51 protein-coding genes and 3 pseudogenes (2 of these 54 running past the window's edge) are annotated in these 57,671 nt (G+C 69.9%); 32 read left to right on the forward strand and 22 right to left on the reverse strand.

The window, feature by feature from the left end:
* Positions 1–1,258, forward strand: the 3' portion of a protein-coding gene (locus FB470_RS27380) for an MFS transporter (RefSeq protein WP_306999503.1). The gene continues 77 nt to the left of window position 1, outside the view; the window shows 1,258 of its 1,335 coding nt (coding positions 78–1,335); the start codon falls outside the window, past its left edge; the stop codon is at positions 1,256–1,258.
* A 283-nt stretch (positions 1,259–1,541) separates the two neighbouring features.
* Here FB470_RS27380 and FB470_RS27385 read toward each other — a convergent pair whose 3' ends face one another.
* A complete protein-coding gene (locus FB470_RS27385) occupies positions 1,542–1,736 on the reverse strand; it encodes a transposase (RefSeq protein WP_306996201.1) in 195 nt (64 codons plus the stop codon).
* Between the two features lie 65 nt (positions 1,737–1,801).
* Here FB470_RS27385 and FB470_RS27390 point away from each other — a divergent pair, with 65 nt between their 5' ends.
* Positions 1,802–2,101, forward strand: coding sequence for a PEP/pyruvate-binding domain-containing protein (locus FB470_RS27390; protein ID WP_306996203.1), 300 nt, complete (start codon positions 1,802–1,804; stop codon positions 2,099–2,101).
* Here the strand turns inward: FB470_RS27390 and FB470_RS36015 are convergent.
* A pseudogene (locus tag FB470_RS36015) lies at positions 2,023–2,223 on the reverse strand (IS982 family transposase); the annotation flags it as partial. The gene FB470_RS27390 and the pseudogene FB470_RS36015 sit on opposite strands and share 79 nt — an antisense overlap.
* Between FB470_RS36015 and FB470_RS27395 the strand changes: the two are divergent.
* Positions 2,219–2,602 carry a GNAT family N-acetyltransferase gene (locus FB470_RS27395; protein ID WP_306996205.1) on the forward strand — a complete coding sequence of 128 codons (384 nt, stop codon included), beginning with the start codon at positions 2,219–2,221 and terminating at the stop codon, positions 2,600–2,602. The pseudogene FB470_RS36015 and the gene FB470_RS27395 overlap by 5 nt on opposite strands.
* Positions 2,603–2,694: 92 nt before the next feature.
* Here FB470_RS27395 and FB470_RS27400 read toward each other — a convergent pair whose 3' ends face one another.
* Positions 2,695–3,432 (reverse strand): TetR/AcrR family transcriptional regulator, encoded by a 738-nt coding sequence (locus FB470_RS27400; RefSeq protein ID WP_306996207.1) that lies wholly within the window; start codon positions 3,430–3,432, stop codon positions 2,695–2,697.
* Positions 3,433–3,517: 85 nt separating this feature from the next.
* On the opposite strand from FB470_RS27400, the gene FB470_RS27405 reads away from it, so the two are divergent.
* The 13 genes and pseudogenes from FB470_RS27405 to FB470_RS27465 all read left to right on the forward strand — a co-directional run bounded on the left by FB470_RS27405 (position 3,518) and on the right by FB470_RS27465 (position 18,236).
* Positions 3,518–4,192, forward strand: a complete 675-nt coding sequence (locus FB470_RS27405) for a DUF998 domain-containing protein (RefSeq protein ID WP_306996209.1) — start codon at positions 3,518–3,520, stop codon at positions 4,190–4,192.
* 10 nt (positions 4,193–4,202) lie between these two features.
* The gene (locus FB470_RS27410; protein WP_306996211.1) at positions 4,203–4,649 is read left to right on the forward strand and encodes a YdeI/OmpD-associated family protein; all 447 of its coding nucleotides are present in this window, start codon (positions 4,203–4,205) and stop codon (positions 4,647–4,649) included.
* A gap of 6 nt (positions 4,650–4,655) precedes the next feature.
* Positions 4,656–5,078, forward strand: a pseudogene (locus tag FB470_RS27415) (transposase); the annotation flags it as partial.
* A 744-nt stretch (positions 5,079–5,822) separates the two neighbouring features.
* Positions 5,823–6,977: an acyl-CoA dehydrogenase family protein gene (locus tag FB470_RS27420; RefSeq protein ID WP_306996213.1), complete on the forward strand. Its 1,155-nt coding sequence runs from the start codon at positions 5,823–5,825 to the stop codon at positions 6,975–6,977.
* A 23-nt stretch (positions 6,978–7,000) separates the two neighbouring features.
* On the forward strand, positions 7,001–8,602 hold the full coding sequence (locus FB470_RS27425; protein WP_306996215.1) for an acyl-CoA carboxylase subunit beta: 1,602 nt from the start codon (positions 7,001–7,003) through the stop codon (positions 8,600–8,602).
* Between the two features lie 12 nt (positions 8,603–8,614).
* Positions 8,615–10,633 carry an ATP-binding protein gene (locus FB470_RS27430; protein WP_306996216.1) on the forward strand — a complete coding sequence of 673 codons (2,019 nt, stop codon included), beginning with the start codon at positions 8,615–8,617 and terminating at the stop codon, positions 10,631–10,633.
* Positions 10,630–11,391 (forward strand): enoyl-CoA hydratase/isomerase family protein, encoded by a 762-nt coding sequence (locus tag FB470_RS27435; protein WP_306996217.1) that lies wholly within the window; start codon positions 10,630–10,632, stop codon positions 11,389–11,391. The genes FB470_RS27430 and FB470_RS27435 overlap by 4 nt, the downstream gene beginning before the upstream one ends.
* Before the next feature lies 1 nt (position 11,392).
* Entirely contained in the window at positions 11,393–12,205 is an 813-nt protein-coding gene (locus tag FB470_RS27440; protein ID WP_306996219.1) for a TIGR03084 family metal-binding protein, read from the forward strand.
* Positions 12,202–13,983 (forward strand): acyclic terpene utilization AtuA family protein, encoded by a 1,782-nt coding sequence (locus FB470_RS27445; RefSeq protein WP_306996221.1) that lies wholly within the window; start codon positions 12,202–12,204, stop codon positions 13,981–13,983. The genes FB470_RS27440 and FB470_RS27445 overlap by 4 nt, the downstream gene beginning before the upstream one ends.
* A 7-nt stretch (positions 13,984–13,990) precedes the next feature.
* Positions 13,991–14,608: a TetR/AcrR family transcriptional regulator gene (locus tag FB470_RS27450; protein ID WP_306996223.1), complete on the forward strand. Its 618-nt coding sequence runs from the start codon at positions 13,991–13,993 to the stop codon at positions 14,606–14,608.
* Between the two features lie 967 nt (positions 14,609–15,575).
* On the forward strand, positions 15,576–17,258 hold the full coding sequence (locus FB470_RS27455) for an AMP-binding protein (RefSeq protein ID WP_306996224.1): 1,683 nt from the start codon (positions 15,576–15,578) through the stop codon (positions 17,256–17,258).
* Position 17,259: 1 nt separating this feature from the next.
* Positions 17,260–17,430: a hypothetical protein gene (locus FB470_RS27460; RefSeq protein ID WP_306996225.1), complete on the forward strand. Its 171-nt coding sequence runs from the start codon at positions 17,260–17,262 to the stop codon at positions 17,428–17,430.
* Complete coding sequence (locus FB470_RS27465; RefSeq protein ID WP_306996226.1) at positions 17,427–18,236, forward strand: enoyl-CoA hydratase/isomerase family protein; 810 nt, start codon at positions 17,427–17,429, stop codon at positions 18,234–18,236. The genes FB470_RS27460 and FB470_RS27465 overlap by 4 nt, the downstream gene beginning before the upstream one ends.
* A 19-nt stretch (positions 18,237–18,255) precedes the next feature.
* On the opposite strand, the gene FB470_RS27470 is transcribed toward FB470_RS27465, so the two are convergent.
* Complete coding sequence (locus FB470_RS27470) at positions 18,256–18,894, reverse strand: TetR/AcrR family transcriptional regulator (protein ID WP_306996228.1); 639 nt, start codon at positions 18,892–18,894, stop codon at positions 18,256–18,258.
* 843 nt (positions 18,895–19,737) lie between these two features.
* On the opposite strand from FB470_RS27470, the gene FB470_RS27475 reads away from it, so the two are divergent.
* Positions 19,738–20,856, forward strand: coding sequence for an alpha/beta hydrolase (locus FB470_RS27475; RefSeq protein WP_306996230.1), 1,119 nt, complete (start codon positions 19,738–19,740; stop codon positions 20,854–20,856).
* A gap of 754 nt (positions 20,857–21,610) precedes the next feature.
* The gene (locus tag FB470_RS27480; protein ID WP_442320241.1) at positions 21,611–22,321 is read left to right on the forward strand and encodes a cation diffusion facilitator family transporter; all 711 of its coding nucleotides are present in this window, start codon (positions 21,611–21,613) and stop codon (positions 22,319–22,321) included.
* Positions 22,322–22,444: 123 nt separating this feature from the next.
* Here the strand turns inward: FB470_RS27480 and FB470_RS27485 are convergent, their stop codons facing one another.
* A complete protein-coding gene (locus tag FB470_RS27485) occupies positions 22,445–23,098 on the reverse strand; it encodes a methyltransferase domain-containing protein (protein WP_306996232.1) in 654 nt (217 codons plus the stop codon).
* 85 nt (positions 23,099–23,183) lie between these two features.
* Between FB470_RS27485 and FB470_RS27490 the strand changes: the two genes are divergently transcribed.
* Positions 23,184–23,795 carry a TetR/AcrR family transcriptional regulator gene (locus FB470_RS27490; protein WP_306996234.1) on the forward strand — a complete coding sequence of 204 codons (612 nt, stop codon included), beginning with the start codon at positions 23,184–23,186 and terminating at the stop codon, positions 23,793–23,795.
* Positions 23,796–24,233: 438 nt separating this feature from the next.
* Here FB470_RS27490 and FB470_RS27495 read toward each other — a convergent pair.
* From FB470_RS27495 to FB470_RS27505, 3 genes and pseudogenes are all read right to left on the reverse strand, one after another.
* Positions 24,234–24,651 (reverse strand): annotated as a pseudogene (locus FB470_RS27495) (transposase); the annotation flags it as partial.
* Between the two features lie 171 nt (positions 24,652–24,822).
* Positions 24,823–26,178, reverse strand: coding sequence for an MmgE/PrpD family protein (locus FB470_RS27500; protein ID WP_306996236.1), 1,356 nt, complete (start codon positions 26,176–26,178; stop codon positions 24,823–24,825).
* Positions 26,179–26,285: 107 nt separating this feature from the next.
* Complete coding sequence (locus FB470_RS27505; RefSeq protein WP_306996238.1) at positions 26,286–27,017, reverse strand: FadR/GntR family transcriptional regulator; 732 nt, start codon at positions 27,015–27,017, stop codon at positions 26,286–26,288.
* Between the two features lie 130 nt (positions 27,018–27,147).
* On the opposite strand from FB470_RS27505, the gene FB470_RS27510 reads away from it, so the two are divergent.
* From FB470_RS27510 to FB470_RS27540, 7 genes are read left to right on the forward strand one after another with little or no spacing between them, the layout of a single operon-like run.
* A complete protein-coding gene (locus FB470_RS27510; RefSeq protein ID WP_306996239.1) occupies positions 27,148–27,681 on the forward strand; it encodes a MaoC family dehydratase in 534 nt (177 codons plus the stop codon).
* Positions 27,678–28,886 (forward strand): CaiB/BaiF CoA transferase family protein, encoded by a 1,209-nt coding sequence (locus tag FB470_RS27515; RefSeq protein ID WP_306996241.1) that lies wholly within the window; start codon positions 27,678–27,680, stop codon positions 28,884–28,886. The genes FB470_RS27510 and FB470_RS27515 overlap by 4 nt, the downstream gene beginning before the upstream one ends.
* The gene (locus FB470_RS27520) at positions 28,886–30,052 is read left to right on the forward strand and encodes an acyl-CoA dehydrogenase family protein (RefSeq protein ID WP_306996243.1); all 1,167 of its coding nucleotides are present in this window, start codon (positions 28,886–28,888) and stop codon (positions 30,050–30,052) included. The genes FB470_RS27515 and FB470_RS27520 overlap by 1 nt, the downstream gene beginning before the upstream one ends.
* Complete coding sequence (locus FB470_RS27525) at positions 30,049–30,897, forward strand: HpcH/HpaI aldolase/citrate lyase family protein (protein ID WP_306996245.1); 849 nt, start codon at positions 30,049–30,051, stop codon at positions 30,895–30,897. Before FB470_RS27520 ends, FB470_RS27525 begins: the two co-directional genes overlap by 4 nt.
* Positions 30,894–32,999 (forward strand): hydantoinase/oxoprolinase family protein, encoded by a 2,106-nt coding sequence (locus FB470_RS27530; protein ID WP_306996247.1) that lies wholly within the window; start codon positions 30,894–30,896, stop codon positions 32,997–32,999. Before FB470_RS27525 ends, FB470_RS27530 begins: the two co-directional genes overlap by 4 nt.
* The gene (locus FB470_RS27535) at positions 32,996–34,807 is read left to right on the forward strand and encodes a hydantoinase B/oxoprolinase family protein (protein ID WP_306996249.1); all 1,812 of its coding nucleotides are present in this window, start codon (positions 32,996–32,998) and stop codon (positions 34,805–34,807) included. Before FB470_RS27530 ends, FB470_RS27535 begins: the two co-directional genes overlap by 4 nt.
* A 1-nt stretch (position 34,808) precedes the next feature.
* A complete protein-coding gene (locus FB470_RS27540) occupies positions 34,809–36,095 on the forward strand; it encodes an amidase (protein ID WP_306996251.1) in 1,287 nt (428 codons plus the stop codon).
* A gap of 501 nt (positions 36,096–36,596) precedes the next feature.
* On the opposite strand, the gene FB470_RS27545 is transcribed toward FB470_RS27540, so the two are convergent.
* From FB470_RS27545 to FB470_RS27610, 14 genes are all read right to left on the reverse strand, one after another.
* Positions 36,597–36,875 carry a hypothetical protein gene (locus FB470_RS27545; protein ID WP_306996252.1) on the reverse strand — a complete coding sequence of 93 codons (279 nt, stop codon included), beginning with the start codon at positions 36,873–36,875 and terminating at the stop codon, positions 36,597–36,599.
* Between the two features lie 405 nt (positions 36,876–37,280).
* Positions 37,281–37,937 carry a response regulator gene (locus FB470_RS27550; protein WP_306996254.1) on the reverse strand — a complete coding sequence of 219 codons (657 nt, stop codon included), beginning with the start codon at positions 37,935–37,937 and terminating at the stop codon, positions 37,281–37,283.
* Positions 37,934–38,608 (reverse strand): sensor histidine kinase, encoded by a 675-nt coding sequence (locus tag FB470_RS27555; protein ID WP_306996256.1) that lies wholly within the window; start codon positions 38,606–38,608, stop codon positions 37,934–37,936. Before FB470_RS27555 ends, FB470_RS27550 begins: the two co-directional genes overlap by 4 nt.
* A gap of 203 nt (positions 38,609–38,811) precedes the next feature.
* Positions 38,812–40,548, reverse strand: a complete 1,737-nt coding sequence (locus FB470_RS27560) for a bifunctional sulfate adenylyltransferase/adenylylsulfate kinase (RefSeq protein ID WP_306996258.1) — start codon at positions 40,546–40,548, stop codon at positions 38,812–38,814.
* A gap of 5 nt (positions 40,549–40,553) precedes the next feature.
* On the reverse strand, positions 40,554–41,384 hold the full coding sequence (locus FB470_RS27565) for a hypothetical protein (RefSeq protein WP_306996260.1): 831 nt from the start codon (positions 41,382–41,384) through the stop codon (positions 40,554–40,556).
* Positions 41,385–41,386: 2 nt separating this feature from the next.
* The gene (locus tag FB470_RS27570; RefSeq protein WP_306996261.1) at positions 41,387–42,580 is read right to left on the reverse strand and encodes a glycosyltransferase family 4 protein; all 1,194 of its coding nucleotides are present in this window, start codon (positions 42,578–42,580) and stop codon (positions 41,387–41,389) included.
* Positions 42,570–43,235: a histidine phosphatase family protein gene (locus tag FB470_RS27575; RefSeq protein WP_306996263.1), complete on the reverse strand. Its 666-nt coding sequence runs from the start codon at positions 43,233–43,235 to the stop codon at positions 42,570–42,572. Before FB470_RS27575 ends, FB470_RS27570 begins: the two co-directional genes overlap by 11 nt.
* Complete coding sequence (locus tag FB470_RS27580) at positions 43,232–44,680, reverse strand: Wzz/FepE/Etk N-terminal domain-containing protein (protein WP_306996264.1); 1,449 nt, start codon at positions 44,678–44,680, stop codon at positions 43,232–43,234. The genes FB470_RS27575 and FB470_RS27580 overlap by 4 nt, the downstream gene beginning before the upstream one ends.
* Positions 44,677–46,119 carry an O-antigen ligase family protein gene (locus FB470_RS27585; RefSeq protein WP_306996266.1) on the reverse strand — a complete coding sequence of 481 codons (1,443 nt, stop codon included), beginning with the start codon at positions 46,117–46,119 and terminating at the stop codon, positions 44,677–44,679. Before FB470_RS27585 ends, FB470_RS27580 begins: the two co-directional genes overlap by 4 nt.
* Positions 46,112–47,800, reverse strand: coding sequence for a murein biosynthesis integral membrane protein MurJ (gene murJ, locus FB470_RS27590; protein ID WP_306999505.1), 1,689 nt, complete (start codon positions 47,798–47,800; stop codon positions 46,112–46,114). The genes FB470_RS27585 and murJ overlap by 8 nt, the downstream gene beginning before the upstream one ends.
* Positions 47,800–48,471 (reverse strand): sugar transferase, encoded by a 672-nt coding sequence (locus FB470_RS27595; protein ID WP_306996267.1) that lies wholly within the window; start codon positions 48,469–48,471, stop codon positions 47,800–47,802. Before FB470_RS27595 ends, murJ begins: the two co-directional genes overlap by 1 nt.
* Entirely contained in the window at positions 48,468–49,124 is a 657-nt protein-coding gene (locus FB470_RS27600; protein WP_306996269.1) for an acyltransferase, read from the reverse strand. The genes FB470_RS27595 and FB470_RS27600 overlap by 4 nt, the downstream gene beginning before the upstream one ends.
* Positions 49,117–50,259, reverse strand: a complete 1,143-nt coding sequence (locus FB470_RS27605) for a DegT/DnrJ/EryC1/StrS family aminotransferase (RefSeq protein WP_306996271.1) — start codon at positions 50,257–50,259, stop codon at positions 49,117–49,119. The genes FB470_RS27600 and FB470_RS27605 overlap by 8 nt, the downstream gene beginning before the upstream one ends.
* The gene (locus FB470_RS27610) at positions 50,256–51,437 is read right to left on the reverse strand and encodes a Gfo/Idh/MocA family protein (RefSeq protein ID WP_306996273.1); all 1,182 of its coding nucleotides are present in this window, start codon (positions 51,435–51,437) and stop codon (positions 50,256–50,258) included. The genes FB470_RS27605 and FB470_RS27610 overlap by 4 nt, the downstream gene beginning before the upstream one ends.
* Positions 51,438–51,538: 101 nt before the next feature.
* Between FB470_RS27610 and FB470_RS27615 the strand changes: the two genes are divergently transcribed.
* The 6 genes from FB470_RS27615 to FB470_RS27640 all read left to right on the forward strand — a co-directional run.
* Positions 51,539–53,242 carry a N,N-dimethylformamidase beta subunit family domain-containing protein gene (locus FB470_RS27615; protein ID WP_306996274.1) on the forward strand — a complete coding sequence of 568 codons (1,704 nt, stop codon included), beginning with the start codon at positions 51,539–51,541 and terminating at the stop codon, positions 53,240–53,242.
* A 10-nt stretch (positions 53,243–53,252) separates the two neighbouring features.
* Positions 53,253–54,443 carry a glycoside hydrolase family 5 protein gene (locus FB470_RS27620; protein ID WP_306996276.1) on the forward strand — a complete coding sequence of 397 codons (1,191 nt, stop codon included), beginning with the start codon at positions 53,253–53,255 and terminating at the stop codon, positions 54,441–54,443.
* Positions 54,444–54,573: 130 nt separating this feature from the next.
* A complete protein-coding gene (locus FB470_RS27625) occupies positions 54,574–55,269 on the forward strand; it encodes a LuxR C-terminal-related transcriptional regulator (RefSeq protein ID WP_306996278.1) in 696 nt (231 codons plus the stop codon).
* Between the two features lie 641 nt (positions 55,270–55,910).
* Entirely contained in the window at positions 55,911–56,303 is a 393-nt protein-coding gene (locus tag FB470_RS27630; RefSeq protein WP_306996280.1) for a hypothetical protein, read from the forward strand.
* Between the two features lie 232 nt (positions 56,304–56,535).
* The gene (locus tag FB470_RS27635; RefSeq protein WP_306996283.1) at positions 56,536–56,673 is read left to right on the forward strand and encodes a molecular chaperone GroES; all 138 of its coding nucleotides are present in this window, start codon (positions 56,536–56,538) and stop codon (positions 56,671–56,673) included.
* Positions 56,674–56,797: 124 nt separating this feature from the next.
* Positions 56,798–57,671, forward strand: the 5' portion of a protein-coding gene (locus tag FB470_RS27640) for a fatty acid desaturase (RefSeq protein WP_306996285.1). Its footprint extends 524 nt past the window's final position; the window shows 874 of its 1,398 coding nt (coding positions 1–874); its start codon is at positions 56,798–56,800; the stop codon falls past the right edge of the window.

The following is a 57,671-nucleotide window of genomic DNA, read 5'->3' on the forward strand; positions in this document are numbered from 1 at the left end:
CGCCCAGCAGTGGCACCTGACCGGAACAGAGAAGTCCGCCGTGGTCGGCGCCGCGTTCCTCGGGATGTTCTTCGGGTCCAGCCTGCTCGGAGTCCTGGCCGACCGGCTGGGACGGCGCACCATGTTCCTGGTCAACCTCGGCGCCTACGGGCTCGCCAGCCTGCTCACCGCCGCCTCGCCCAACTTGGCGTGGCTACTGGGGCTGCGGTTCATCACCGGCCTCGGCGTCGGCGCGGAACTGACCCTGGTCGACACCTACCTGGCCGAGTTCCTGCCCCGGACCGTACGCGGCCGCTACATCGCCTGGGCCTACACCCTCGGCTTCATCGCCGTGCCGATCGTGGCGTTCGTCGCGGCGAAAACCGTGGCCGCGCACACGGTGTTCGGCCTCGCGGGCTGGCGAATGCTGCTCATCCTCGGCGCGACCGGATCGATCGTGATCTGGCTCGCGCGGCGTCAACTGCCCGAGTCGCCACGCTGGCTGGCCGTGCAGCGTCGATCCGCCGAAGCCGAGCAGGTGGTCGCCCGGATCGAGTCCATCGTGCAACGTCAATCGGGCGCGGCGTTGCCGCCCGTTCCCACTACCGAGGCGGCGCAGGTGCATCGAGTGCCGCTGAGCGGAATGTTCCGTGGCGAGCTGCGCAACCGCACGATCATGTGGTGGATCTTCCAGGTGTTGCAGACCGTCGCCTACTACGGTTTCGGTGCTCTGGCGCCCATCGTGCTGACCGCCAAGGGGTTCGACATCACCTCGTCGCTGGGGTACGCGGCGGCCAGTTTCCTCGGCTATCCGGTCGGATCGGCGCTGTCGATTCCGCTGGTGGACCGGTTCGAGCGGAAACGGTTGATCATCGTTTCCGCTTTGGGGATCGCGCTTTTCGGCCTGCTGTTCGGCATGGCCGCATCGTCCGCGCTGATCGTCACCACCGGGTTCCTGCTGACCGTGTGCAGCAACGTGTTTTCCAACTCGTTCCACATCTATCAGACCGAGATCTTCCCGACCAGCCTGCGCAGCAGCGCGATCGGCATCGCCTATTCGTTGTCCCGCCTCACCTCCGCGGTACTGCCCTTCGTCGCGATCACGGCGCTTGACCACCTCGGCGCCACCGCGGTGTTTTTTGGCTCGGCCGTACTGATCGGCGTGCTGTGCCTGGATGTCGGCCTGCTCGGCCCGCGCAGCACCGGCCGCCCGCTGGAAACTGTCGCCGAGCGCACCCCCAGCGCCACCGAAAGCGCGCCCGCGTCGGAAACCGCGTGACAGTACCCGACGGGTCATGGGGACCACCAGCTCCCCAGTCGTGATCCGCACGGGAGTGTCACGTGACTTGGGCAAGTTCTGCAGAAGGGCAAGCCCGAGACCCCCGGGGTAAGGCGAACTGGGTGGATGGGGGCGAGTCCAAACGTGGCGATGCCCGCAGGAGGGGCAGGTGTCCCGCAACAGCGGTGTGGTGGCGGGTGCAGGCGAAGCGACAGGTCAGCCGCCAGGACAGAATCCAGCGATTTTCGTTCTCGGACAGGAGCGGGGCAGAACCGTGACCATCTCAGTCCCGCGCCACCAGCGCGGGAGTCTGCCAGGGCCCGAACATCGCCGGCAGGTTCCGCCACGCGATCCCGCACCGATACCGGTAGATAATGCCCTCGGCCATCGCCCGCGGATCCGAAAACGGCCGCCCGGGTCTCCCCGTGCGCGCCGGCAGCAAGTCCTTGATCAACGCCCACTGCTCATCCGAGAGCAACTCAAACCACGACCCGACTAGCGGACCTGGAGCAGGCGATCATCGACAGCTACGAGCGGCTGTGCGTGCGGTGCACGGACGTCAACCTCCCGGTGGCCGTGCGCAGCTCGGCGACCGGGGAGGACGGCTCGCACGCCAGTTTCGCGGGCATCTTCGACACCTACCTCGGGGTCACCGGGCCACAGGCGGTGATCGAGTCGGTGCGGAACTGCTGGGGCAGCCTGTTCACCGCACGCGCCCTGGCTACCGGCATCGCAACGGGATCTCGCACCACGCCAATGCCGGCGGTGCGGGCGAGCGACTCGATCGGCTGCCGGACCGGCTTGAGCAGGTTCTGGGCCGGGTGCGGGGTTCGGTTGCGGTAGGACGGTTGCAGCAGCCGCACCCCGCGGTCGGCGCGGTCGGTGTCCAGTTCGCGGGAGACGGCGCCCTTGTCGCCCAGAATGAGCGGTCCTGGTATCAGCACCTGACGCTCGTCGAGCTTGGGGGCGGGGCGCCGGCCTCGGGTCCGGCGGGGTGCCGGACCCCGACGCATCGAGATCCGGCCGAGTGGTGACGACGAGTTCGGCGCCTGGCCGGAGACCGCCGCGGACGGCTTCGGCCACCCCGGCACGCAGGGGCCGCCCGACCACGCGTTCCTCACACGCGCCATGCGCGAGCTCGCGGCGGGCGGCGTCCAGCGCTACCTGGCGCGGTGCGACGGGGTCGTCGCTGGTGCCGTCGGCATGTGCGTCACCGGCGGCCAGGCCCAGTTCACCGGGGCCGCGACCCTGCCCGGCTACCGGCGCCGGGGCATCCAGGCCGCCCTGCTGTCCGTGCGGCTCGCCGACCAGCAGGCTGGATTTCCCTGGACAATCCACCCCTGAGCCATCGAGCAGCCAAGCCGGAGAATGCGTTCACCTTCGCATGCCGGGCACGGGTGGCGTTATTGGTCGGTTCGGTGTGCGTCGTTGTGAGGTCAGCTTGGCCGGTAGGCGGCGAGGAAGGCATCTGCCCCGTCGTCGGCGATCCGCTGCAGTTCTCGTGGTGATGGCATCGGCCCGTCGGGGTCGAACAGCGCGGTATCGAGGGTTGCGCCGAGCACGAGGTAGGAGAAGTGCTCGGCGGCTCGTTTCGGGTCGGGTGTGTTCAGCGCGCCGCGCGCGTGCAACTCGCCGAATGCCTCGGTAAGGGCATTCATGACCCGCCCGGGCGCACGCCGGTAGTATTCGGCGGCGAGTTCGGGGAATCGGGTCGCCTCCAGGATGATGAGCCGGCGCAGCCGCAACACCTGTGGCTGCGCGACCGCCGCGAGGTGCCGGCGGGCCAGTTCACGTATCGCGGTGGGCACGTCAGTCGCGTCCGGCAAGCCCGCGACGAGCCGATCGGCGAAATCCTGCGCGGTCGCGGTATATCCGAGCACGATCTCGGTGAACAGGGTGTCCTTGTCTCCGAAGTTGTTGTACACGCTGCGTTTCGACACCCGGGCCAGGCTGGCGATGTCGTCGACGCTGGTGCCCTGGTAGCCGTTACGCAGGAAGAGTGTGGTCGCGGCCTCGGCGACGGCCATCCGTGTCCGCGCCACGCGCGGGTCGGGTCCGCGCTCCGCGTTCGTGGCCGACCGTGGCGCGGCTGCGGGGATGCGCACGATCAGGACGTCTTCCGGGCCGGTTAGGTCCGAGGGTGGCATCAGGATCCTCTCGCAGAAACGCTCCACTCAACTTCTTGCACTCAATAGTACCAGACGGTACTGTCCTGTGCAGTATCCACCGGTACTCATGAGTGCAGAAAGTGAGCGCGCGATGTCGACCACCACCATGACCCACCCGAACCCCTGTGACCGCCCCGGCACGGTTACGCGCTCCCTGCTCGGCTACGGCCTGCTCGCCGGGCCGTTCTACCTGGTCGCCGGTCTGATCGAGGCGCTGACCCGCAGCGGGTACCAGTTCACCAGGCATGACCTGAGCCTGCTCGCCAACGGAGCGCCCGGCTGGATCCACGTCGCCGTCCTGGTGGTCACCGGCCTGATGACCATCACCGCCGCGGCCGGCATGCGCCGCGCCCTCGCCGGGACCCCGGGCGGCCGGTGGGGCCCGCGGCTCGTCGCCGGTTACGGACTGGGACTCGTCGCCGCGGGAGTGTTCGTCGCCGATCCGATGAACGGATTCCCGGTCGGTACCCCTGACGGCCCGCCCGTTCACCCGACCGTCCACGGTGTGCTGCACGTTGTCACCGGCGGGCTCGGATTCCTCTGCCTGATCGCGGCCACCGCCGTACTGGCCCGCACGTTCGCTCGAGCGGGCCGACGCGGTTGGGCCTGGTACTCGCGTGGCACCGGCGTCGCGTTCCTCGCCGGGTTCGCCGGCATCGCATCCGGCGCCAGCAGCCCGCCCGTCATCCTGGGATTCTGGGCCGCTGTCGTCATCGCTTTCGCCTGGCTCGCCGCCCTGTCCCTGCACCTCTACCGCGCACAGTGAGGACCCGGCCATGAAGCTCCGCGCCACGATCGAACTCACCGGAAAGACCACCACCGGCATCGAGGTTCCGCCTGACCTTCTCTCCGCACTGGGCGGTGGCAAGCGCCCGCCGGTGCGGGTGACCATCAACGGATACACCTACCGCACCAGCATCGGCGTCATGGCCGGTCGGTACCTCATCCCCGTCAGCAGCGACGTACGCACGGCGGCAGGCGTCGCGGCGGGGGACGAAGTGGACACCGAACTCGAGCTCGACACCAGCCCGCGAGAACTCGACGTGCCACCCGAACTCGCCGAGGCGATGGACACCGGCACCCGCGAATTCTTCGACGGACTGTCCTACAGCCGCAAACAACGATTCGTACTGCCGATACAACAAGCCAAAACACCAGAAACCCGGCAACGTCGCATCGCCAAAGCCATCGCCGCCCTCCGCGACCGCAAACCCGAACCATGACGCGAAGTGCTGTACACGGGGATGCCGTGGGAGTTCCTGCCGCAGGAGCTGGGATACGGCTCCGGGATGACGTGCTGGCGACGGCTGCGGGACCGAAGCCGGGGTGTGGCAGGAGTTGCACGAGCTGCTTCTGGCCAGGTGAGCGCGGCCGGGCTGCTCGACTGGTCTCGGGCTGCGGTCGATGGCTCGCATGTCCGGGCGCTGAAAGGACGCCGAAAACCGGGCCGAGCCCGGTCGACCGAGCCCGCACCAGCTCCAAACACATCTGATCACCGAAGATGGCGGTATTCCGCTGGCGGTGACGCTGACCGGCGGGAACCGCAACGACATCACCCAGCGTGCCCGCTGCTGGAGGCCCACCCGCCGGTGCGAGGCCGGCATGGGCGGCCCCGCCGCCGTCCCGACAGCTTGTATGCCGACCGCGCCTACGCACCCGGTGGGAAATCCTGACGACATCCACCAAGCCTTCCTCGGCATCGCCTGCAGCATCCGGCGAGGTCAATGGCACGCGCAACGATCCGGCGTGCACGAACCTCGACCCCTGTTACCCCTCGCGGATGAACTTGACCTGTGCGTCCTCGCGGTGACGCCGTGGATCGCCAGCAACCGCTGTGCAAGAGGGCGGCCGTGTTCAGGCCACGGTCGCTGAAGAACCGCGGGGTCAGTCGGTGATTTCGCGGTGTGGAGGGTGGGGGTGAGGCGGACGGACTGGGCGGGCTCGTCGCGCACGACGGCGGGATCGGCAGTTCGGCGGCCAGTGAGGTGTCGTTGAACCGGACGACCGCGCAGTCCAGGCCTGCCCATCCGCGACCGCGGCGAAGTCGTTGACGGGGAACAGCACCGACGGCCGACATCTGGTCATGAGGATCTTCTCGCCCGCTTCCCGGCCGCCCCAGGTGGTCACACCGGGGTAGCACGATGTCGCTTCGCCGATATCGCGCCCCGTTCCCGCAGCGGAGCGTAGTCACTTTCGATTCACATTGGGTCATCCTGTGACCTATGCCGCAGTCGACCTTCCGTGCCCGCTCTCTCGTGCCTGATCGCGCGTTTTTCGCGAGGTCACCACCTCTGAGGTTGCCGGCTGGGCGCTTGCCAAATCGTCGTTAGTGAATCATCATGCACTAACGGCCCTGTGAGCCGCAGCAGGCTGTCGTGGCGGACAAAGGAGTTGGAGTGGACTTTCGGGAAACGTCCGAGCACAGGGATCTCCGGGACACGGTACGGGCGATCACCGCGAAGTTCGGCCCGGAGTACTACGTGCCGCGAGCCGAGGCCGGTGAGCCGACCGCGGAGCTGTGGGCGGAGCTAGGGCACCACGGGTTCCTCGGGATCAATCTGCCCGAGGAGTACGGCGGGGGTGGCGCCGGGCTGGTCGAGCTCGCGATGGTGTGCGAGGAGACGGCCGCGGCCGGCTGCCCGATGCTGCTGCTGCTGGTGTCGGCGGCGATCTCGGGCGAGATGATCTCGGACTTCGGCACGGACGAGCAACGGCGCCACTGGCTGCCGCGGATGGCCTCGGGTGAGGCGAAGGTGGTCTTCGGGATCACGGAGCCGGACGCAGGGTCGAACACGCACCGCCTGTCGACCGTAGCCCGTCGCGACGGCGGGGACTTCCTCATCAGCGGCACCAAGCACTACATCTCCGGGGTGGACGAGGCCGAAGCCATCCTGCTCGTCACCCGGTCCGGCGTAGACGAGACGACCGGGCACGCCGTGCTGTCGCTGTTCATCGTGCCCACGGACACACCCGGCCTGGTGGCCACGCCGCTGCCGGTGTCGGCGAAGCTGCCGGAGAAGCAGTTCGTCCTGCACTTCGACGATCTCCGCGCTCCGGCGGAGTGGCTCGTCGGCGAGGAGGGCAACGGGTTCCGGCAGGTGTTTCACGGGCTCAACCCGGAACGCATCACGGGCGCGGCCCTGTGCGTCGGGATCGCCCGCCACGTGTTGCACCAGGCCGCGGAGTACGCCTCGACGCGGTCGGTGTGGGGCAAGCCGATCGGCACCCACCAGGGAGTCTCACATCCGCTGGCCAAGGCGAGGATCGAGACGGACCTGGCCGCGTTGATGACCACGAAGGCGGCCTGGCTACACGACAACGAGCTTCCTGCGGGCGAGGCGGCCAACATGGCGAAGTACGCGGCGGCCGAGGCCGCGGGGGCCGCTGCCGAGGCGGCGATCCAGGCGCACGGCGGCAACGGGCTCGCCACCGAGTACGGCCTGATGCCGTACTGGGCCATCTCACGCCTGCTCCGGATCGCGCCGGTGAGCCGGGAGATGGTGCTCAACTTCGTCGCCCAGCACACCCTCGGCCTGCCCCGTTCCTACTGAGCAACAGAATGGACCACCGCGCGATGACCACAGTGCTCCGTTCCGCGCTGAATACGGCGGACGAGACCTACCAGACGAACTACCGGCATCAGCAGCAGGTGCTCGCCGAGCTCGACGAGCAGATCCAAGCTGCCATTGCCGGTGGCGGCCCGCGCTACCAGCAACGGCACCGGGACCGCGGCCGGCTGCTGGTCCGCGAGCGCATCGAGCTGCTGCTCGACCGGGATGCGTCCTTCCTCGAACTGTCCACCCTCGCGGCCTGGGGCACGCAGTTCCCGGTCGGCGCGTCGGTGGTGACCGGCATCGGTGTCGTCTCGGGCGTCGAATGCGTGCTGATCGCCCACGACCCGACCGTGCGCGGAGGGGCGATGAACCCGTACTCGCTGAAGAAGACGTTGCGAGCACTGGAAATCGCGCGGGTCAACCGGTTGCCGGTGATCAACCTGGTGGAGTCCGGTGGCGCCGACCTGCCGACGCAGTCGGAGCTGTTCGTGCATGCCGGGAAGATCTTCCACGATCTCACCGAGCTCTCCTCGATGGCGATCCCGACGATCGCGCTCGTGTTCGGCAACTCCACGGCCGGTGGGGCCTACGTTCCCGGCATGTGCGACTACGCGGTCATGGTCGACCAGCAGGCGAAGGTGTTCCTCGGAGGGCCACCGCTGGTGAAGATGGCCACCGGCGAGGACGCCGACGACGAGGAACTGGGCGGCGCGGCCATGCACGCGAAGACATCCGGGCTGTGCGACCACTTCGCCGCGGACGAGCGCGACTGCATCCGGATCGGCCGCCAGATCGTGTCCGAGCTCGGCTGGCGCAAGCTCGGTCCCGGTCCGACGCTGCCCGCCGACGAGCCGCTCTACGACCCGGACGAGCTGCTGGGCATCGCGCCGGCGGACATCAAGGTGCCCTTCGACCCGCGTGAGGTGATCGCCCGGGTCGTCGACGGCTCCCGGTTCGGGGAGTACAAGCCCTTGTGGGGTACCAGCCTGGTAACCGGGTGGGCCTCGGTGCACGGCTTCCCGGTCGGCATCCTCGCCAACGCGCGCGGGGTGCTGTTCAGCGAGGAGGCCAAGAAGGCCAGCGAGTTCATCCAGCTCGCGAACCAGACCGACACACCGCTGCTGTTCCTGCAGAACACCACCGGGTACATGGTCGGCAAGAACTACGAGCAGGGCGGGATCATCAAGGACGGGGCCAAGATGATCAACTCGGTCGCCAACAGCAAGGTCCCGCACATCACCATCAACCTGGCGGCTTCGTTCGGCGCGGGAAACTACGGCATGTCCGGCCGCGCTTACGACCCGCGGCTGATGTTCGCCTGGGCCGGGTCGCGGCTTGCGGTGATGGGCGCCGCGCAGCTCGCCGGCGTGATGTCCATCGTGGCCAGGCAGTCCGCCGCGGCATCCGGGCGGGAGTTCGACACCGAGGCCGACGAGCGCAACCGCGCGGCGATCGAGGCGCAGATCGACAAGGAGTCGCACTCGTTCTTCGTCACCGCCCGGCTCTACGACGACGGACTCATCGACCCGCGCGATACCCGCACCGTGCTCGGCATCGCGTTGTCCGCCGCGCACTCCAACATCGTCGCCGGCCAGCGTGGCTACGGCGTCTTCCGGATGTGAGGACTACCTGAGATGACCACCCAGACCAGTCCGGCCCGGCACCGGATCCGGAAGCTGCTCGTGGCCAACCGCGGCGAGATCGCGGAACGGATCATCCGGTCCGCGCGTGCGCTGGACATCGCCACCGTCGCGGTGCACTCCGAGCCCGACGCCGACGCCCTGTTCGTCGAAGCGGCGGACGAGGCGGTCCTGCTCCCCGGCGCCGCGTCTGCGGACACCTACCTGCGCGCGGACCGCATCGTCGACGCCGCGCTGGCCACTGGCGCGGACGCGATCCATCCCGGCTACGGGTTCCTGTCCGAGAACGCCGAGTTCGCCCGCAGGTGCGACGAGGCCGGCCTGGTCTTCATCGGGCCGCCGGTCGAGGCGATCGAGGCGATGGGCTCCAAGATCGCGGCGAAGGAGCTGATGGCGAAGGCCGGGGTGCCGGTGCTGCCGGGCGCCACGATCGACGACGCGGACGAGGTCGACACCGCCGCGGTCACCGCGATGGCCGAGGACATCGGTTACCCCCTGCTGGTCAAGGCCGCCTTCGGTGGCGGGGGTCGCGGAATGCGGATCGTCCGGGACGCCACCGAGGTCGTCGACGCCGTGGTGGGCGCGCGGCGCGAGGCCGCGTCAGCGTTTGGCAACGGCACCGTGTTCCTCGAGCGGTTCGTCGAGAACCCACGGCACGTCGAGGTGCAGATCTTCGGCGACACCCACGGCAGGGTGGTGCACCTGTTCGAACGCGAGTGCTCGATCCAGCGCCGCTACCAGAAGATCATCGAGGAGGCGCCGTCGCCCGCTGTGGACGAGGCGCTGCGCGCACGGCTTGGCGAGGCCGCTGTCGCAGCGGGCGCCGCGATCGGCTACACCGGCGCCGGGACCGTCGAGTTCGTGATGGCGCCCACCGGCGAGTTCTTCTTCCTCGAGGTCAACACCCGGCTCCAGGTCGAGCACCCGGTCACCGAGGAGATCACCGGGCTCGACCTGGTTGCGCTGCAGATCCAGGTCGCCGAAGGCGAGCCTCTGCCGGCCGAAGCCCTCAACCCGACGATCAGCGGCCACGCCGTCGAAGCGCGCCTGTACGCCGAAGACCCGGTAGCCGACTACCTGCCCGGCAGCGGCACCCTGCACCGCTTCCGCATCCCGGACCTGCCCGGGGTGCGCGTCGACACCGGGGTCCGCGACGGTTCGGTCGTCGGGACCAACTACGACCCGATGCTCGCCAAGGTGATCGCACACGGCCGGACCCGCACCGACGCCGTGCGCAGGCTCGCCAGGGCACTGGCGGACGCGCGGATCCACGGTCTGGTGACCAACCGGGACCTGCTCGTGGCGATCCTGCGGGAGCCCGAGTTCGTGGCCGGCGCCACCGACACCGGGTACCTCACCCGGCACCCGCCCGCCACCCTCGTCGGCACGCCTGGCAAGGACGTCATCGCCGTGCACGCGCTGGCCGCGGCCCTCGCGAGCCAGGCCGCCCGCCGGGCCGGCGCCCCGGTGCAACGCGCGGTGCCCTCCGGCTGGCGCAACGTGGTGAGCTCCCCGCAACGCGCCGAGTACCGCATTGGCGAAACCGAGGTGGACGTCGCCTACCGGATCACCCGGAACGGGCTGGCCGCCGAGGTCGACGGAACGCCGGTGAGCGGGCTCGCGCTGCTCGAGGCCCGGCCTGACCTGGTTGACCTGCGCGTCGACGGGGTGCGGCGCCGAGTGCACGTGCACGCCGTCAACGACGCGGTGTACTGCGACAGTGTGCTCGGCGGGACCACACTGACCGAACGCCCGCGACTGCCCGAGCCGGGGAGTGGTGCCGCGCCCGGCTCGCTGCTCGCCCCGATGCCCGGCACGGTGGTCCGGGTCGTCGCCGAGCCGGGACAGCGGGTCGAGGCGGGCGCGGTGATCGTGGTGTTCGAGGCCATGAAGATGGAGCACTCCGTGCGTGCGCCTGTCACCGGCACGGTCAGCGAACTGAGCGTCCACCTAGGACAGACCGTCGAGGCCGGCGAGATCGTCGCCGTGATCGCCGAGGAGGAAACCCGATGACCCCGGTGCGCTACGAGGTGACGAACGGCGTCGCCTGGCTGACGATCGACCGCCCGGAGGCGCGCAACGCTCTGAGCGAACCGGTCCGGAAAGGACTGTTCGAGGGAGTCCGACGGTTCAACGCCGACGACGACGCCAGGGTGCTGGTGCTCACCGGCGCCGGCGAGAAGGCGTTCTGCGCAGGAGGCGACCTCAAGGAGATGAACGACACCGCGCTGACCGTCCCGCCGCCGGACTTCCTGCCCCAGCTTGGCCGCAACATCGACGTGCCGAAGCCGACGATAGCGGCGGTCAACGGGATCGCCTACGGCGGCGGGTTCCTGCTGGCCCAGCAGTGCGACCTGGTCGTCGCCGCCGAGCACGCCCGGTTCGCCGTCTCGGAGGTCAAGGTCGGTCGCGGTTCGCCGTGGGCGGCCCCGCTGTCCTGGCTCGTACCACCGCGCATCGCGCTGGAGATCCTGCTGACCGGCGACCCGGTCAGCGCCGCCCGGGCTCAGCAGTACGGGCTGGTGAACGAGGTCGTCCCGGCCGCCGAGCTGCGAGACCGGACGCAACGGCTCGCCGAGCGGATCGCCGCCAACGCGCCGTTGTCGGTGCTCGCCGCGAAGCGCACTGCCTACCTGTCCGCCAGCCACGACCGGGCCGAGGCCTACGACCGGGCCGAGGAGATCTGGGCGCCGGTGTACCTGTCGCAGGACGCGCAGGAGGGTCCGCTCGCGTTCCGGGAGAAACGCGCGCCCGTCTGGCAGGGACGCTGACATGGGTGTTTCGATGCGCCAGGTGCTCGACGACCTTCTCGCCGAGACACACGTGCTGCGGGACCTGGTCGCCGGCCTGGACGACGCCGGCCTCGCCACCCCGACCCCCGCGGTGGGGTGGACCATCCGCGACCAGCTCACCCACCTCGCGTACTTCGACGAGACCGCGACGCGGGCCGCCGTCGACCCGGACGCGTTCCGGCGCGAAGCCGACGCGTTGATGGCCGGGGGGATGGACTTTCCCGACCGGATCGTGGCTGAACACGCCGGCCTGCCTGCCGACGAGGTCCGATCTTGGTTGGCCAGGGCGCGGAAGGAATTCGTCGCGGTCTTCCGTGCACTCGATCCGAAGACCCGGCTTCCGTGGTACGGGCCCGGCATGAGCGCCCTGTCCTCGGCGACGGCCCGGCTGATGGAGACCTGGGCGCACGGCCAGGACGTCGCCGACGCCCTCGGCCGGCATCGCGAACCCACGGACCGGTTGCGGCACATCGCCCATCTCGGGGTGCGGACCGTCGGATTCTCGTTCACGCTCAACGGCAGACCCGCGCCCGCGGTGCCGATCCGGGTCGAGCTCGACGCACCGTCGGGCGCCCGCTGGACGTGGGGCCCGGACGACGCAGCGGACCGGGTCACCGGCACCGCGCTCGACTTCTGCCTGGTCGTCACCCAGCGACGGCACGTCGAGGACACCGCGCTCGTCGTCGCCGGCCCCGTCGCGACCGAGTGGATCCCGCTCGCCCAGACCTTCGCCGGCGCTCCGGGCGCCGGGCGTGCTCCCGGTTTCGCGGCCAGCCAAGGAGGAACACGATGACGCCCGCCCCCCGCCGCCCCGTGCGGATCGGCAACTGCTCGGGCTTCTACGGCGACCGGCTCGCGGCCGCTCGCGAGATGGTCGAGGGTGGGCCGATCGACGTGCTGACCGGGGACTACCTCGCCGAGCTGACCATGCTGATCCTGTGGAAGGCCAGGCAGAAGGATGCGACCGCGGGATACGCCAAGACCTTCCTCACCCAGGTCGAGCAGGTGCTGGGCAGCTGCCTCGACCGTGGCATCCGGATCGTGGCCAATGCCGGCGGCCTGAACCCCGCAGGGCTCGCCGCGGAGCTGGGCGCACTGGCCGAGCGGCTCGGCCTGCACCCCCGCATCGCCTACGTCGACGGCGACGACCTCGTCGACCGCCTCGACGAGCTGCAGGCCGCCGGGCACGACTTCGCCCATCTCGACACCGGCCGCAAGCTTGCCGAAGCCGGCGTCCGCCCGGTCACGGCCAATGCCTACCTCGGAGCCTGGGGGATCACCGAAGCCCTGCACGCGGACGCCGACCTGGTGGTCACCGGACGCGTCACCGACGCGTCACTGGTGGTCGGGCCCGCCGCGTGGTGGCACGGCTGGACCCGCGAGGATGCCGGCATCCACGACAAGATCGCCGGGGCGATGGTGGCCGGCCACGTCATCGAGTGCGGCCCGCAGGCCACCGGTGGGAACTACGCGTTCTTCGAGGAGGTCACCGACCGCCGCTACCCCGGCTTCCCGATCGCCGAGGTCGAGCCCGACGGCTCGAGTGTGATCACCAAGCACGAGGACACCGGCGGCCTGGTCTCCGTCGGCACCGTCACCGCCCAGCTCCTCTACGAGATCGGCGAGCCCGCTTATGCCGGGCCGGACGCGGTCGCGCACTTCGACAGCATCGAACTGGCCCAGGAGGGCGAGCACCGGGTCCGCATCCGCGGTGTCCGCGGCAGCGCCCCGACCGACCAGCTCAAGGTCGCGCTCAACTACGAAGGTGGCTACCGCAACACGATGACGCTGGTGCTCACCGGGCTGCGGATCGAGGAGAAGGCGGCGTGGGCCAGCCAGCAGCTGACCGATCTGCTGGGCGGGCGGGACCGGTTCGCCGAGTTCGACGCGCAGCTGCTGCGGTTCGACCACCCGGACGCGGCTACCAATGCCGAGGCCACCGCGCACCTGCGGGTCACCGTGAAGGATCCCGACCGCCGCAAAGTGGGCCGGGCGTTCTCCGGCACGGTCATGGAGCTCGCGCTGGGCGGCTACCCGGGCTTCCACACCACCACCCCGCCGTCGGCGGAGAGCGCTTACGGGGTCTACTGGCCGACCCTGGTCCCGGCCGCGGAGGTGACGCACCGGGTCACCCTGCCGGACGGCAGCGTTCGCGTCATCCCGCACGATCCGGTCACCGCGGCCCTGCCGGTGCCCGCGGACCCGGGGCCCACACCCGCCCCGGCGACCGGGCCTTCCCGCCGGGCGCCGCTGGGCGCGGTTGCCGGGGCGCGCTCCGGCGACAAGGGGGGCAACGCCAACATCGGGGTGTGGGCGCGGACCGATGAGGAATACGCGTGGCTGCGGGGTCATCTCACCGTCGACCGGGTGCGAGAGCTGCTCCCGGAGACCGCCGGTCTGGAGATCCGCCGCTACGAGTTGCCCAACCTGCGTGCGGTGAACCTGGTGGTCGTCGGCATCCTCGGCGACGGGGTGGCCTCGGCGACCCGGCCGGACCCGCAGGCCAAGGGGCTCGGCGAGTACCTGCGCAGCAGGCTCGCCGACATTCCGGAACGCCTGCTGCGGGACTGACCTCGTCATGGCGGAGCCACGTGCCCGGCGCCGGGACCCCACCCGCAGGCAACGGATTCTCGCCGCGTCGGCCGAGCTGATCTCCGAGCAGGGCTACCACGCGGTCGGCTTGGCGGACATCGGCGCGGCGGCGGGGATCGTGAGCACCGGGGTGTACCGGCACTTCGCCGGCAAGCCGGCGATCCTGGCCGCCCTGCTGGAGCAGGTGATGAACCTGCTGGGGGAGGGCGCCGCCGGGATCGTCGCGAGCGCCCCCGATGACCGGGCGGCGCTCACCGGTCTCGTCCGGCACCACGTGCGGGTGGCCCTGGCGGACCGGCGGATCCTGCAGGTCTACCACCTCGAGGCGCGCCACCTGCCCGAGCAGGACTTCGGTCGGCTCCGGCGAGCCCAGCGCCACTACCTCGAGGAGTGGGTCGCCGTGCTGACCTCGCTGCGGCCGGGCCTCGGCGACGGCCAGGCGAGGGTCCTGGTGCACGCGGCGATCGGCGCTGTGCAGTCCATCCTCTTCCACAGTCCCGGGCTGGCGGACGACCGGCTCGCGACGCTGCTGTGCGACGCGGCGCACGCCTGCCTCGGCGTCGTGGCTGTGCCTCGGGCGGAACCGAGCGGAGAGCCGCCGTGAGCGCCCGGCGCCCGGCTCAGTCGAAGACCGCACAGGCCACTGCGGGCAGGTCCTCGGGCCGCCCCTGCGCGGCGATCGAATCGACCACAGTGGAATCCCAGCCGCAGGCCCTGGCGGATCCAGTCCGATCCGGGTAGCCCATCTTGTCGAAGACGACTGGTGGACGTTCGCGCCCCGCGCGCCCGTGCCGCCCAGGTTCAGCGCGAGCTGGGGCCGCACCCGGTCGTCGGCGCGTGCCGGCCATCCGCAAATCCCGGCGGCGAGCGCCACGTTGCTCGGACCTTCGGCGCCGAGCTGTGTCGGCATCCGGGGCTGCAGCGGGCGCTGGGACGAGCGCGGCGGTTTGCCGTGTCCGCTCCCGACCGGACAGCGGCAGCTGGTGGAACCCACCGTCGTGGGTCACCGGCCGTTCACGTGCCAGCGGGTGCGGGCTAGCGGACGAGGGTACGCGAAGCCGTGCCAGCCCTCGGACACTGGAGGTCGGGAGCCCCGAGTGCGAGTACCAGCCGCGCATTACAGAGGTGGTCGAGGGTCCTCGCGGTCGTGGCGGCCATCGCGGTCGCGGCGGGCGTGCGAGCGGGCAGCTGTGCGACGGCGGCGCCCAGCCGGACTCGCGTCCTGCGCGCCTCGCACGAGGCCGACGGGGGTGAACACGTCCGAACCGTGTGCTTCGGCGAACCAGGTGCCGTCGAACCCGAGGTCCTCGATCTCCCGGACCCGCTCGCCCCGCCGAGCCGGCACTCCTCCCGAGCAACTGGCCGACGTCGAGCCCCACGGGCATCGTCCTGATCACCGCTCCTGTTCGCTTCTCGAAGCCTGACTAGTGCACGATCATTCACCACATGGCCAGCGACAGGGGACGTAATTCAGGGGAAGATGTGAATAGCTGGTGACTTTGGTCTTGTCGGACCAGCCACGAGGGTGGATGCTGTCGAGGTCGGGCCAGGCATGCGGCAAGGAGGCTGATGTGGACCTGAACGGGAAGATCGACGTCGCGAACCTGCGCGGACGTCGCGCGGTCAACCGCTGGGAGCGGACCTCCGTGGGCGACATCTTCGAACGGCTGACGTGGAGCTACCCGGACAAAATCGCGATCACGGGGCGCCCGGGCGCCTACGGCGAGGAACGGTTCGCCTCGGTCACCTACCGCCAAGCCGACGAAATCGCCAACCAGATCGCTCACGCGCTGGCGGGGCGCGGGCTGGAACCCGGCGCCCGGGTGGTGCTGTTCTGCGAGAACTCCGTCGAGGCGTACCTGGCCAAGATCGGCATCGCCAAGGCGGGCATGGTCGCGATGCCGGTCAACCCCGCACTGGCCCCTGACGTGCTGGCGTACCTGGTGCGGCAAGGCGAACCGGGAGCGGCGATCGTCGACGCCGAACTGTGGCCACGTGCGGAACAAACGTTCACCGCCGCCGGCCTGCCCGTCGCGGCGACGGTCACCGTCGGCGGCGGTCCCGTCGCCGACAGCCCCAGCTTCGGCGAGTTCCTGGCAGGGCAGCCGGTCGGTGAGCCGGACGTGGAGATCCACGGCGACGACGTCTGGCAGCTGCTCTACACCTCGGGCACCACTGCCATGCCCAAGGGGGCCATGACCTCGCACGTCGCCAGTCACCTGGCGGCGCTGAACTTCACGGTCTCGCTCACCCGCGGGCTCCGGCTGGAGACCGAGTTGAGGGTGCTGACCGCGCTGCCGATGATCTACCACGTCGGGGACCAGGTCTTCACGTTGTCGGCTTTCCTCGCCGGGGGGTCGCTGGTGCTCGGGCGCCGCCCGCTGCCCGACCAGGTGGCGCTGGCGATCGAGGAGGAACGCGCCACCGCGGTGTGGGCCGGTTCGCCCCAGTTCGTCACCGCGCTGAACGTCGAGGCGGACAAGAGCGGCCGCGACCTGTCCAGCCTCACCGTCTTGGTGTACGGCTGGGGCGCGCTGGAACCGGCCGTTTACCACTCCCTGCAAGAGAAAGCACCGGGGCTGGTCGTGCTCGGAATCTTCGGGCAGACCGAAGCGATCGCCTGCCACCGGTTCTGGCCCGCGAAGTGGCCGGAGGTGTACGAACGCACCGCGCCCACGCTGAACTACGTCGGGGTGCCCAGCCCCCTGCTGGCCTCCGACGTGGTGGACGAGACCGGGCGCTCGGTGCGGGACAAACCTCAGACCCCCGGCGAGGCCGTGTACCGCAGCCCGGCCGTCACCGCCGGGTACTACCTCAACGAAGATGCGACACGCGAAGCGTTCCGTGGCGGCTGGTTCCACTCGGGAGACAGCGCCGCCGTGGACGCCGAGGGTCTGCGGGTCATGGTCGACCGGTTCAAGGACATCGTGAAATCCGGCGGGGAGAACGTGTCCAGCCTGCGGGTGGAGTCGGTGCTGCACGGTCATCCCGCCGTGGCGAAGGCGGCGGTGATCGGCCTGCCGCATGAGCACTGGGGCGAGGCGGTGACGGCCGTCGTGGTGCTCGGCCCCGGGGCCGAGGTGGACGAGGCGGCGCTCATCGCCTACTGCCGCGAACGGCTCGGAGGCTACGAGACGCCCAAGGCCATCGTGTTCGCCGACGCCCTGCCCGAAACGGTCGGGGGCAAGGTCCTCAAGTACAAGCTCCGCCAGGCGCACGCCGACCTCTTCCAGGACCGGAAGGAGTCACGCTGACGTGGGTCGCTACGACGACGTCTGTTCGAAGAGCATGACAGACCCGCACAAGATCCTGCGCAAGACCATGCACGGAATCGCGGACGGCCGGGACGAACCGATGCCCGCCACCGTCGAGGACGCGAGCGTGCTCGACACCGTGTGGACCGTCCTGCGGGGAGAGCCGAGGTGACAGCGGGGGCCGCCACGACGCCGCGCCGGCTGGTCGAGCTGACCGCGGAAGGCACGATAGCGATGGTGCGGCTGAACCGGCCGGAGCGCCTCAACGCCTTGTCCGATGACATGCTGCGCGATCTCGAGACCGTGCTTGACATGATCGACGCCCGCCCCGGCTTCCGCGCGATCGTCGTGACCGGATACGGCCGCGCCTTCTGCGCTGGGGCCGATCTGCGGCAGCTGCTGGACAGGCTGGACACCGCGCAAGAAGAGATCTTGGGGTTCGTGCGACGCGCCGGGCAGCTGTTCAGCCGTTTGGAACGCGCCCCGTTGCCGGTCGTGGCCGCGGTGAACGGCCCGGCCGTGGCCGGAGGTTTCGAATTGGTGCTCGCGGCCGACGTGGTGGTCGCGGCTGAGGGCGCGCTGCTCGGCGACGGGCATCTCCGCTACGGCATGCTTCCCGGTGGCGGCGGCGCGGTCCGGCTCGAACGCAAGATCCCAGCCAACATCGCCCGCCGCCTGCTGTTCACCGGCGACCTCGAACCCGCCGAACGTTTCCAGGACTGGGGACTCGTGGCCGAGGTCGTCCCGGCCGGGCGGCTCCTGGACTCCGCAATGGCTCTTGCGCACCGGCTGACCGCGGGGAGCGCACTCGGGCTGGCCGAGCTCAAGCGCGTGGCGAACGCCGCTCGTGACCTGCCCTCGGCCGAGGCGCTCCGGCTCGAGTTCGACGCCTTCGCCGGCTATCTCGGTTCGGCGGACCTGCGGGCTGGACTGACCGCCTTCCAGCAGCGCCGAAATCAGCGGTCGGAGGGGCGGTGAACCTCGGGGCGCACCGAACTCAGGCGCCCTGTTCGTCCGGCCATTGCCTGACCGGCTCGACGACCGCCGCCGGGGTGGAGTCGACGCCCAGGCACGCGTGCGCCGCGGTGATGAGAAGGTTCATCAGTTGCGGTACCGGCAGGCCGGAGTTGAAGAACAGGATGGACTGGATGCTGCCGATCGCCGCGTGCACCAGCACCCGCAGCTCGCCGTCCGCCAGGTCCGGCCGCAGCGGAGCCACCGCGGCGACCCACTCCTCGATGTAGTGGCGCTGTGCCCGGCGCAGCCGGCGTAGGTCCTGCTCGGGGAGGTTGCGGGCTTCGCGGTGATAGACCTGCAAGATCCGGCGGTCCTCGATGGCCACCCGCACGTGGTTGCGGATGAGCTTGCTGACCGCGTCCCGGTCGTCCTCCGCCTCGTCGACGATGGCGGAAGCCGCTTCGGTCAGCTGGGCCATGACCTGTTCGAGCAGCTCGGCCAGGATGGCGACCTTGCTGTCGAAATGACGGTATATCCCAGATCCCACGATGCCCGCGGCCTGTCCGATGTCGGCCATGCCGACGGTGTGGTACCCGTGACGTGAGATCAGCTCGGCCGCCGCGGAGAGGATCCGGGCCTTGCGCGCCGGGTCACGCCGCGGCCGCTGCGGCTGCTTCACCTGATACCTCCCTTGACGTTGGCCGTTCTCGATCGTACCCGGGCGCCGCCCGCCCCACTGGCCCCGCCGAGGTGGCGCCCGTGCGGTGCCTGTCGTTGCCATCGCCGCCCGGCCGGTGGGCGATGGCGCAGGGCCCGGCTCGGTCGGCGACGGGCAAGCCAGTTGCGACCGGTCCGTACCGGGTCGGCTGCGGTCACGTCACGCCACGAGCCACGAGCCGCGGACTCGCTGAAGCAGCCGGCAGGCTGCGTGCCGTCCCGGGGACGGCGGACACACCCGAGCCCCGACCATGCCAACACGGCCGGAATCAGGGCCAGGACCGGAACGCTTCCGCCCCGGGGGCCCGTGACCGAGCGGCCCTGCGAGGGAGAGGCCCGGCCGCGTCGCCCAGCACTGCTGCTCGGCGCCGGTGGGGCCGACTGTGACGCCACCCAACGCTGTGCGACCAGGGCGACCGCAGCCGGCCGTCGCGAACAATTAACCCGCTCATGTGAGGTTGCGGCCGGGTGAACCGTGCTAGAGTCCAGTCGCTAGTGAATAGCAGTTCACTTCAAGTTCGCAGTCCCGAAGTCCGTTCACCACGGTAGTTTCTTCCGTCCGCAGGATGACAACGAGGTCACCATGAGGGTATTGAAGAACAGTCATTCACAACGGTGTCGCCGCTTCCGGCGCTCGATCGTGCTGTCGGCAGTCCTGCTGCTGGTCGTCGGCAGCGCGGTCGTGCCGGCCCAGGCGGCCGGAACGCCGGCTACCGACTGCAGAAACGTCGCCATACCGGTCACCGCCGCCGGACAGCCGGCAACCATCACGGGCACGCTGTGCGTTCCGCCGGGGGCGACCACTGTGCAAATCCTCGTTCACGGCTGGTCCTACGCGCGGTACTACTGGGACCTGCCGTACGAGCCGGACACCTACTCCTACGTCCGGGCGGCGAACAAGCGCGGCTACGCGACGCTGGACATGGACCGCCTCGGTGACGGCCAGTCGACGCACCCGCTGAGCGCCTTCGACAACTTCTACGCCGATGTCAGCACCGTCCACCAGGTGATCACCGCCTTGCGCGACGGCGGGCTCGGGGCCCGGTTCGGCAAGGTGATCGAGGTCGGGCACAGTCTCGGCGGCATCGTGACGATGACCGAGGCGGGCATCTACCGCGACGTCGATGCGATCATCCCGACCGGAATCGCGCATTCACTGAACTACGTCAACGTGGTCACCAAGATCATCGCTGACGACTACCCGGCGACGGCCGACCCCAAGTTCACCTCTGCCGGGCTCGATCCGGCCTACCTGACCAGCTATCCCGGCACCCGGGGCGGGTTCTACCTCAGCGGTCCCACCGCAACGGACTCCGCAGTCGTCGCGAAGGACGAGCAGCTCAAGGAGACCGGCAACCTGGTGGAGCTGGCCACGCTGGCGGGCTACAACGTCCTGAACGTCGACCGGACGCTGAACATCCCCGTCTACGCGGTAGTCGGCCAGCACGACCCCTTCATCTGCGGTCTGCTCGGGCCGAGTTGCGGCAGCTCCCAGGCGCTGGCCGACTTCGAGCGCCCGTTCTACGGTCCGGGCGCGACGGTCGTCGCCGACGTGGTTCCGGACAGCGGTCATGACCTCCAGCTGGAGCGGAGCGCGCCGGAGAGCAACGCGCGGATGCTCGACTTCTCCGACAAGTACGTCGGGGCGGGCAACGCCCTTCGCAACACCGCGCCGGGGGCGGCGGCTCCGGTGCGCGCCCCGGCGAACCCGGCGCCAAGCCTGGCAGCAAAGGCCATCAACGCCGCGGTCATCCAGGCGGTCGTCCCGGCGATAGCGTTGCTGCAGCAGGCGAGCAATACCGTGCCGGGGCTGGGCGACAACCAGGATCCCATTCCCGGGATGGCGGCCGCCTTGTCGACCATCGGCAACCTCACCGACGCGCTCGTCGGGACGTTCCCGGAGGGCGTGATCGCCGGCAGCTGAGGCCGGCAGAGGAGCCGCGCGTCACGCCCCGGCGCGCGGCTCTTCGCATGCCGGCCGTTCCCCGCCCGGCGGGTCGACCGAGCCCTGGGCAGGGGCCAAGGACAGCGGCAGCTCGTGGAAGACGACGGCGGTAGGCGTGCGTGAGGGATTTGGTCACCACTGATGGGCAGTTCGGGTGCGGCCGGTAGGCCGATCGCGCCGACGGAGACGATGTCGGCACGCGTGGCCACCGCGGCGATCGACGAGACCAGCAGCGGATCGGAGGCGTTGCCGATGTCGCTCCAGCGGCAACTGTCTGTTTGCCCAGATCGCCGCCTTGCCGCCCATGGTCGAGTTGTACCTGCACCGCACCGACGCGCTCCACTCATCACGACGATCTCGAGGTGATCCTGGCGTCGAACCGGGTGTAACAATCCGGGCGACGCACCGGCCAGGATGGTGTACACGGTCTTCCCGCCGCACCGCTGAGCGCGATGTGCGGTGGAGGTCGGCCGGCGATCAAGCGCCAGCCCCGGTCGGGGGATACGTTGCCGCAGCGTGACCGGTGATCCGTGCAGCGCGGTCGGCTGCAGGTGGTGCCGGACCGCGCGCAAGCCCCCAGCGCCTCGCCGCCGCCAGCTCGCCCTGGTCTGCCGTGCACCGTGTCCTCGCTGGCACCCGCGGGGTCGTGCTCGGTGGACAGCAACCGCAGCAGGCCACGGTCACGGCCGGCGCCCTGGCACCTTGGTCGGCCGGGCGTGGGCGCAGCTGTGGCATGTGGTCGCCCCCGCACAGCCACGACAGCGCCGACCGGTTCGACAGCGCGCTGGAGACCAGCAAGCGCGGGATGCGCACCCTGGTGTGGTCCTTCCTGGCGTTGTTCGTGACGGCGATCGCGCAGCTGGTGATCGTGCTGTTCACCGGCTCGGTCGCCCTGCTGGGCGACACGATCCACAACTTCGCCGACGCGCTCACGGCGCTGCCGGTCGGCATCGCCTTCGCGCTCGGCCGTCGCGCCGCCTCGCGCCGGTTCACCTACGGCCTGGGCCGCGCCGAAGACCTCGCCGGGGTGGTGGTCGTGGTGATCATCGCGCTGTCCGCGGCGCTGGCCGGCTACGAGGCCGTCGAGCGCCTGATCGACCCGCAGCCGGTCACCGGGCTCTGGGTGGTCGCCGCGGCCGGGGTGATCGGATTCCTGGGTAACGAGCTCGTCGCCCGGTGGCGCATCACCGTCGGCGGGCAGATCGGGTCGGCCGCGCTGGTCGCCGACGGACTGCACGCCCGCGCCGACGGCTTCACCTCGCTCGCCGTAGTGCTCGGCGGCGGGCTCGGGTTCCCCTACCCTCACCGTGGCCGAAGCGCACCGGCTCGCGCACGAGGTCGAGCACCGGCTCGTCCACGACGTTCCGCGTCTGACGGCCGCCGTGGTGCACACCGAGCCGTCGCAGGCGCCGACGCCGCCCACGAACTCCTGGCGCACCATTAGCCCGGAACTGTTCCGTTCCCGTCGGCGACCGGCGCGGTGCACACGGAATCGGCGGCGCCACCCAGACCCAAACCGAACCGGTGATCGCCTACCGCGCCTGCGCCGACTTCGGCCTCACTGCCCTCATTGCTGGACCCGGGTCTCGGGCCGGATGGCCCGCACGTAGTACAGGAACGGGGGCAAATCGCCGTCGGTCACGGCGGCGAAGCCCGCGTCCCGGATCATCGGCGCGATCCGTTCGACGGGGTTGTGCCGCATCGCGGCGCCGACAAGCCTGCCGCCGAAGTGGCCGTGCGAGGGGTGGTAATCGGCCAGCACGATGCGCCCGCCCGGCCGCAGCACCCGGAACATCTCCCGCACCGCGGTGGCCCGCCCTGGCTCCGGAACGTGATGCAACGCGAGGCTGGAGACCACCACGTCGAACGACTCGTCCGGGGCGGCGAGGGCTTCGGCCTTCCCGAGTTCGAAGGAGCAGTTCGCGCTGCCGCGCACCCGTCGGGCCCGGTTGATCATCGGCGCGGACGGGTCGATCCCCACTGCCTCACCGCCGGGCGACACCGCCCTCGCCGCCAGCGCGGTCAAGTAGCCGGGCCCACAGCCCACGTCGAGCACACGGTCCCCTGGCTGCGCCCCGCTCAGGTCGACGAGCGCCCCGAAGGTGCGCCGACGCCGTCCGGCGAACACCACTGCCGAAAACGTGTCGTACAACCGGGCGCGACCGATGGCCCCCGGTGCGTCCGCCTGCGGTTCCCCTGTGAACAGGTGTCCCAGCTCCACGACGGCCCCTAACTTAGTGATGACTAAGATGTGCCGATATTAGTCGCCACTAAGTAGCGTGCGCAAGACTGGATACGATGCACATGTGAGCGACGAGCAGGCCACCCGGCGCCCTCGGATGACGGCGCAGCAGCGCCGCGAGTCGATCCTGGCCGCGGCGACCGAAGTGTTCGCCGAGACCGGGTATCAGCGCGGCAAGACCTCCGCGGTGGCACAACGGGTCGGTGTCAGCGAGCCGGTGATCTTCCAGAACTTCGGCACGAAAGCGGCTCTGTTCGCAGCGGTCGTCACCCGGCACGCCGACCAGGTCTGCGCCTGGCTCGACCGGCTCACCGCACAACGGGTCTCCGTGGCGGGCCTGCTGGCCGCGGCACTGGACCCCACACACGTGGAGCACATCCACGATGCCGGAACGATCGGCGCCCTGTTCGCCGAGGCGTCCACACTGACCGGCGAACCCGAGATCGAAGCTGCAGCGCACCGCGCGAACCAGCGCATCGCCGGCGCCCTCACGAACCTTCTCGAGCAGGGCCGCCGCGCGGGCGAACTGCGTGCCGACCTCGACACCGAGTCCGGTGCCTGGTGGCTGCTCTCTCTCGCGGCATCACAGAAGTTCCGCCGCGCCGCCGCTCCCGAGACCATCGAGGCCCGCCTCGCGAAGACAACGCTGGAATTCTTCATCGGGAACGAGCATTAGCTCGTGACCAGCCCAGCCAACCGTGACGCTGACGATGGACGCCCGCATGGCATTGGCGCTGCGTGTCGGCGGCGGGCCAAGCGGTGGACTCCCGCCGCTCACGTGCGGGCGAGGAGGTCGTACAAGAGCTAGAGCTGATCTTCTGGGTGATCGTGGTGGAGCGCGTTCCGGGCAAACGCGCCCGGGGCCGGTCGCGGGCAGCAGGCCTGAACCCCCGTTCCCGGTGAGCTCCTTGGCGTAGCAGACGATCTGGGGCAGGCCTTGTGCCGGCCGAACTTCGGGATCTTGGTGTAACCCGGCGACTCGTAGAGCTTGATCGCCCCCTGCTGGCCGAGCCCGGTCTCCAGGATCATCCGTTTGCGGCCGGCTAGCGCCGCGGTGTGCTCCAGTTCGCGCACGATCCCCGCGCGCGTAGCCGCGACGGCGCAGGGGTTCGGCGTCGGGAAGTTCGCTGCCGTCTGTGGGCTTGCGGTACGGCATGATCACTCCGGGGTTGCCACGGGTGGACGCCGTCGGCCATGACGGGTCGGTCGTCGATCTGATCTTGGATGCCGGAGTCGCGCTAGACGGTGCAGTCGTTGCGGTTGCCGGGTTGTGGCTCGCCGGTGGCGATGACCAGGCGAGTGTCGGCGTCGATCGCGATCTGCCCGTTGGTGGAGTACCGGTGGTTCTTGCTGGGCGCGGCCGGCCGATGGTCCCGGATGGGGACCAGGGTGGCGTCCACGATCGCGACCGAGTCGATCCGCCGCTTCCGCGCCGGCGCCAACGCCAACAGCGGTCCGACCTTGTCGATCACCTGATCAGCCAGCGGCAACGCCCACTGCCTCCCCGGTCGGCCATCTGCGATCTCGTGGCCGAACAGCAGCGCCGAGCGGGCGCATGCCGAACGCGACCGCGTGGGTGCCGGGTGTATGCCGAGCAGCGATGACAAGGCGATGCGAGCGGCGGGCAGGGGGCGACCGGCCACCTCAGGGCGGGCGGGAGCTGTTTCGGGCGTGGGCGTACCCGGGACTCGAGGAGGGAAATGTCAGGCAGCGAGGGCTTCGGCAAAAGCGCGAGCGCCGCCTTGCCGGCCAAGGGAAAGCACCAGGGGCAGGACGGCTTCCGCGCGCGGGCCCGCGTTGCCGGTGAACTTCGCCCGGATGTCCTCGTGGGACAGGGGCCGCTCGGCGTGGCCGCGGTGCACGGCTTCGCGGCGGGCCAGCTTACGTCCATCGTGCAGCTCGATCTCGACGGACGCCGAATACGCGTGCGGATACAGGCTTTCTGGGTCGTCGCCGATCTCCACGAGCTGCGCCAGGCCCAGGATTTCCTTGTCCGCCAATGCGTCTTCGGTGAACTCGGCGAGGGTCAGCCTGCCGCGGGAGATGGAGGCGGCGACCACGAAGGGCAGGCTGAACTTGGCGTCGTAGTCGTCTTGCGGGGCGCGTTTTCGGTCGATCGGGTCGCACACGGCCGCGCCGGGCGTCGGGTGGATGAAGCAGCGGATGCGCGCGACGTCGGCCGCGCTGAAGCTGGCTTCGGCGCGCAGGGCCAGCACGGCGTCGGCAAAGGCGTGGGTGAAATGGCAGCTGGGAAAGGGCTTCACGGCGGTGTCGAGGAGTTCCCATCGGGTCCCCAGGTCCTCTACCAGTTCGGTGGCCTCCCACTCGCGACCCTGTAGGTGAGTGGCGTAGAGGCCGTACCGGCCTTCGTAGACGCGCGGCGGGCCGGGCCAGTCTTCGGCGGCGAAGGCCGCCGCGGTGAGCGCCGAGTTCGCCGCCCAGCCGGGGTGGAGGCGTTTGGTCCAAGCGCCCTCTTCGAGGAATTCCAGGATGCCTGAGGCCATCGACCCCACGATTTCTTGCGCCGTCGTGATTCCCCCGGAATCCAGACCGGACAGTTTCGCCGCCGCGACGGCCGAGCCGAACGCACCCGCGACGCCGGTGGGGTGGAAGCCGACGGTGTGGAACCCGCCGCGGGAAACCTTCCCGACGCGGGCACTGATCTCGACGGCCAGAATGTAAGCGACCAGCAGGTCCTCAGTGGACCGGCCGTGCTGCACCGCCGCGGCGAGCGCGGTGGGCAGGGCTGTGGCCGAGACGTGTGTGATGGCTCCGCTGTGGGTGTCGTCGAAGTCGAGACCGTGAATCAGCACCGCGTTCAGCATCGCGGCTTCGCGGGGCGCGAGCCGGTCGGGCAGCCCGAGCACCGGCTGGTCGCCCGTGCCGAAGCGGGCCAGTGCACGCCGTGCCCGCCTGGTGAACTCCTGCTCGCCGGCGGCGAGCGCGACGCCGACGGCGTCCAGGATCAGGTGACGGGCCCGGTCGACCACTTCGGGAGGCAGGTCGCCGAGTCGCGTACAGGCGGCGAACTCGCCGACGGTCCGGGCGATGGTGGACACGGGCTCCTCCAGGGACTCGTCGTTGGTGACCCACGGGGACGCCGAATGTCCCGCCGCCCCAGTCTGCAAGCGACGGGGCCCTCGCGCAAGGAAAAGTTCAGACGTTTTCAAGCCTCGGTCTTCATGCGCTCGTAGAGCGGGCGCAGTGCGGAGAGGTGCTCGCGGGTCAGCGTTTCGGCGGTCTCGCCGTCGCCCGCGGCCACGGCTTCGTAGATCCGCTCGTGGTCGGCGTCGATTTCGGCCCAGCGCTCCGGCGCCACCCGTTCGCGGTGCAGCCGCGACCGCAGCACGACGTTGACCGGCTGGCACATCAGCCGCAGCAGCGGGTTTCCGGTGATCGACACGAGCGTGGTGTGGAAATCCCAGTGCAGCACGAACCCCTTGTCGGGGTGGAGCTGTGCGGTCTCGTCCATGGTGCGGCGCAGGCTCTCCAGATCGACCTCGCCGGCGCGCTCGGCGGCGAACCGGGCGGCCGGTGGCTCGATCAGCAGCCGGGCCTCGATGAGGTTGTCCACGCTCAGGTTGTTGGCGTTGACCAGCAGGCCGAGCGTGCCGCCGAGGTTCTCCGCGACGGTGCCGGTGTCGGGCGCGGCCACGAAGCTGCCGCCCGTGACCCCGCGCGTGGTGTCGATCAACTGCTGGCTCGCGAGCAGGCGCAGGGCCTCGCGGACCGTGCTCCGGCTGACGCCGAACAGCGTGCAGAGCTCGGCCTCGCTCGGCAGCCGGGTGCCGGTGGGCAGCGCGCCGCCGATGATCTGCTCCCGCAACTGGTTCGCGACCTGCACATACGCGGCCTGCACGCGCCGCACGCGCAACCCGGGGGCGGTCTCCTTCGTCATCCGACCAGCCTAGGCCCTGGGCCAAGGATCCAGAACCCGATCGCAGATAAAAACGTCTGACATATTGCCCCGAGCCCTGCCCGCACCGCATACTCACCGGCGGAAGCCCAGAACGCACGAGGAGGTGCCCGTGGCTGTGCACGAGAGCCGGCTGGGCCGGTTCTACGAAGAGTTCACCGTGGGAGACGTCTACCGGCACCCGCTCGGCCGCACGATCAGCGAGGCCGACAACACCTGGTTCACGCTGCTGACGATGAACACCCACCCCGCGCACTTCGACGCTCACTACGCCGCGAAGACGCCGTTCGGGAAGATACTGGTGAACTCCGGGCTCACCATCGCGATGCTGCTCGGCCAGAGCGTCTCCGACATCAGCCAGCGCGCCGTCGCGAACCTCGAGATGACCAACATCCGGCTCACGCACCCGGTGTTCGTCGGCGACACCCTCTATGGCGAGTCGATCTGCACCGGCAAGCGCGAGTCGAAGTCCAAACCCTACGCCGGGATCGTCGAGGTGCACACGCGCGGCCTGAACGCCGAGGGCGACGTGTGCCTGTCGTTCGACCGCGCTGTGCTGGTGTTCAAGCTATCGGCCGCCGGGGACATCGATTCCTTCCCCGACGCCAAAACCGGCCCGCTGACCATGGGTGGGGTGACCGCGTGAACCTCCCCTTGCAGGACCTGAAGATCCTTTCTCTCGAGCAGTATGGCGCGGGCCCCTTCGGCTCGGTGCACCTGGCGGACCTGGGCGCGGAGATCATCAAGATCGAAGACCCGCGCTTCGGCGGAGACGTCGGGAGGCAGACGCCGCCGTACGCCGAGGACGGCGATTCGCTGTTCTTCGAAGCGTTCAACCGCAACAAGCGTTCGATGGTGCTCGACCTCGCCAATCCGCGGGGTCGCGAGGTGTTCGAACGGCTCGTCGAGGTCAGCGACGCCGTGTATTCGAACCTGCGTGGAGACGTGCCCGAGAAGATGCGCATCCGCTACGACGATCTCAAGCACCTCAACCCGAAGATCGTCTGCTGCTCCCTGTCCGGCTACGGGATGACCGGCCCGCGGAGCACGCAACCCGGCTACGACTACATGCTGCAGGGACTGGCCGGCTGGATGTCGGTGACCGGCGAGCCCGACGGCCCGCCCACCAAGTCCGGACTGTCGATGGTGGACTATTCCGGTGGCATCATCGCGGCCCTGTCGATGGTCTCGGCGATCCACGCGGCTCGGCGCGACGGTGTCGGTATGGACTGCGACGTGAGCCTCTACGACACGGCCATCGGCATGCTCACCTACCTCGCGACCTGGCACCTCAACCGCGGGTTCGAGCCGCAGCGCACGCACCACTCCGCGCACCCGAGCCTGGTGCCGTTCCAGAACTTCCCGACGGCGGATTCGTGGGTGGTGATCGGCTGCGCGAAGCAGAAGTTCTGGGAGCGGTTCGTCGGCGTGCTTGGTTCGCCCGCGTGGGCCGCAGAAGAGCGGTTTGCGACACCGGCCTCGCGCTACGAGCACTCCGCCGAGTGCGTGAAGCTCATCGAAGCGGAGCTGGCGCGCCGCAAGACCGCCGAGTGGCTGCCGTTGCTCGAAGCGGCCGGGGTGCCGTGCGCGCCGATCAACACCATTCCGCAGGCCCTGCGCGAGGAGCACACCCTGGCGCGGGGACTGATCGTGGAGACCGAGCACCCCCGGTTCGGCACCGTGCGGCAGGTCGCGTCCCCGGTCCGCGCCGGTGTGCCGCGCGGCGAGCACACGCGGGCACCGCAGCTGGGCGAGCACACCGCGAGCCTGCTGGCCGAGCTGCTCGGCACGGGGCCCGACGAATTCGCCGAACTGGGGCGCGCGGGCGCGTTCGGCGCGAAGGAGCAGTGATGGATTTCCGCCTCACCGACGACCAGGAGCAGTTCCGCTTGATGCTGCGGGACTTCGTCGACAAGGAGATCGCGCCGGTGGCGCGCGAGTGGGAGCAGTCGGGCCGGTATCCCACCGAGATCGTCGAGCAGATGAAGGGGCTCGGCCTGTTCGGGCTGATGATCCCCGAGGAGTACGGCGGGGCGGCGGCCGATTTCACCTCGTTCACGCTGATGTTCGAGGAGATCGCGCGCGGCTGGATGGGCATCGCGGGGATCCTCGGCAGCCATTCCCTGTCGTGCTGGATGATCGCGCGCCACGGCACCGAAGACCAGAAGCGGCGGTACCTGCCGGAGCTGGCCACCGGGCAGCGGCGGACCGGCATCGCACTCACCGAACCGGACGCCGGTACCGACCTGCAGGGCATCCGCACCACCGCGGTCCGCGACGGCGACGAGTACGTCGTCAACGGCGCGAAGATGTGGATCACCAACGCGCGCCACGCCGACCCCTTGCCGGTCCTCGTGAAGACCGATCGCACGGCCGAGCCCGCGCACAAGGGCATGAGCGTGCTGCTCGTCGACGCCGGCACACCCGGGTTCCGAGTCGCCAAGGACATCCCGAAGCTCGGCTACAAGGGCACCGAATCCTGCGAGGTCGTGTTCGAAGACGTCCGGGTTCCCGCTGCGAACCTCCTGGGCGGGACGGAGGGCCGGGGGATGCAGCAGGTGCTGTCGGCGCTGGAGGTGGGCCGGCTCAACATCGCGGGCCGCAGCCTCGGCATCGCGCAGCGCGCCTACGATGAGGCGCTCGCGTATTCCCGGGAGCGCCAGGCGTTCGGCAGGCCCATCGCGGACTTCCAGGCGGTCCAGATCCGGCTCGCCGAGACCGCGACCCAGGTGCAGGCCGCCCGGCTGATGACGTACTGGGCGGCCAGCGAGCTCGACCGCGGTGAACGCTCGGACCTGCAGACCGGGATGGCGAAGCTGTTCGCGTCCGAGGTGGCGCTGCAGGCCGCCCAGGAGTCGATGCGCGTGCACGGCGGTTACGGCTACTCGGCGGAGTTCGAGATCGAGCGGCTCTACCGCGACTCGATCCTGATGACCATCGGCGAGGGCACGAGCGACATCATGCGCACCGTCATCGCGAAAGCGCTCGTCGGCGGCAAGGGCGAGGTCGGCTGGTGATCCCGCGCAGCTGGCTGTTCTGCCCCGGCGACCGGCCGGACCGCCTGGCCAAGGCCGTCGCGACGGCCGACGTCGCGATCGCGGACCTGGAAGACGCCATCGCCCCCGACCGTAGGGAAGTCGCACGAGCCGCCGTCGCCTCGGCGTTGCGTGCCGATCCGGAATCGGCCGCACGTACGTGGGTGCGGGTCACCCACGACCCGGCTGATCTGGCTGCTCTCGCGGATCTGGAGTTCGCGGGGATCGTCGTGCCGAAGGCGGAACCCGGGATCGTCGAGCGGGTCGCCGCGGTGACTTCGGTTCCGCTGGTCGCACTCGTCGAGACCGCCACCGGCCTCTGGGCGGCCCGCGAACTCGCCGCCCACCCACGAGTGCGCACGCTCGCGCTCGGCGAGTACGACCTGGCTGTCGAACTCGGCACGAGCCCGCCGGACGTGGACGGCGCGCCACTGGCGTGGGCGCGCTCCCGGGTCGTCGCGGCGGCCGCGGCGGAGGGCTGCCCACCCCCGCCCGCCGCGGTCTCGGTCGTTCTGCGCGACGAAGCGCGGTTCCGAACGGACACCGAATCGCTGGCGCGCTTCGGCTTCTTCGGCCGGATGTGCATCCACCCGGCACAGGCGGCCGTCGTGCACGCCGTGCTGCGACCGTCCGAAGAGGACGTGGAACGGTCCCGTCGGATCACGTCGGCCGCCGCGGGTGCGGACGGTGCCGTCCTGGTGATGGACGGGAAGATGGTCGATCCGCCGGTGGTGGCGCATGCCCGGCGGATCGTCGAGCTGGCCGCCCGAAATCCGCACAACGCACAGACGGAAATGCCCACCCGGTCAAGGAGGACCAGGCGATGAAACGCATCGGAGTCGATGTCGGGGGCACCTTCACCGACATCATGTACTGGGACGAGGACGGCGGTATCGCCGTCCACAAAGTCCCGTCCACCCCCCGTGATCCGTCGCAGGCCACTGTGGACGGCGTCACGCAGCTGGCGGCGCAGATCGGCATCTCTGTCGCGGACCTCGACCAGTTCCTGCACGGGACAACGGTCGCGACCAACATCGTCCTCGAACACAATGGCGCCGACGTCGGCCTGATCACCACCGAAGGCTTCCGCGACATCCTGCACATCGCGCGGAAGAAGCGGCCCTACAACTATTCGTCCTACCAGGACCTGCCCTGGCAGAAGTGGCAGCTCGTGCGCCGGCGCAACCGCCGTGTCGTGCCCGAGCGCATCGACGCCGCCGGAAACGTCCTGATCCCGCTGGACGAAGACGCCGTACGCGAGCAGGTCCGCGTGTTGAAGGACAACGGCGTCGCGGCCATCGCGGTCTGTTTCCTGCACGCCTACCGCAACCCGGTGCACGAGCAGGCCGTCAAGCGGATCATCGAGCAGGAGTACCCGGGCGTGTTCATCTCGCTCTCCAGCGAGGTCGCCCCCCAGTACCGGGAGTACGAACGCTTCTCCACCACGGCGCTCAACGCGTTCGTGGGCCCGAAGGTAGCCCGATACGTCGACAACCTCGCGAACACCACGCGCGAGGCGGGTGTGCGCGGAGACATCCGGCTGATGACGTCGGCCGGTGGCCTCATCACCTCGAAGAACGCGGTCGACAACCCCGTGCTGCTGCTCACCAGCGGTGTCGTCGCCGGGCTCCTGGGCGGGTGCGCCATCGGCAGCGCGTCGGGCTACCCGAGCGTGATCACGCTGGACGTCGGCGGCACGTCCGCCGACATCGGCGTCGCGCCCGACGGCAAGCTGAGGATGAAGCACCTGCTCGACACGCGCATCGGCGACTACCACGCCATGGTCCCGATGGCCGAGGTCGACACGATCGGCGCGGGCGGCGGTTCGGTCGCGTTCGTCGACGAGGGCGGCATGTTCCGGGTCGGCCCCCGCAGCGCGGGCGCGACTCCCGGGCCGGCCTGCTACGCGCGGGGCGGCACCGAACCGACGAGCACCGACGCGATGGTCGTGCTGGGCTGGCTGCAGGCCGACAGCTTCCTGTCCGGGTCGATGCGGGTCGAACCGCAACTGGCGGAGAAAGCGATCGAGGAGCACATCGCGAGCAAGCTCGGCACCACGGTCGAGCACGCCGCCGTCGGCATCTTCCAGATCCTCGCCCACGCGATGACCGAGGCGATCAGCCTGCACTCGGTCCGCAAGGGTTACGATCCACGTGACTTCTCGCTGATCGCCGAGGGGGGCGCCGGTCCGCTCTACGCGTGGCACATCGCGCAGCAGCTGGACATCCCGCGGGTGATCGTGCCGCACCACCCCGGGATCGCGTCGGCGATGGGGCTGCTGGCCACCGACATCCGCGTCGAGCAGCCCGCCACCGTGTGGACGTCGCTGGCCGAACCGGACCTCGACCACGTGCGCGCGGAGTTCGCGCGACTCGAGGCGCAGGTGAGCGAGCAGCTCGCGGGTGACGGCCTGGACCCGGAGGACTTCGTGCTGGAGCGCAGCCTCGACTGCCGCTACATCGGCCAGGGTTACGAGCTGCGCGTGCCGGCACCGGCCGGCGAACTCGACGACGACTGGGTGATTCGCGCGGCCGAAGCGTTCCACGAGGTGCACGAACGCACCTACCTGCAGCGTTTCGACGACAAACCGGTCCACCTGGTCAACGTCCGGGTCACCGGGATCGGCAAGGTCGGGCACGTCCCGCTCGCCGAGATCGAGGCCGGTGGCGAAGACGCCTCAGCCGCGGTGAAGGGCACGCGCGAGGCCGTGTTCTGGACGGATGGCACCCGGCCGGCCGCGTTCACCACGACCGTCTACGACCGCGACCTGCTCAAGGCGGGCAACGTGCTCACCGGGCCTGCGATCGTGGAGCAGTTCGACTCCACCACGGTCGTCGGTCCGAAGCAGCGGGCCGTGATCGACCGCGTGGGCCACATCATCATCGAAACGGCCACCAGTGCCGTGGACGCGGAAGGAGACCAGCGGTGACCGCACTCGACCCCGCCGGCGTTTCGCTCGCCGGGCCGCGCCCGGCCGGCTTCACCCCGGTCGACGTGGACCCGATCACGCTGCGCGTCATCGGCGGTGCGCTGAACTCGATCGCCAAGGAAATGGCGCAGATCCTCTACCGGATGGCCTATTCCAGCCTGATCCGCGAGTCCGAGGACCTCGGTGCCGGCCTGTTCGACGTCAACGGGCGCGAGCTGTGCGAATCGGATTCCACGCCGATGCACTGCGGTTCCATTCCCGCGTACATCCGCGGTATCAACCGGAAACTCGCCGGCACGTACCGGCCGGGCGACGTGATCCTGCACAACCACCCGTACCACGGGGCCGCGCACTCGCCGGACTACGGGATCATGATCCCGATCTTCTTCGGCGGGCGGCACATCGGCTTCGCCGGCTGCACCGGGCACGTCTCCGATATCGGCGGCAACTTTCCAGGCCTGTGCATGGACGTCGTCGACGTGTGGGCCGAGGGCAAGCTGATGGACGCGGTCAAGATCTACGACGCCGGTGTCCGCAACACCGCCCTCATCCAGCACATCCTCGACAACGTCCGCACTCCGGAACAGAACGCGGGTGACCTCGAGGCGCTGATCGCGTGCTCGCGCCTGGGCGAGCGGCGATTCCTGGAGCTGCTGGAACGCTACGGCTACGACACCGTGATGTCCGCCGCCGACAAGTGGATGGACTACTCGGAGGACATGCTGCGCCGGCGGATCGGGGACATCCCGGACGGCGTCTACGAAGCCCCCGTGTCCTATCTGGACGACGACGGCAAGAACCGCGACGTGCCGCTGAAGGTGTCGGTGCGGGTGCGGATCGAGGGCTCCGACGTCGTCGTGGACCTCACCGGTTCGAACGACCAGGTGCCGACGGCGTTCAACGTGCCGTTCGAGGGTTCGGTGCTGCCGACCGTCGCATCCGCCGTCCGCACGCTGCTGTTGGACGAGGCGCTCACCGAGGAATTCGTGCCGCAGAACGACGGCTGCTTCCGGCCGGCCAAGGCGTACGCACCCGAGGGCACGCTGTTCAACCCGGACTTCCCGGCGTCGTGCTTCGCGCGGTTCTCCCAGATCAACCGCATCTTCGACTCGATCAACCTCGCACTGGCGGAAGTGCTGCCGGACCGCGCGGTCGCCGGTTCGTCGGCGGCCCTGTGCGCGATCGCCTACTCGGGGCTGGCCGACGACGGGCAGTCCTACTGGGTGTACATCGAGATCAACGAGGGTTCCTACGGTGCGCGCAACGGCAAGGACGGGCTCGACTGCGTGGACTCGCTGATGGCGAACACCCGCAACAACCCGATCGAAGAGCTCGAACTGAACCACGCGATGATCGCCGAGCGTTACGAGCTGCGCGACGAGCCACCGGCGCCGGGCCGGTACCGTGGCGGCCTCGGCAGTGTCCGGAAGTGGAAGATGCTGACGGACACCTTCATCGGGTCCGAGGCGGACAACCGCACGGACCCGCCGAAGGGGCTGGCCGGCGGGCACGACGGGCGCGCCGGCTCGTTCACCCGCAATGCCGGGACAGACCGGGAGGAACCGCTGTACTCGAAGGTGACGCAGGAGAAGTGCGCGGCCGGCGACACGCTGGAGATCAAGCTGCCCTCGGGCGGCGGCTACGGGAACCCTTTCGAGCGCGAGGCCGCGCAGGTGCTCGACGACGTCCTTGACGACTACCTGTCCGTGGAGGACGCCCGGGAGCACTACGGCGTGGTGCTCATCGGTTCCGGGGCGGCGCTGTCGGTGGACGAAGCAGCCACCGCGCGGCTGCGGGCGGCGATCTGACGTGGACTCGGTGCGCTCGCTCGTCGAAGCCCGGCTGGCCGTGGCGCGGGACCGCAATCCCGAGCTGCGGGCGTTGATCCGGACGTTGGGGGAGTCGGCGCTCGCTGCGGCCGAGGTGGCCGACGGGCCACTGGAGGGGCTCACGGTCAGCGTCAAGGACAACATCGACATCGCGGGCGTGCCGAGCACCGCGGGTTCGGCGCACTGGGGCACCGAACCCGCGGCCGCGGACGCGGAGGTGGTCCGGCTGCTCCGGGCGGCCGGCGCCGTATTCGTCGCCAAGGCGAATCTGGCCGAGTTCGCGATGGGTGTCGTCGGGCGCAACACGACGTTCGGCGACGTCCGCAACGCGCGTGACCCGCGGTACATCTCCGGCGGGTCGAGCAGCGGGTCGGCGGTGGCCGTGGCGGCTCGGATGTCGGACGCCGCGCTCGGCACCGACACCGGCGGGTCGGGCCGGGTCCCGGCCGCGGTCAACGGCATCGTGGGCCTGCGCCCGACGCTCGGGCGAGTCTCGAACCGCGGGGTGCTTCCCGTCGGCCCGTCGTTCGATACCGTGACGCCGATGGCCACCGATGTACGCACGGCTGTGGCAATGCTCGCGGCGCTGGACCGCTACGACCGAGCTGATCCGACCGCGGTGGACGGACCGCGCACCCCGGTCGACGCGTTGCTGGACAAGGACATCGCGGGGCTGCGGGTCGGTGTCGCCACCGGGTTCTTCCGGGAGGGCGTGGATCTCGGGGTACAGCGGGTCGTCGACTCCGCGGTCGCGGCGGTGCGCGACGCGGGCGCCGAGGTGTTCGAGGTGGAGGTGCCGGGCGCCGCCGAGGCCCAGGACCGGATGATCGAGATCATGTACCCCGAGGCGGCCGCGGTGCACGCCCGGCGGCTGCGGGAGGAGCCCCACACGATCGACCCGGACGTGCTGCGGCGGCTGCGGATCGGCGAGTCGATCGCGCCCGAGACGGTGACGCGAGCCCGCTTCTGGCGAGCAGAATTCCGTCGCCGGGTCGACGCGCTGTTCGAGACCTGCGACGTCGTGCTGACGCCGACGATCCCGGTCGACGTGCCCCGTCGCGACGCGGTCGACCTTGCCGCGTCTACGAGGGACATCGCGCGTTTCTGCTACGTGTGGTCGTGCTACGGCGGCCCGGCCGTCAGCGTTCCTGCCGGCACGCACCCGAGCTCCGGAATGCCGGTCGGCCTGCAGCTGACCGCCGCACCGTGGCGGGACGACGTGCTCGCCTGGGCGGCCGCCCGCGTCGCCGACCAGGTGGCCCAGTAGCACTCGATCGCGCGTCGCCCGGCAGCGGCGGTACACGGCTGGTGATGCGGTTGGTCTTGAACAGCGAACTCCGCAGACGGAGAAATCCGCGGGTCCGGGGGCTGGCCGGGACCAGGTGCGTTCCGGGGTCCTGGACACGCGGTGCAGCTTCTGCCGAAAGCCCGTCCTGCGGTAACCAATCCGCTTATATCGGTCTGGCCGCGCGTCGACAACGACACGCTCACCACCACAACGCAGCGACGAAGCACGAGACGCCGCCGGGATCCCCCCTCGGCGGCGTCTGACCCTGCCCCTTGACAAAGGGCCACCACATATCCGTTGTTCTATCCGGGGAGGTTGGATGGGCGGTGGCCAGTTCGATGCCCTATGCGATGTGTCGAGGCTGACCGCTCCGGCCGCAAGGCACTGATCAGGTGGCGACTCGCGGGTCGGGTTAGGGGACGGAGTCGCAAGTACCCGTAGGAGTACTTCTGCCATCCAGCTCGCAACCGATCGGGGGGATCAGCCGGGCAGGCGGCCGCCGCATTCGCGGACCAGCGTGATCCACGCCGTGATCGACTCGCTCAATGGACGTGATACTGGCGCGCGAGCCGAGTTTCTTGAGTTGAGATCCAGTACGGTGTCCGGCGATGTGCTCCACCGGGGCCGGGTTACGGTGACGTCCCCGGCGGCGACGATGTGTTGCGCCACCCGGCACCGGCCGTCGACGACGACGCTCGCGGTCGGCAGGCCGCTGCCCGCGAGCCATTCGACGTTCGACACGATCGCGGAGACGATCACGTCCGCAGAAAGCCGTTGTCCGTCGTAGTAGGGCGAGCCACCCGCCACGGAATTGCCCGTCCAGACCTACCGCGTCGGCCCGGCACCCGTTGGCATCGGCGACTACGGCGATCCTTTGCGCGGGTTGCGCTTCCGCAGGACGCACTGCCTGCTTCCCGTCGAGCAGGAACGCCGGGACCTTGGCCACGACCATGGCCCAGCCCACGATGCGGACCGCTCAGGGATCTTGGGGCTCTTGCGGTCAGCACTCGGTCCTCGCGCGAGCGGGGCGAGGGGCCACGCTGCGTTCAGGCCGTCCCCAGCAATCAGGTGTTCACAAGGCCGGGGCAATACCGAAGAACCACGAGCGGAACAGCAGAGCCGGGCGTCAGAAACACCGAGTTCGACGAGAACGCCAAACGCGAATCAAGAACGATAACGTGCCCGGTTGATGAGTTCGTGGCGAACCGCGAAGGAGGCGGCTTCCAGGCGGGAATGGACACCGAGCTTGGTCATCAGACTCTGCACGTGACTACGCACCGTCGGGACGGACACGCCAAGCCGCGATGCCATCTGGGTGGTTGGCTGCCCATCTACGAGCAGCGCAAGGCATTGGTGTTCGCGAACCGTCAGGTACCGCGCGAGCAGCTGGGCATCGAGGGCGCCATTCCCGGTGGGATCGGGCGGTGTCAAAGGTCGCGTGGGCACGTCGGTCACCGGTTCGCCACGCATCGCCTTTTCGATGGCTGCGACAACGCATTCGCTGCGACAGGTCTTGTGCACATAGGCGGCCGCGCCGGCTTCCACGGCCTCGATCCTGGCCTCGATCGAGATGTCGGCGGTGAGGACGACAACCTTGGTTCGCGGGTTCGCCTCCCGAACCGCTGCGACACTGCCACGGTGTTCCGCGTCGCCGAAATGGAGATCAAGCAGGCAGATATCCGGGTCGAAACGGCGCACCGAATCGATCACCTGCGGGAGGTCATGAGCCGTCGCGACCACCTGTACCCCCCGGGCCGCCAGCAGCGGCGTCATCGCTTCGACAAGGAGCGTGTGGTCGTCAGCGAAGACTGCGCTGATCATGTCGTCCTTCTCTGTCTCTCCTGAGCAGGGGTTGAGCTTGTACGGGTAGGCAGTACCACGCGAACCAGCGTGCCAACCGGGTCGCGACCGTGGAAGGTCACCTCGGCGCCGACTGCCTGGCTCAGTTTGCGGACGGTGTTCAGCCCAAGGGACGCCCATCCTGGACGCGCGGCGCCGAATCCCGGGCCGTCGTCCTCGATCTCAATCACGGTCGGCGCCACCTGAATGATCGTCACCGTGACCACGCCACCCGGGCCCGCCGCGCGCACTGCGTTGTTGAGGATGTTGGCGAGGATCCGCCACAGGGCCCAGCCATCGATCTCGGCGGTCGCCGTCGGCCCGCCGGCGAGCACGACCCGGACTTGCCCAGCCACATTCGCCTCTGCCACCAGTGTTTCGAGCATTGAGCGCACCTCGACGGACTCGGTGCCGGTGGCGGGCGTGATCGCCCGGCTGATCAGTTTCGCCACGATGTCGATCTCTCGCTGGAGAAGTTCCAGGTTGCGCCGCACGGTATCTGGGGGCTGTTCATCCGACAGCGCCGCGTCGACCAGGTAGCTCATCGTGGCGACCTGGTGCCCGATGTCGTGAACCAGGGCGCGTAGGTCTTCGGCCTCGTCGTCGCTGCGCCGCCTGCCCCGGCCGGTCCGGCGATCGCGAATTGGTTTCACGTTGCCCCTCGCAACTCCCTTACTATTTACCCTGTCGGCGAACGCGTCAAACTCGTTACGACTTCTGACGCTGACAGGTGCTTGTTCAAGGAGTTCACGGCAACGGAAACCGGCTCGTGTGTTTTTTTTGGAGCATTATCAGACCGGAAACGAGAATGTAGGCCGGTGTGCGCGGCAAGTGCGGGCCTGCCGGCCCGCTATCCTCACCGAATCCGGCCCAGGACGTCACCGTTGTCCGATCCCGGCCCAGGATCGCGCAGGTAACCGAGGGCGTAAAGGTGGTCCAAAACCCGTTGGGCAGCGCCGGCCGCGGACTCCGCCGCCGGATCGATCACCAGGTCAGCGTCCAGCGGTGGCTCGTACGGGTCCGAGATCCCGGTGAATTGCTCGATGACCCCGGCTCGCGCTTTGGCATACAGGCCTTTCCGGTCCCGGGATTCGCACCACGGCAGCGGTGCGTCCACGAAGGCGAGCACGAAGCCTCCGGTCGCCGACACCGCCTCCCGCACCCGCCGCCGAGCGGTGTCGAACGGCGCGATCGCCGCGCAGATGGCGATGCCCCGGTGTTTGGTGATCTCCGCGGCGACATACCCGAGCCGGGCGATGTTGCGGTCCCGGTCGGCCCGGCTGTAGCCCAGCTCCCCGGACAGGTGGGTGCGTGCCACGTCGCCGTCGAGCAGGGTGACCGGCCGGCCGTGGCGTTCGGTGAGCAAGGCCTCCAGTTCGCGCGCGATCGACGACTTCCCCGCGCCGGACAGCCCGGTGAAGAACACCGTGAAGCCCTGCTCGTCCCGCGGTGGAAAGGACCGGCGGAGCTCCGCGGCGACCTCGGGCGGGGTGAACCATTCGGGCAGGTCCACGCCAGTGGCGAGCCGCCTGCGCAGCTCGGTGCCGGAGATCGCCAGGGCTTCCTCGCCGGCCGGCACCTGATCTTCTGGCAGGTACCGGTCCTGACCCGGCACGTAGATCATCCGGGGGTAGGTCAGGATGCGCAGGCCCAACTCACCCACGTGGGCGTGCAGCAACCGGTGGCCCGCGTACGGATCGTAGAACGGTCGGCCGTCCGGGCGCAGGCCCGGGCCGGCGTGGTCCCGGCCGACGATGAAGTGGGTGGCACCGTAGTTTCGCCTGATCAGCGCGTGCCACACTGCCTCACGCGGCCCGGCCATGCGCATCGCCAGCGGCAAGAGCGACAGCACGGCGCTGCCCGGGGGGTAAGTGGGCAGCAGCGCCCGGTAGCAGCGCAGCCGGGTCGCGACATCGATGTCGCCGGGCTTCCCGATTCCCACGATGGGATGGATCAGCAGCGTGGCGTCCGCATCGCGCATCGCGCGCAGGGTGAGCTGCTGATGCGCCCGGTGCATCGGATTGCGGGTCTGGAAGGCCACAACCCGATCCCAGCCGCGCGCGGCGAACTCCGCACGCAGCTCATCGGGCGTGTGCCGGTGAGCTCGGAAGCCGTGGTGCTGCGGCAGCTCGAGCACCTCCAGGGCGCCACTGACGTACCACTCGCGTGTCTGGCGCCGCAGGTGAGCGACTCCCGGGTGCGCGACGTCGGTGGTACCGAACACGGCGACCGCTTCCGCAGCCAGGTCGGGCCGCCAGGCGTGCTCCACCCGCAGCACCGCGACCAACGTGCCCTCGGGGTCCCGCAACGCGAGCCAGCCCCGCGCCCCCACCGCCCGTTGTGTTGCCGCGTCGATGTCGAGCACGACCGGGATGGGCCACAGTGTGCCGTCGGCGAGCCGCATCGACTCGCACACCGACCGGTAGTCGGCCTCGCCCAGGAACCCCTTGAGGGGGGAGAACCCGCCGCACCCGAGCAGCTCGAGGTCACACAGTTGTCGCCTGCTCAACGTCCAGCTCGGCCACCGCACCGAGCGGCGTCCCAGCTCACGGGCGCGCTCCTGGCTGGTACGCAGGTCGACGAGTTCCGACATCACTGTCATGCTCCAGCCCCGTCCACGGTCCGCTCCTGGCCGGTGCGCGCTCGCAACACGGCATGGATCTCCTCGGCCGCCTGCCGCGGTCTGCGCACCGCCGGGTGGTTCCACTGCGCCAGCAACGCGTCCTTCACCCGATCCCGGTCCGCCGACGGGAGCCACGGCGCGCCGTCACGCGGTGCGCGGGCCAGCCGGCGCGCTTCGGCACGCATCTCGGCCTGGCCGACCGTGCCGGACTCGAAGCCGAGCATCCCGGGCGACAGATGGCTTCGCAGCGCCACCAGCGCGTTGACCTCGCTGCTGGCCTGCTCGTCGTGCCGGAAGACGGCGTATCCGGTGCCGAACCGCTCGTTGACCCGGCGGATCACCGCGCCGAAGTCCGTGGTCACCTCCTCGAAGTCGGCGACCACCAGCCCCGTCAGCCACGGCAGCAGGTGGGTGTGGAACCGGCGGTAGGCGAACAGCGCGTCGGCCAGGGCGACGTCGGGTTCCCTGGCGAGCTGGGACAGCACGGCCCCGCGCGGATGCCGGAGGACCACCAGCACCGGCAGTCCCGCGCGCACGCCCGCGATCAGCTGTGCCGGGGCGTGGAGGTGATGGGCCACGCGCACGGGGCGAGGCTGGGCCAGTTGGAACGCGTACACCGCGAAGGTGCTCCCCGAGCGGGTGTAGCCGTCGATGACCAGTTCGGTGTGAGCCGAGATCACCTCGGGGCTCGGGCCCGGGTACTTGCGCCGCGCAAACGGCAGGTACAGCCGCGGGTGCTCGGTCGCCATCGTCCGCGCCCGGTGGCGCAGCCGGCGCCAGGGCGTGGGGTGATCGGGGCGGCTCATGGTCATCCGCCGAGCAGTCGCCGGTACATCGCGAGGTACGCCTGCTGCTGGTGCTCCCACGACAGGTCACGCTCGACGCGCTCGCGTCCGGCGCGGCCCATTCGCTCCCGAGCGGCGTCGTCGGCGAGCAGCTTCGCGATCAGGTTCGCGAACTCGGTGACCTCGCCCCGCTTCGCGTAGCACGCCGCTGGGCCGGACATCACGCGGGTCTGCTCGGTATCGAACGCGACGTACGGGACGCCGAAGGCCATGTACTCGTGGCCCTTCACCGGCGACACGATGTCGTGGACGTTCGGTTCCAGCCCGAGGTCGGCCGTCGCCAGGTAGCCGAACACCTCCGGCTCGGGCAACCACCCGGTGAACTCGACGGCGCCGGAGACACCCAGCTCGGCGGCGAGCGACTCGGCGACCAGCCGGTACTCGCCGTCGCCGATGAACACGAACCGGCACTCGTCGCGGATCGGCGCGGGAAGCTCCGCGATGGCGGGCAGCACCAGCTCCAGCCCGTCCTGCGGCCCCATCAACCCAGCCCAGCAGCACAGGTACCGCTTGCCGTCCTTGAGCGAGGGGTCCGGACGGTGGCCGCGGACCCTCGCCAGCACGGGACCGTTGCCCACGACTGTGACCTCGCCGGTGGCTTCGCCGCCGCGGTCGCGGATCATGTCGCGCAGCGCGCCGTTCACGGTCACGATCCGGTCGGCCGCGGAGTAGCTGTGACGCTCGAACCACCGCAGGATCCGGTACATCGCATCGCGCCGGCCGTAGCGCATCTCGTACAGATCGGGCGTGAGATCGCGCTGGTCCAGCACCAGCGGGGCACCGAACAGCCGGAAAACCGCCCCGATCGCGAAGTAGATGTCCGGGGTCCCGCTGATCTGGATGGCGTCGAAGCGGTCGGTCAGGAACACCCGCAGCGCCAGCAGGGCGGCCATCACCCAGGAGTAGCCGTACTCCCACAGGTAACCGAGTTTGGAGCCGGCGTCGGCGGGGGCCCGGTACTGGTACAGGCGGACGCCGTGGCCGACCCGGCCGTCGTCGTTGTCCGGGTCGCTGCGGCAGATGACCGAGACCCGGTAGCCGGCCTGGCGCAACGCGGACACCTGCTTGCGCAACCGGTGATCACGGGCGATCGGGACGTTCTCCACGATCAGCAGGACGTGCTTCCCCCCGGACCGCGCGATCCGCTCAGTCGACATCGGAACCTCCCGGCAACTCGCCCAGCCCGATCCGGTCGCCGGCGACCTCGAACCGGGCGAGGGAGCCACGCCCGACCGGGATCCGCCAGGTCTCGTCGTCGATGCCGTGCAGTCTCGCGACCGCCAGCCGGATCATCACCGCGTGCGTGATCGCGACGACCGTCTCGCCGGGATGCCGGTGCCCGATCAGCCGCAGCGCGTCGATCATCCGGTCCTGCGCGTCGGTCAGCTTTTCGCCCAGCGGACAGGCGGCGCGGCTCGGCGCGGCCAGGTACAACTCGAACGCCTCCGGATCCCGGCGGCGCGCCTCCTCGGCGGTAAGGCCTTCCCACAAGCCGTAGTCGACGTTGTTCAGGCCGTGCAGGATACGGAGATCGGGCACCCTCGACTCGTCGGCGATGATCTGCGCCGTCGCGATCGTGCGCCGCAGCGGACCGGTGTACACCGCGGTCAGCCCTACCCCGGACAGCCGGCGCGCTGCGTCGACCGCGTCCTGGTAGCCCTGCGCGTCCAGCGGGACGTCCCGCCTGCCCCGGTACCGGTTCTCCACGTTCATCGTCGTGGTGCCGTGGCGGACCAGGTAGAGCCGGCAGCCGGCGGTCACGGCGCCCTCACCCGGTACGAGGCCGGGCTGGGCGAGAACTTGCTCGGTCATCGAATCCCCTCCCTTCTCACCGCGGCGACCCCCGATTCCTCGGTGGTTCTCGCCGGCCCGCCGGCCCCGCGGGCACTGGTCGCTGTCGGCTCGGCCACCGCGGGCGCTTCCCGCGGGCGGCCCACGTTGTCCAGGACACAGCCGATCAGCCTGGGCCGAAGCGGCTGGAGCCGCGCGGATGCCGCGGCCAGGTCACGCCGCGTGGTCCGGCCGGCATCCACCACCAGCAGGGCCAGGTTGGCGAACTCGGCCAGCACGCCGGTGACCGGGCCGGCCAGGACCGCGGGAGCGACCACGATCACCAGGTCCGCCCCGGCGGACACCGTGCCCAGCACCTCGCCGACCGCGCCGTCGCTGAGCAGGAGGTCGTCAGGACCGCCGATCGAGCCACCCGTGATGACGGTCAGCCCGTCGACCGGGCCCGTCTGCAGCGCCGCGACGAGGGTGGCCCCCTCCCGTATCACGTCAGCCAGTCCGGGATTCTCGTCCGGCAGGCCGAACATCGCACCGGGCTGAAGACCGGCCGGATCGGCCGCGACCAGGGTGACCGATAGTCCGGACTGCGCCAGTGACACCGCCAGGTTCGCCGCCACCACCGCCTGCCCGGCCTGGGCGGGGCTGGTGACCAGCAGGATCCTGCCGCTCGGCGGCCGGGCACGGGCGCTGCCGGCACGCAGGGCGTGAACCGTCGTGGCGCGCATGTCACGGTAAGCGCGGGCGGCGTCGCTGTCCGGGGCGTTCAGCGTGACCAGCCGGGCGTGCGGGTCGTCGCTGCCGTACCGCACCGCCGGTAGTTCTCCGATCACCGGCACCCCAGCCCGCTGCTCGACGTCGGTCACGCTGCGCAGGCGGTCATCGAGGCGGTCGCGCACGAAGGCGGTGCCCACCCCGAGCACCAGACCCACCAGCAGCGCGATCCCGACGTCGGTCAGGTGGTTCGGGTCGCTGGGCGAAGTGGGCAGCGCCGCCCCGGTAATGATCTCCGCCGACATGGCCGGTGTGCCCCGCTGGGCCGGAGCTTCAATCGCGGCCTGGTAGTTCACGTAGGCGGCCGCCAGGGCCTGGGCGGACTGCTGCGCTTCGGCCGGTGACCGCGAGGTGTATCCGAACCGCAGCACGTGCGTGTTCGGCGGTACGGTCACCGACCGGCCCTGCGCCAGCGCCTCAGGCGGCACGCCGAGCGAGTCGGCGGCGCCGGACAGGACGGCACCCGACGTGGCCACCGTCCGCTCGGTGCTCATGTCGGGCTGCTGTGGCGCCGACGAGACGGTGAACAGCCGGGGCAGGACGAGAACATCGGCATTCGCCGTGTACTCCGCGGGGCGCGAGAAGGAGTACGCCGTGGCACCTGCGGTGACCACCGCGGTCACCAGGATGATCCACAGTAGCTGGGCGCGCAGGAACATCGGGTCGCGTTGCTCGAAGGCTCGCCTCGTTCGCATCATGGTCGTCCTCGAATGGCGAGATCACGGGATTCGGATCGGTCTTCGGGTGCCCGCCAGGCGACGCCGGCCATGGCGAGCAACGCGAAGTACGTTTCGGCGGAACCGCGGTAGGTGAGGTGCGGATCGAAGATCATGAGCACGGTGATCACGACGGTGGCCACGAACACGGCGAGTGCGGCCACGCCCACCGCGTCCCGGTACCGGCGCGCCTGCCGCCAGGCGAACCGGATGGTGACACAGACCAGGAACGCGAAACCGGCGAGCAGCGGGATTCCGCCACCCCACAGCAGCCAGGTGTAGCCGCTTTCGATCCAGACGTAGCCCGTGCCCTGGGTCGGCGCCGGGATCCGGGCCGCCGGCTGGACGCCGAACAGGACGTTCGCGTCCGAGAACAGCCTCGGCCAGAAGTTGTTCTGGAGGTTGCTCAGCCGCCCCGTCCAGGAGGCCGGCAGCCCGGTGACCTGGTCGAAGCCGTTCAGCCGTTTCGCGATCACCGCCCGCAGCGCCACCGCGGCGAACCCGACCACTGGGGCGAACAGCCAGAACAGGCGCCGCTGTCCGGTCACCGCGACGAGGCAGCACACCCCGATCAGCAGCCCGAGCCAACTGGAGAACTCGCCCGCGGCCACCGCGCCGGTGACGAACAGCCCGCCGAGCAGGCTCAGCACGAGTCGGTGCCGCCGCACGAAGATCGCCAGGCCGGCCGCGATCGCCAGGTTGTAGATCATCAGGTCGGCGGTGGCCGCAGGCAGGCCGAGTGTCGAGCTGCCGCGGGAATTGTTCGCGAGATTCGTGTACCCGAACGGCGAGTAATAGGTCGCGACCAGCCGCGGCACACCGAACAGCCCGATCGACTGCAGGATCGCGATCGCGGCCACCACCGCGCCGGCCCCCAGTGCGATCCACAGGCAGCGCTGCACCTGCTCCCGGGTCTTGATACTGACCCGGACGATCGTGTAGATGCCCAGGAACTTCCACATCACCAGCGCGTACAGCAGGTCGTCCAGGCTGATGGGCCGCTCCCGCGCCACCATCCAGAGCAGTGGCACGACCGAGTTGGCCACCGCTACCAGCACGATCGCGATCTCGACGGGATGGATCTTCGGACGGAGGCGTTCCCCGGAGCGCCGCCGCAGCAGCCCGCGCACCGCGAGGGCACCACCCAGCAGCAGCGCCACCGCTTCCCCGGGGCGGAACAGCGGGATGACTTGGCCGCGGTCGATGCCCGCCACCAGAGGGGTGACGGCAACCAGCAGGTAGCCGGCCAGCGCCGGCCGGAGCACTGCGACCGCGACCAGCGCGCAGGCCAGCGCGCCCAGGATGGTCGGTAGCGGGGAGTAGGCCACCAGGGCCCCGAACCCGAGCGCGGCGCCCAGGACCGCGGCCTCCCGCCCGGTCCTGGCCACCGGGCGGGGTACGGCGAACCCGGTGTCAAACATCGCCGGCTCCCTGCCGGGCACGGCGCCGCCGGGTGACCATCTGCATCAATCCGCCGGTGAGGGCGCGAAGCTCCGAGGTGCGCATCGCGAGCTGGGTGGCGACGAACACGCCGAGGCCGGCGACCGCGGCGGCCAGCACGGCGCTCATCGGCCCGAGCGGCGGGCGGACGGCCGCGCCGACGCCCCGGGCCACATACAGCACGGGTGCCGCCATCAGCGCGGCGCCCAGGCCGATCTTCACCAAAGACGGCGAGACGCGGTGCGAAGCGGGGCCCAGCCGGCGTCGCAGCCGCAGGATCAGGTGCGTGGCGGCGACCGCCATGGCCGCCCCGTAGGCCGCACCGAGCACCGTGATCGTCGCACTGCCGTGCACCCGCAGAGCCAGACCCGCGAAGCTCAGGCAGCACACCGCCTGCAGCGCCATCGAGATCAGCGGGCTGGTGGTGTCCTTGCGCGCGAATGCGGCATAGCTGGCGATGGCGAATGCGGTCTGTGCGACCACCGCGAACGCCAGTGGGGCTATGCCCGCGGCGACCAGCGCGATGCCGTCGGCCGATCCCATCCTGCCGATCGCGACGGCCCTGGCGATCGGCTCGGCGAGCACCGCGTACCCGACCGCCGACGGCACCGCGATGAACAGACCGAGCGCGAACCCGCGCATCAGCGTGTCCCGGAAGCCGGCGAGGTCGCCCCGCAGGTCGAGGGTGGCGAGCCTGGGCAACAGGGACAGCGCGACCGGGGTGGCGCCGAGGGCGATGGCCAGGAAGTAGAAGTTGAGCGCGATCTGGAAGGCGACGACGCCCCCCGCGACCCGGTTCGCCAGGGCCAGCAGCGACAGAACCTGCACCGCCATCAGTCCGGCCTGGGCGATCGACGGCACAGCCCGGCGGACGAGTGCCCGCACCTCCGGATCCCGCCACCCGGCGCGCGGAAGCAGGGTGATGCCGGCTCGCCGGGCACCCCACCATTGCACGGCGGCGTGCAACGCGACCGCGCCGGTCGTGCCGAGCCCGAGCAACAGCAGTTCGGGCGTGGTGACGCTGTCGATCGTGGTCCGGTTGCCGAACAGCACCGCGGTGGCGCCGAGAACGGCGATGATGCCGAGGTTCTCCATCGCCGGCGCGGCCGCGGCCAGGGTGAACCGCCGCCGCGTGTTCATCGCCGAGGTCGCGGTGCCGACCACGCAGTAGCAGAACACCTGGGGGATGAACATGACCACCAGCACCCGGCCCACGTGCTCCTGCGAAGCCGTCGCTCCGGCCGCGGCGCCCGGCCCGGCGATCCGCAGCAGCAGCGGCCCGAACAGCACGGCCACCGGCGCGACGGCGGCCAGCGCCAGCAGCGTCAGGCCCAGGAACCCGCCGGCCACCCGCTCGGCCGAACGCAGGCCGCCGGTGTTCACGTGGCCGACCAGCGTAGGCACCAGCAGGGAGACGAACAACGAGCCGGCGAGGAAGCCGTAGTAGATCAGGTTGGGCAAGGTGTTGGTCAGCTGAAAGGTGTTGCCGAAGAAGGTCGGGCCGAGCACCGCCCCGATGACCGCCACCTTGACCACCCCGGTCACCCGGCTGGCCAGGGTGAACGACGCGACCCGGATCGAGTCCCCGGCCACGCCCGTGAACCGGGCAGGGGCTTCGTCTTCGCCGGGAGCCACCAGATCCGGCTGCTCGGACGGTCTCATCACGATCCGTCCGCGGACAGCACGACCACCACGGTCTTCAGCAGGATCCTGAGGTCCAGCAGGAAGCTCTGCCGCTCGACGTACTCCAGGTCGAGCAGCAGGCCCTGCCGCATGGTCAGCCGGTTGCGGCCGCTGACCTGCCACAACCCGGTGAGGCCCGGCCGGACCAGATAGCGGCGGTCATGTGCCGTGCCGAACAGCTCAGCCTCCCAGGGCAGCGCGGGGCGCGGGCCTACCAGGGACATGTCGCCGATGAGCACGTTCCACAACTGCGGCAGCTCATCGAGGCTGGCTCGCCGCAGCAACCGCCCAGCCCGGGTGATCCGGGGATCGTCTTCGAGTTTGTACAGGCCGCGCTCGCCCCCCGTCGGTGCGCCGGTGTCCTGAGCAAGCAGCTGGGCGACGTATCGCTGGTGCACGTCGTCGGAACATCCGGCGACCATGGTGCGGAACTTGTACATCACGAACGGCCGGCGGAACCGTCCGAGCCGGACCTGGCGGAACAGGACCCCGCCCCGGCTGGTGCTGAGCACCAGTAACCCGGTCGCGACCAGCAGTGGCAGGGTGAGCCCCAGCAGAAGCGCGGCCGCGGTCACGTCGAAGGCGCGTTTCACGGCGGCCCGCTGACGCAACTCCGCGGCGGCTGGAATCGCATCTGTCCCGCTGGTCATGCCGGCCGTCCCGGTCGCGTCGCCGCCCGCCGGTAGCGGCTGGCCGAACCGGGCACCGCCTCGACCCGGCTCTCGATCGAGCGCAGCTCACCTACCGGTCCGCGCACCGTGGCCGGGTTCCCGAACGCCACCGTGCCGGCGGGTATGTCGCGGGTGACCACGGCGCCGGCCCCGATCAGGCACCCGGCACCGATGCGCACGAACGGCAGGATGGTGACGTTGACGCCGATCTGCGCGCCGGTACCGATCGACGGCCCGGACATCAGACCGGCGGACGCGAGCTGCCCCGGGTACAGGTCGTTGGCGATGCTGACGCCGGGCGCGAGGAACGCCTCGCCGGCGATTTCGGTGAACTGGGCGATGTAGCAGTTGGCATGGATCTTCACCCGGTCGCCGATCCGGCAGCCGTGGTCGATGACGGTGTTGCTCCACACGGATACGTCGTGGCCGACCGTGCACTCCTCGCGAATGACCACGTTGTGGCCGGTCTCGAAGCGATCGCCGATCCGCGACCCGAGGTAGATCACACTGCCGCTGCGCAGGCGCGCCCCGGCTCCCAGGTGTGAACCGGTCGCGATCGGGCGGGCGGGCGGGTAGCCGATGACCACCCCCGCGTCGGACACGATGCCGTTCCCCAGCTCGATCTCAGGCATGGACCAGGCCCCTCACCGCGTACCGTTCGTGGATCAGCCGGATCGCCTCGCACACCTGTCCGATCTGGTCCTCGGACATGTGCGGGAACATCGGCAGCGACAGCAGTTCGGTGGCCGACCGCTCGGCCACCGGGAGCGGGCTGTCAGCGAATCTCTGGTAGGGCTCGTGCAGGTGGCACGCCGTCGGGTAATGGATCCCGGTGTCGACGCCCAGCGCGTCGAGCAGACGGCGGACCTCGTCCCGGTCCGGCACCCGCGTCACCGCGAGGTGGTACACGTCGCGTGCCTCCGGCCGGGTGCCGGCCATCCGGAACACCGTGCCGGCCATCGCGTCGCGGTACCGCCGGGCGATGGCGATCCGGGCCTCGGTCCACCGGTCCAGGTGGCGCAGCTTCGCCGACAACACCGCCGCCTGAAGCGCGTCCAGCCGGCTGTTGGTGCCCACCACCTCGTGGCGGACGTGGGAACCAGCGACCCGTCCGTGATCGTGCAGCGACCGGACCCGGTCGGCCAGCCGCGCATCCGAGGTCACCACGGCGCCGGAGTCGCCGAACGCACCGAGGTTCTTACCCGGATAGAAGCTGAAGGCCCCGGCCACGCCGAACGAGCCGGCGCGCCGGCCACCCCACGTCGCGCCGTGCGCCTGAGCAGCGTCCTCGATGACCGCGATGCCCGCCGGCCCGGTCACGGTGCTGATCGCGGCCGTGTCCACCACCTGTCCGTACAGGTGGACGACGATCACCGCCGCGGTGCGCGGGGTGATCGCCGCCCGCACCGACTCCGCGGTGACCAGCAGGGTGTCGGGAGAAACGTCGGCGAACCGCGGCACGGCGCCGGCCCCGCACACCGCTTCGGCCGTGGCCACGAAGGTGTTCGCGGGCACGACCACCTCGTCGCCGGCGCCGATGCCCAGCGCCGTCAGCACCAGGCGCAGCGCGTCGGTGCCGTTGCCCACGCCGACGCACTCCGTGGTGCCGCAGTAGTCCGACCATTCGGCCTCGAAGTCGGCCACCGCCCGCCCGCCGATGAAGGCGCTGCTCGCGATGATCCGCTGCCAGCGCTCGGCGACCTCCTCGGCGATTTCCCCGGTCATCGCGGCGAGGTCGGTGAACGGGATTCGGCTGGGCCGGTTCATCTCACGAGTCGTTTCGGCTCGGATGGACGGTCTCGTTCCGCGGGTGGGTTCTCGCGCCGCGCGAAGTAGTCACGGAGCCACTCGTGCGGATCCAGGCTGGGGCGGGTGTCGTGCGGGTAGCCGTTGGAAGCTCCGAGCAGGACGGCACGGCCGCCGAGCTCGTCCAGCATCACCGGCCGGTTGAGGATCAACGACAGCTGGGCCGCATCGAGAATCTCCACGACGGCCAGCCCGTTCCGCCCGTCGGTCGCCGGGGTGGTGCCGTTGCGAACGCACTCGGCGAAATGACGGTCCTCTATGGACAGCGGCTCGTCGAAGGCCACGTACGGGGAGAGGATGTCGCCGTACCGGTACGACATCGGCCGCTGGGACAGGTCACCCTCGACGCTGGGCAAGCGCACCCCCTTGTCCAGCACGCGAATCCGCTCATCCCCGGCGAGGTCGTTGTAGGTGGCCATCTTCTCGCTGCCGACAGCGGTCACCCGGCGCACCTTGTACGGATCGAGCCAGCTGACGTGGACATTCGCCGACAACCGGTGGTCGGCGTAGAACAGGCGAATGTAGGCGACGTCTTCCAGCCTCGCGTGGGCGTGCCGCGACGCCCAGGCCTGGACCGCGATAGGTGACTGTCCCACCACGAAATTGATGATCGAGAAGTCGTGCGGCGCGAGATCCACGATGACGTTCACGTCGCTCTGGTACAGGCCGAGGTTGAGCCGCGCGGTATCCAGGTAGTAGAGGTCGCCGAGCACCCCGCTCCGCACCAGGTCGCGCAGCTTCCACACCGCGGCGTTGTATTCGAACGTGTGGCCCACCATCAGGATGACGCCCGCCGTCTCGGCCGCGACGATCAGTTCGCGCGCGCCGGCCGTGGTCGCCGCAAGCGGCTTTTCCACCAGCACGTGCTTGCCGGCCGCGATGGCCTCCAGAGCCAGCGGCACATGCGTGGTGGGCGGAGTCGCGATCACCGCAGCGTCGATCTCGGGCAGCGCATCGGTCAGCGCGGTGAACGCGGCCGCGCCCGGATAGCTGCGCGACAAGCTCGACAGCCGCTCTTGCGCGCCGTCCACCAGGACGACCCGCTCGACCTCATCGATCGAGTGCAGCACCCGCACGTGCTTCGAGCCCCAGTAGCCGCAGCCCACAACTGCAACGCGCAGTCCCGAATCCTTGATCATCGATGATCGCAACCCCCACTGGTGCCTCTGGGTGCTCGGACAGCCTCGCACGGCTTGCGTGGACTGTAGGCAGGGTGAACGCCGGCTCACATCGTTCAGCTGTGGTACCCGGCCTCACCAATTTGGCGATCCCGTCTCCGCCGGAGCCCCGGCTACCCTGGCCAGCGCAGGTCAATTGCCGTGCGGCGCCGCCGGACCACCGGTCAGTGGCCGGCCAACCCGAGACGGGCGAACACATGCGACGACGCGACACCCGCGAACACCAGAGGCCGGGAGTGGTTCTGGCCAGGTATCCCGTCACCGTCCTGGCCGCGCTCGTCCTGGCCCTGTCCGTGGCCGGTGGCTGTAGCCGCGGCGGCCCGGCATCACGGTCCGGTCCGGTCAATCCGGTAAGCGTGGAAAACGCCCAGGCCGGCACCTTGACCTGGCGGCTGACGGAGAAGACGACAGACGACATCGCGAAGCAGATCGCCGGGTACGCATCCGCGACCAGTGTCAACATCGGCGAGGAGATCACCTTCCAGGTCACTGTCAACCCGGCGCAGGACTACTCGATCGACATCTACCGGATGGGGTACTACCAGGGGCTGGGCGGGCGGCTCATGCGCCACGTCCAGGACGTGCCCGGAATCCACCAGCCCGACTGCCCGATGGATCATCTGACCGGCCTGGTCGCGTGCGGGTGGGCGCCCGGATACCGGCTGACGATTCCCCCGGGCTGGACCAGCGGCGTCTACTTGGCCAAGCTGACGAACGCCGCCGGATTCGCCAGTTACATCATCTTCACGGTTCGGGACGACGCCCGCCACGCCGACCTGCTCTATCAGCAGAGCGTCACCACCTATCAGGCGTACAACGCCTGGCCCCGCGACACGCCGGGAGCGAGCGGCCACCCGGCGACCGGCAAGAGCTTGTACGAAGACGGCAGCTCGCTCGCACCCATCGGTCTGGGACCTCCGAGGGCCGTCATGGTCTCCTTCGACCGGCCGTACGCGAAGAACAACGGCGCGGGTGATTTCCTGGACTGGGAGTTCTACTACCTGCGCTGGCTGGAGAAGTCCGGGTACGACGTCGCCTACTCGACCGACTTGGACACCCATCGCAACGGGCGTATTCTGCGGAACTACAAGGGTTTTCTGTCCGTGGGTCACGACGAGTACTGGACCCGCGAGATGTACGACAACGTCACCGCGGCGCGCGATGCCGGGGTGAACGTGGGCTTTTTCGGCGCCGACGCGGTCTACTGGCAGATCCGCATGGCGCCGTCCGCGGCGGGCGTTCCCGATCGCATCCAAGTCTGCTACAAGGACGCGGCCCTGGACCCGGTGAAGGGGCCGACGAGCACGGTGCTCTGGCGCGACCCGCCGGCCGCCCGACCGGAACAGCAACTGATCGGCGTGCAGTTCACCAGTGCGCAGCCCTCCGAATCGGCTCCGGCCGCGTTCGTACCGGCCGGCGTCGAGAATTCGCTCTACCACGGCAGCGGGGCGACCGCCGCCACGCCCAGCGGGCACGTGGTCGGGTACGAGGCCGACCGCCAGTTCAGTGGCTCGCCTCTGCCGGACTCGGTTCCGGGGACGTATGCGTTGCTGTCCGACTCGCCGTACCTCAACGACGACGGCCGGATCGACCACCAGAACTCGGTGATCTACCAGGCGCGCAGCGGCGCATGGGTGTTCGGCGCCGGTTCGATCGAGTGGAGCTGGGGGCTCTACGACGACGCCCGCCACCACGAAGCGGACCCGGTGATCCAGCGCGTGACCGCGAACGTGCTGGACCGCTTCGTGCGACCCGCTCAGCCGTAGGGATGGGCCGATGACGGGACGTGCCTGCTGGGCGGTCGCCGGGCTTGTCGTGCTGGCGCTCACCCTCGGCTCCTGCACCCAGGGCACCACGGGTGAGCCCGAGGGGGCAGCCGGGACCGGGACATCCGCGGTCGGCGTGCCGGCCGGTGGCGTGCACGTCCAGGGCGCGCGGTTCGTCGCGGGCGACGACGCGGCGATCCGGCTGCGCGGGTTCAACCACTCCGGCGCCGAGTACGCCTGCGTCGCGGGTTGGGGGGTTTTCGACGCCCCCGGCTCGACCACGATCGCGCCGGACGTGGTCGCGGCGATGGCGGGCTGGCGGGGCGCCGACGCGGTGCGGATACCGCTCAACGAGCAGTGCTGGCTGGGTATCAACGGTGTCCGGCCGGCGTTCGGCGGTGCGGCCTACCAAACCGCGATCGCCGACCTCGTCGCCAAGCTCAACGCTCACGGGCTGCTCGCGATCCTCGACCTGCATCTCAGTGCGCCCGGCGGGGAGCTGTCGCCCAACCCGCAACAGATGCCCGACCGGGACCACAGTGTGGAGTTCTGGCGGCAGGTGGCCCAGCGGTTCGGCACCAACCCCTCGGTGCTGTTCGACCTGTTCAACGAGCCCGCGCCGTTCGGCGAGGCGGACAGCGACCGAGCCTGGCGGTGCTGGCGAGACGGCGGGTGCCTCCTCACGTCGGTGAACACCGGCGCGACCTACGTTGCCGCCGGAATGAACGAGCTGATCTCGACGATCAGATCCACCGGTGCCCGGAACGTCGTCCTGGCCGGTGGGATCAACTGGGCGGAGACGCTGACCATGTGGCTCGCGTTCAAGCCGACGGATCCGCTGCGCAACCTGGCGGCGGCCTTCCACGCCTATTCGTTCAACACGGACTGTGCCTCGCCGGACTGCTATCGCACGGTGCTGGCGCCGCTGACGACGCGGGTGCCGTTGCTGGTCGGTGAGGTCGGGCCGGACCTGACGGTCGGCTACGACCAAGCCCACGCCCACTGCGAACCGTCGGACATCGGGATGACCGGATTCGACGCCGAGCTGTTCGACTGGATGGACCGGACCGGAGTCAGCTACACGGCCTGGACGTGGAACGCCTGGCCGTCGTGCTGGGCGCTGATCCGGGACTGGACGGGTACCCCGACGAGTCGCTGGGGCGCCTTCCTGGTGCAGCGGCTGGCGCGTTCCCCCTACTAGAGGGGTTCGGGAAGTGGTTCGCGCGGCGGTGCGACCGGCGAACGGCACTCGATCGGTCTCATCAATTTGACGCCCGCTTGTCGTGCAGATGGATGAGGAATCCCGGCCCGCTGTGAGTCACAGTAGCCCCGTGACGTTCGTTCACGTCTTCCTGATCGACGATCACGAGGTGCTGACCGACGGGCTTGCCATGCGACTCAACGCGGTGAGCGACGTCTGGGTCGTCGGCAAGGCCGTGCCGGGCAGCGACAACCTCACCGCCGAGGTGGCGCGCCAACGACCGGATGTCATCACGATCGAACTGGACCGGGTGGGCATGCGCAGCACGGCGTTGCTCACCGCGCTGATCGCCGCCTCGCCCAAGTCGCACATCGTCGTACTGACGGGGAGCACCGACAAAGCGCTCGCCGCGGACGCGGCCCGGGCCGGCGCCGACGCATGGGTGCGCAAGGACAGCTCGTTCTCCGAGTTCGTCGATGTGCTGCGCAGAGTGACCAACGGCGAGGCGTGCTACCCGCCGGAGGAGCTCGGGCATGTACTGCGACAGCTACGCGCGGAAGTGCGGCAAGCGCGGGAACGCAGTGGCCCGCTGGATGCGCTGACCGATCGCGAGCGGGAGGTACTGGAGAGCATGGTGGAGGGCAAACGTCCCGGGCAGATCGCTGCTGACCTCAGCGTTTCAGCGAACACCGTCCGCACCCACATCGGCCGCATCCTCGCCAAGCTGGGCGTGCACAGCAGCATCGAAGCGATCAGCACCGCGCGGTCCACCGGGGTGTTGCCACGGCCCGACGACAGCGCCCGCCCTCCTGGCGCCTCGGAGTGAGCGATCGCCGCATCGACTGCCAACACGCCCAGCCGGCACCGCCCGGTCACCTCGCAGAGGCCAGGTCGAGGTTGGCGTCGGGAAGGACGCCCCGGTGGCTCCTCGCGCCGCTGGTGCCGCACGCGCTCCCGGCGTTGCGGCGGCTGCCGAATCGCGTGCGGTCTCTTGGCGCGTCACTGCGCGGGCCAGCCGGCCGCCAGTCGTTCGCAGGCCGCGACCAGCGTGCCCGGGCTCGCCGTCGAAGTGATACACACCGAGGAACACGGCTGCCTCCGTAACGGGTTGTCACGGTTCTCACGGTTCGGGCGTGGGAATCGGCCGCACAAGGCGTGCGGCGTGGGCTCATCGCAGAATGGGTCGATGGCGGCCGAGGCTTTGCTCGGGCGGGACCTGGTGTCGGCGCTTCATCGGGCGGTCGACGCCGCGATTTCCGGGCCCGGTGGGCTGGTTCTTCCCGCGGGCGAGCCCGGTATCGGCAAGACCGCGGTCGCGGACCGAAGCCGTCGCCTACGCGCGCCGGTCCGCCGCCGACACAGCGTGGGGGTTGCGCGGACGGCGCGCCGGGGTTCTGACGTGGCGCGAAATCCTGCGAGAGGCCACCGGCGGGGCAGCTCCGCTGACGGCCCGGAACCGATGCGCGGTTGTGGCTCTTCGACGACGTCATCGCCGCCTTGCCGGCTCGGCCGCGAGTCGCGGTGCTCCCATTCGGCTGCCGCCCGACGGGCATCGTCGTCTTCCTTTGCCTGTTCCGCATCTGCCACCGCCTGGTCCTGCCCAGCCTGCAGGCGGTCCGCGTCAGCCTGCCGGGCAGTGGCTTCGAGCTGCGCGGCCTGATTCGCAGCAGTGGTTGCAACGTCCGCGGAGGCCCTGGCCTGGGCAGCGTAGTCAGCGGCCGCCTCTGCATCCTTCTGCGCGGCCTCCGCTGCTGCGGCTGCCGCGTCGGCAGCTGCCGCCGCAGCATCGGCATGAGCAGCCGCAGCACTGGCAGCGTCGCGTGCCTCGCGGGCGGCGGTGGCTGCTTGACTAGCCAGTGATTCGGCCGCGCTCGCAGCCCTGTCGGCGCGGGCTGCGGCAGCTCGGGCGGTCGCCGCGGCGTTTTCTGCCCTGGTAGCGTCTGCGCCGGCTGCACGGGCGTACCCAGCCGCGTCGCCTGCCGCAGCGGCCGCCGCATCGGCGTTGGCGCTGGCGCTGCGTGCCGCTCCCGCGGCGCGACCAGAAGCATCAGCCGCTTGACCATCCGTCGTCGAGTCCGTTCCCGGCCAGCTGATGGAGATCGTCGGCCGGGTGCGGGACGGACGCCTCCGCACGCACATCGGCACGGTCGTGTCCCTCGACGACGCCCTCCCTGCGCTCACCCCGACCGAGCGGCGCAGGGGCAAGACCGTCATCCGCGTGCGACCCTGAAATCTCGGGGCGGCTTCACTCCAGGCACGATCCGGCGACGCGCCCGAGATTTACAAACGCCAAGCACTTGTACACCTCGCGCTACATCCTCTAAGGTTTTGTAAACCTCGCCGAGGAGGATGCGATGAGCGACGAAAAGGCAACGGTGCCCGACGGCTCGACCGAGCAGTGGACCGATCGCAAGCGCTACCTGTGGCTGATCGGTCTGGTCGTGCCGTCGTTGGTGTTCCTGGCGATCGGGTTGCACGCGGCGACCGGCTGGGGTGTGTGGTTCTGGATCGGGCCGATCGTGATCCTGGTCGTGGTGCCCCTGATCGATCTGGTCGCCGGGCTGGACCGCAGCAACCCGCCGGACGACGTCATCGAACGCCTCGAGAACGACCGGTACTACCGGTGGATCACCTACGCGTTCCTGCCCATCCAGTACGCCGGGTTCGCGGTCGCGGTGTGGCTGATCGCCCGCGGCGAACTGTCCATCGTGGACAAGGTGGGCCTGGCGATCACCGTCGGGTGCGTCGGCGGGATCGGCATCAACACCGCGCACGAGCTGGGGCACAAGAAGGAGAGCCACGAGCGGTGGCTGTCGAAGATCGCGCTCGCCCAGAGCTTCTACGGTCACTTCTACATCGAGCACAACCGCGGGCACCACGTGCGGGTCGCGACCCCGGAGGATCCGGCCAGCAGCCGGGTCGGGGAGAGCTTCTACCGGTTCTGGCCGCGGACCGTCTTCGGCTCGCTGCGCTCGGCCTGGCGCCTGGAACGCAACCGCTACGCCCGGCGGAACCAGCACCCGTTCCGCATCGGCAACGACGTGCTCAACGCGTGGCTGATGTCGGCCGTGCTGTGGGCGGCGGTGATCGCCTGGCTGGGCGCGGGTGTCCTGCCCTACCTGCTGATCCAGGCCGTGGTCGGGTTCTCGCTCCTGGAGATCGTCAACTACATGGAGCACTACGGCATGCGGCGGCGGCAGGTGGGCACGCCCGAGCGGCGCCGGTACG

The organism is Amycolatopsis thermophila (assembly GCF_030814215.1).
GTDB lineage: Bacteria > Actinomycetota > Actinomycetes > Mycobacteriales > Pseudonocardiaceae > Amycolatopsis_E > Amycolatopsis_E thermophila.

Coding starts and splice junctions, on each gene's coding strand:
- FB470_RS27605 (WP_306996271.1), bottom strand. CDS start 50,259: ATGAACCGGCCCAGCCGAATCCCGTTCACCGACCTCGCCGCGATGACC.
- FB470_RS27530 (WP_306996247.1), top strand. CDS start 30,894: ATGAAACGCATCGGAGTCGATGTCGGGGGCACCTTCACCGACATCATG.
- FB470_RS27440 (WP_306996219.1), top strand. CDS start 11,393: ATGGGTGTTTCGATGCGCCAGGTGCTCGACGACCTTCTCGCCGAGACA.
- FB470_RS27450 (WP_306996223.1), top strand. CDS start 13,991: ATGGCGGAGCCACGTGCCCGGCGCCGGGACCCCACCCGCAGGCAACGG.
- FB470_RS27425 (WP_306996215.1), top strand. CDS start 7,001: ATGACCACAGTGCTCCGTTCCGCGCTGAATACGGCGGACGAGACCTAC.
- FB470_RS27560 (WP_306996258.1), bottom strand. CDS start 40,548: ATGTCGGAACTCGTCGACCTGCGTACCAGCCAGGAGCGCGCCCGTGAG.
- FB470_RS27445 (WP_306996221.1), top strand. CDS start 12,202: ATGACGCCCGCCCCCCGCCGCCCCGTGCGGATCGGCAACTGCTCGGGC.
- FB470_RS27610 (WP_306996273.1), bottom strand. CDS start 51,437: ATGATCAAGGATTCGGGACTGCGCGTTGCAGTTGTGGGCTGCGGCTAC.
- FB470_RS27575 (WP_306996263.1), bottom strand. CDS start 43,235: ATGACCGAGCAAGTTCTCGCCCAGCCCGGCCTCGTACCGGGTGAGGGC.
- FB470_RS27600 (WP_306996269.1), bottom strand. CDS start 49,124: ATGCCTGAGATCGAGCTGGGGAACGGCATCGTGTCCGACGCGGGGGTG.
- FB470_RS27565 (WP_306996260.1), bottom strand. CDS start 41,384: ATGAGCCGCCCCGATCACCCCACGCCCTGGCGCCGGCTGCGCCACCGG.
- FB470_RS27430 (WP_306996216.1), top strand. CDS start 8,615: ATGACCACCCAGACCAGTCCGGCCCGGCACCGGATCCGGAAGCTGCTC.
- FB470_RS27505 (WP_306996238.1), bottom strand. CDS start 27,017: ATGACGAAGGAGACCGCCCCCGGGTTGCGCGTGCGGCGCGTGCAGGCC.
- FB470_RS27635 (WP_306996283.1), top strand. CDS start 56,536: ATGGAGATCGTCGGCCGGGTGCGGGACGGACGCCTCCGCACGCACATC.
- FB470_RS27480 (WP_442320241.1), top strand. CDS start 21,611: ATGTGGTCGCCCCCGCACAGCCACGACAGCGCCGACCGGTTCGACAGC.
- FB470_RS27550 (WP_306996254.1), bottom strand. CDS start 37,937: ATGATCAGCGCAGTCTTCGCTGACGACCACACGCTCCTTGTCGAAGCG.
- FB470_RS27410 (WP_306996211.1), top strand. CDS start 4,203: ATGAAGCTCCGCGCCACGATCGAACTCACCGGAAAGACCACCACCGGC.
- FB470_RS27435 (WP_306996217.1), top strand. CDS start 10,630: ATGACCCCGGTGCGCTACGAGGTGACGAACGGCGTCGCCTGGCTGACG.
- murJ (WP_306999505.1), bottom strand. CDS start 47,800: ATGAGACCGTCCGAGCAGCCGGATCTGGTGGCTCCCGGCGAAGACGAA.
- FB470_RS27520 (WP_306996243.1), top strand. CDS start 28,886: ATGGATTTCCGCCTCACCGACGACCAGGAGCAGTTCCGCTTGATGCTG.
- FB470_RS27595 (WP_306996267.1), bottom strand. CDS start 48,471: ATGACCAGCGGGACAGATGCGATTCCAGCCGCCGCGGAGTTGCGTCAG.
- FB470_RS27405 (WP_306996209.1), top strand. CDS start 3,518: ATGTCGACCACCACCATGACCCACCCGAACCCCTGTGACCGCCCCGGC.
- FB470_RS27580 (WP_306996264.1), bottom strand. CDS start 44,680: ATGATGCGAACGAGGCGAGCCTTCGAGCAACGCGACCCGATGTTCCTG.
- FB470_RS27585 (WP_306996266.1), bottom strand. CDS start 46,119: ATGTTTGACACCGGGTTCGCCGTACCCCGCCCGGTGGCCAGGACCGGG.
- FB470_RS27620 (WP_306996276.1), top strand. CDS start 53,253: ATGACGGGACGTGCCTGCTGGGCGGTCGCCGGGCTTGTCGTGCTGGCG.
- FB470_RS27570 (WP_306996261.1), bottom strand. CDS start 42,580: ATGTCGACTGAGCGGATCGCGCGGTCCGGGGGGAAGCACGTCCTGCTG.